The sequence below is a fragment of the Stenotrophomonas sp. TWI809 genome, assembly GCF_039673205.1.
Classification (GTDB): Bacteria; Pseudomonadota; Gammaproteobacteria; order Xanthomonadales; family Xanthomonadaceae; genus Stenotrophomonas.
The window spans coordinates 57,672-113,691 of record NZ_JBDJLE010000006.1; the positions used below are offsets into that span (position 1 = coordinate 57,672).

Here is a 56,020-nt window from a genome sequence, read left to right on the forward strand (position 1 = left end):
AAGCGCGCCGTTGTGCCGTATCAGTACTGCCTGGCCGGCGATGCCATAGCGCTCCGCGTTGGCATGGAGCTGCCGGGAGATCCGGGCGTCTAACTCCGCGGCGCGCACAGTGCCGGACGGCGTCGATACCGCGAGCAGCAGGACCGCGACAAAGGCGAAACGACGCATTGCGGGCATCCTCGTGGGTGAGCCCGCACAGTAGGAAGCGCTGGCACCCCGGTCAATGCGGCGGAAGTCACCCCCGGTCGTGAAAGGCCCCGACCGTCGGCCGGGGCCTACCCGCATCAGCCCAGAATCCCAGGCAGATCCAGGCCCTTGTCCTTCGCACACTCCACCGCGATGTCATACCCCGCATCGGCATGCCGCATCACGCCCGTGGCCGGGTCGTTCCACAGCACGCGCGCGATGCGCTTGGCCGCCGCTTCGGTGCCATCGCAGACGATGACCATGCCCGAATGCTGCGAGAAGCCCATACCGACGCCGCCGCCATGGTGCAGCGAGACCCAGGTGGCACCGCTGGCGGTGTTGAGCAGGGCGTTGAGCAGCGGCCAGTCGGAGACGGCATCGGAACCGTCCTGCATGGCCTCGGTTTCGCGGTTGGGCGAGGCGACGCTGCCCGAGTCCAGGTGATCACGGCCGATCACCACCGGCGCCTTCAGCTCGCCATTGGCGACCATCTCGTTGAAGGCAAGGCCCAGTCGATCACGATCGCCCAGGCCGACCCAGCAGATGCGCGCGGGCAGGCCCTGGAACTTGATCTTCTCGGCGGCCATGTCCAGCCAGCGGTGCAGGTGCGGGTTGTCCGGGATCAGTTCCTTGACCTTGGCATCGGTCTTGGCGATGTCCTCCGGATCGCCGCTCAGCGCGGCCCAGCGGAACGGGCCGATGCCGCGGCAGAACAGCGGGCGGATGTAGGCGGGGACGAAGCCGGGGAAGTCGAAGGCATCTTCCACACCTTCTTCCAGCGCCATCTGGCGCAGGTTGTTGCCGTAGTCCACGGTCGGTACGCCGAGCGAGTGGAAACCAAGCATGGCGCGGATGTGGTTGGCCATCGATTCGCGCGCGGCCGCTTCCACTTCCTTCGGTGCGGAGACGCGCTTGTCGTCCCATTCTTCCACCGTCCAGCCCTGCGGCAGGTAGCCGTTGACCGGGTCGTGCGCGGAGGTCTGGTCGGTCAGCAGGTCCGGCTTGACGCCGCGGATCAGCAGCTCGTCCAGCACGTCGGCGACATTGCCGAGCAGGCCGACCGAGAGCGGCTTCTTCGCGGTGCAGGATGCCTCGATCAGGCGCAGCGCTTCGTCGAGGTCATCGGTCCAGGTGTCGAGGTAGCCGGTGCGCAGGCGCATCTCGATGCTGCTCTTGCGGCATTCCACCGCGAGGCAGGAAGCCCCGGCCATCACCGCGGCCAGTGGCTGCGCGCCGCCCATGCCGCCCAGGCCACCGGTGAACAGCCATTTGCCGGCCAGGCTGCCGTTGTAGTGCTGGCGGCCCATTTCCACGAAGGTCTCGTAAGTGCCCTGCACGATGCCCTGGGCGCCGATGTAGATCCAGCTGCCCGCGGTCATCTGGCCGTACATCGCGAGGCCCTTCTTGTCGAGCTCGTTGAAGTGGTCCCAGTTGGCCCACCGCGGCACCAGGTTGGAGTTGGCGATCAGCACGCGCGGGGCATCCACGTGGGTGCGGAACACGCCGACCGGCTTGCCGGACTGCACCAGCAGGGTCTGGTCATCTTCGAGCCGCTGCAGGGTCTCGATGATTTTGTCGTAGCTCTCCCAGTCGCGCGCCGCGCGGCCGATGCCACCGTAGACCACCAGCTCCTGCGGGCGCTCGGCCACGTCCGGGTGCAGGTTGTTCATCAGCATGCGCAGCGGGGCTTCGGTCAGCCAGCTCTTGCAGGTCAGCGTGGTGCCGGTCGGGGCGAGGATGGTGCGGGTGGAATCGAGACGGGTCATGCAGCACTCCGGGACGTAGCGAAGTCGAGACAGGCATCGAGCACCTGCTGCAGCGTGGCGCGCAGCGGGGCGGCGTGATCGGGATCCAATGGCGTGGGCCAGCTGTGCTCATCCACGGCCTCGGGCTCGTGCAGGTAGCCGCGGCAGGCCAGCTCCATCTGCAGCGTATGCACGCCGCCGGGGATGTCGCTGTAATGGCGGGTGATGTAGCCGCCCTTGAAGCGGCCGTTGCGCACATGGCTCATGCCGCTCATCGCGCACAGGTTGTCGACCACGTCGGTCAGCGCGTTGTCGCAGGTGGTATCGCCGTTGGTGCCGAGGTTGAACTGCGGCAGCTGGCCATCGAACAGGTGCGGGATGTGCGAGCGGATCGAGTGCGCGTCATACACCACCACGGTGCCGTGCAGGGCACGCAGGCGCGCGATCTCCGCGGCGAGGGCGTCGTGGTAGGGCGCGAACCAGGTATCGCGGCGGCGCGCGATTTCCGCTTCGTCCGGGCCGTGGCCATCGCGGTACAGCGGCTGGTTGTCGAAGGTGGTCAGCGGGCACAGGCCGGTGGTGTTCTGGCCCGGGTACAGCGAGGTGCCGCTGGGGTCGCGGTTGACGTCGATGACCGAGCGCGACACCGCGGTGCGCACCGTGGTGGCGCCCATCTGCTGCGCGAAGCCGTACAGCTCATGCACCCACCAGTCGGCGTCGCGACGGGCCAGCCACGGCGACACGAACTGTGCGGCCAGTGCATCGGGCAGCTCGGTGCCGGTGTGCGGGAAGCTGACGATCAACGGCACATCGCCGCGGTGGATCTGCAGCCAATCCGGTGGGGTCGTCATGCCAGCGGCTCCAGCGGCGGCAGGATGTCGGCCAGCCCTTCAGCCAGCACGCCACTGCGCACCAGGTCGGTCGCGGCCACCATGTCCGGGTGGAAGTAACGGTCGTCTTCCAGCGTCGGCACCTGTGCGCGCAGGCGCTGGCGCACCGCTTCCAGCGCATCGCTGGAGCGCAGCGGGGCATGGAAATCGCAGCCCTGTGCAGCGGCGAGCAGCTCGATGCCGATCACATTGGCCGCGTTCTCGGCCATCGCCATCAGGCGGCGTGCACCGTGCGCGGCCATCGAGACGTGATCTTCCTGGTTGGCCGAGGTCGGGATCGAGTCGACGCTGGCCGGGTAGGCGCGCTGCTTGTTTTCCGAGACCAGCGCCGCGGCGGTGACCTGCGGAATCATGAAACCGGAATTCAAGCCGGGCTTCGGGGTGAGGAAGGCCGGCAGCCCGGACAGGGCCGGGTCGACCAGCATCGCGGTGCGGCGCTCGCTGATCGAGCCGATTTCGCACACGGCCATCGCCAGCATGTCCGCCGCGAAAGCGACCGGCTCGGCGTGGAAATTGCCGCCGCTCAGTGCCTCATTGGTATCGGTGAATACCAGCGGATTGTCGGACACGCCGTTGGCTTCGATCGCCAGCGTGGTGGCGGCCTGGCGCATCACGTCGAACGCGGCGCCCATGACCTGCGGCTGACAGCGCAGGCAGTACGGATCCTGCACGCGCACGTCGTTGTCGCGGTGCGATTCGCGGATCGCCGAGCCCTGCATCAGGGTGCGCAGCGCGGCGGCGGTGGCGATCTGCCCGCGCTGGCCACGGATGCTGTGGATGCGCGGATCGAACGGGGTGTCCGAGCCCTTGGCCGCTTCCACCGACAGCGCGCCGGTGACCAGCGCCGCGCGGAACACGGTATCGATCGCGAACAGACCGGCCAGTGCATAGGCGGTGGAGTACTGGGTGCCGTTGAGCAGCGCCAGGCCTTCCTTCGCGCCCAGTACCAGCGGGGCCAGGCCGACCTTGGCCAGCGCCTCGGCCGCCGGCAGGCGCTCGCCCGACACGAAGGCTTCGCCCACGCCGATCATCACGCTGGCCAGGTGCGAGAGCGGGGCCAGATCGCCGGAGGCACCGACCGAGCCCTGGCACGGAATCACCGGAATGAAGTCGTGCTGCAGGAAGGCTTCCAGCAGGGCCAGCGTCTGCGGGCGGATCCCCGAGGCGCCCTGGGCGAGGCTGGCCAGCTTCAACGCCATCATCAGGCGCACCACCGGTGCGGGCATCGGCTCGCCGACGCCGGCGGCATGCGAAAGCACGATATTGCGCTGCAGGGTTTCCAGGTCGTCGCGCTCGATGCGCACGCTGGCCAACTTGCCGAAGCCGGTATTGATGCCGTACACCGGTGCGCCCTTGGCGACGATGTCGGCCACGGTCTGCGCGCTGCGCAGCACGGCCGCGGCCGAGGCCGGGTCCAGCCGCACCCGCGCGCCGTCATGGATCGCGCGCCATTGCGCCAGCGTGACGGCGCCGGGGTGCAGGGTCAGGGTAGTGCTCATGAAATCTCCAGACATCACTAGATTCAGACGGGTTGGCCGCGCATCACGCGGCAGTGCAGGGGGTTGAAACCCATGCGGTAGACGAGGTCGGCAGGCGCCTCGATGTCCCACAGGGCGAGGTTGCAGTCCAGGCCGACGGCGAGCCGGCCGATCCGGTCCTGCCGGCCAAGGGCGCGCGCCGCTTCACGGGTGAAGCCGGCGATGCACTCCGCCACGGTCATGCGGAACAGGGTGGCGGCCATGTTCATCGCCAGCAGCGGGCTGGTCAGCGGCGAGGTGCCGGGGTTGGAATCGGTGGCCAGCGCCAGTGGTACGCCGGCCGCCCGCAGGTCGGCGATCGGGGGCAGGGTGGTATCGCGGGTGAAATAGAACGCGCCCGGCAGCAGCACCGCCACGGTGCCGGCGCTGCGCATCGCGGCGATGCCGTCGGCGTCGAGGTGTTCGATATGGTCGGCCGACAGTGCGCCGTGACGTGCCGCCAGGGCGGCACCGTGCTGGTTGCTGAGCTGCTCGGCATGGATCTTGATCGCCAGCCCGTGTTGCTGCGCGGCGAGGAAGACCTGCTCGGCCTGTGCGGCGCTGAAAGCGATGTTCTCGCAGAACACGTCTACCGCCTCGGCCAGCCCGGCCGCCGAAACGGCCGGAATCATGACGTTGCAGACCTCGTCGATGTACTCCTGCGCTTCGCGGCCCGGCGGGATCGCATGCGCGCCGAGGAAGGTCGGCACGATCTCGACCGCGCGCTGGCGGCCCAGTTCGCGCGCGACGGTCAGCTGCTTGGTCTCATCGGCCAGGGTCAACCCGTAACCGGATTTGATCTCGAGCGTGGTGATGCCTTCGGCCAGCATGGCGTCCAGCCGTGGCAGGCTCGCGGCGAGCAGGTCGGCCTCGCTGGCGGCGCGGGTGGCCCGCACGGTGGAGACGATGCCGCCGCCGGCGCGGGCGATGTCGGCATAGCTCACGCCCTGCAGGCGCTGCTCGAACTCGCCGGCGCGGTTGCCGGCATAAACCAGGTGGGTGTGGCAGTCGATCAGGCCGGGGCTGATCCAGCGCCCGGCGCAGTCGATACGCTGGACCGGCTGCAGGTGACCGGCAGATCCGGCCGCACCGACATGCACGATGCGCCCATCGGTCGCGGCGATGACGCCCTCCTCGATCACGCCCAGGCCCGGGCCGTCGACGGTGATCAGGTTGGCGTGGTACCAGAGGGTGTCACAGTGCATGGCAGCAACCACATCGGTGTATATGTCTATACAATATAGACGCCTCTTCCGGGATGTCCAGTGATGCCAGCCACCCCCGCACCGATCCTTCGTTTCCACGCCGCTCATGCGCTGCTGCCACATGGCTGGGCGCGCGATGTGCGCATCCTCAGCCAAGGCGGCAGGTTCATCGAGGTGACCGAAGGTGTGTCGGCCGCGCCGGGCGATACCGCGTTGGCGATCGCGGTGCCGGGCCTGGGCAACCTGCACAGCCACGCTTTCCAGCGCGGCATGGCCGGACTGACCGAGATCGGCGGCAACAGCGGCGACAGCTTCTGGAGCTGGCGTGAGCTGATGTACCGCTTCCTCGCGCATCTGCAGCCCGAGGCCATGCAGGCGATCGCCGAGCAGGCCTATGTGGAAATGCTGGAATCCGGCTTCACCCGGGTCGGCGAGTTCCATTACCTGCACCATGGCCCGGACGGCGCGGCCTATGCCAACCGTGCCGAGATGGCCGAGCGTATCGCGGCCGCTGCCCGGTCCAGCGGCATCGGCCTGACCCTGCTGCCGGTGTTCTACGCGCATGCCGATTTCGGCGGCGCCGCGCCAAATCCGGCCCAGCGCCGGCTGATCCACGATGTCGACGGGTTTGCTGCGCTGCTGCAGGGCTGCACGCGCGCGCTGCAGGACCAGGACGATGCGGTGCTCGGTTTCGCCCCGCACAGCCTGCGCGCGGTGACCGGCGAGGAATTGTCGGCGTTGCTGCCGCTCAATAGCGGGCCCGTCCACATCCACATCGCCGAACAGACCCGCGAGGTCGATGCCTGCGTCGCCTGGAGCGGCATGCGGCCGGTGCAGTGGCTGTACGAACACGCGCCGGTGGATGCGCGCTGGTGCCTGGTGCATGCCACCCACATCACCGAAGCGGAGATGCAGCAGATCGTCGCCAGCCGTGCGGTGGCCGGGCTGTGCCCGATCACCGAGGCGAACCTGGGTGACGGCCTGTTCCCGATGCAGGCCTTCGCACGTGCCGGTGGCCGGTTCGGCGTGGGCTCGGATTCCAACGTGCTGATCGACGCGGCCGAAGAACTGCGCCTGCTCGAGTACGGCCAGCGCCTGCAACTGCGCGGGCGCAATGTGCTGGCCCCGGGCGATGGTCAGTCCACCGGCCGCTGGCTGTACGAACAGTCGTTGAACGGTGCTGCGCAGGCGCTGGGCGTGACCACCGGGCTGCAGGCCGGTGCGCCGGCCGACCTGGTCGAACTCGATCCGGATCACCCGGCGCTGATCGCCCGCGACGGCGACGCCTTGCTTGACAGCTGGGTGTTCGCCGCACGTAATGGCGCCGTGCGATCGGTGTGGCGCCAAGGGCGCCAGTGGGTCCGTGATGGTCGCCACCCGCAACGCGAGGCGGTGGCCGCACGGTTCGCCGCGGCACTTCGACCGTTGTTGAGGGTCTGATCAGACCCTCCCATGCAGGAATCCAGAGTGACGGGCAAGAAAGCAGCAACCCTCAATCAGCGCATCCGTGCTGATCTGGAAAGCCGCATCCTCAGTGGACAGTGGGAGCCTGGCTTCCGCATCCCCTACGAACACGAGCTGATGGAGCAGTACGGCTGCTCGCGGATGACCGTGAACAAGGTGCTGACCGCGTTGGCCGAGAGCGGCATGATCGAGCGCCGCCGCCGTGCGGGCTCGTTCGTCGCGCGCCAGCCGCCGCACCTGGAACAGGTGGCGCTGGAGATTCCCGACATCGCGATGGCGGTGGAAGCGCGCGGGCACGTCTATGGCTACCAGCTGCTGGAGCGTGCCTACCGGCGACCGCGCGAGCAGGTTGCGGAGGAAACCACCCTGGCCGGCGGCGAGAAGCTGCTGGCGATCCGCTGCCTGCACCTGGCCGATGGCCGGCCGCTGGCGCTGGAGCACCGCCTGATCAGCCCGGTCGGCGTGCCGGAGGTGTTGGCGGTGGATTTCGAGACCACGGCGCCGGGCAGCTGGCTGCTGCAGAACGTCTCGTGGACACGCGCCCAGCACCGGATCAGTGCCTGGGGCGCGGATGAGGCGGCCGCCACGCTGCTGCAGGTCAAACCCGGCACGGCGTGCCTGGTCATCGACCGCCTTACCTGGCGCGGCGAGCAGCCGATCACCTGCGTGCGGCAGATGTTCCTGGGCGATGCCTACGATCTGGTTGCCCGTTTCTCGCCGGGCGCGCGCTGAGCCTTACAGTGTGGTGCACTGCCGCCAGCGGACCGGCTCATCCACGCCGGGGCGCGGGTTGAGCTGGATGCGCACGGTGCGCAGCGCCGGGTAGCGGGTCACTTCCTCGCAGATCAGCGGCCAGATCGTATCGATTTCGCCGGTGCGGTTGATCGCCAGCGTCTGCCGGGTCAGCCAGATGCCACTGGCCACGCCGGGGCGGCTGGCCACGTTGCGTGACAGTTCCTGCTGATAGCGGTCCAGCGTGGCGTCGTCCGGGTTCGCTTCCATTGCAGGCGGGGCGGCGTCGGCAGCGCGGCCAGCGGTCTCGGGGGCCGCGGGGGCCGGTGTCGCAGGCGTGGGCTGGGTGCCGGCCGGCGCGGGTGTTTTCGCTGCAGCCGGCGCGGCCGCCGCGGTTTCGTCGTCGGCCCACTCCGTTTCCAGCCCGGCGGTCAGCGAGCCCAGCCCGACCATCAGGCCCAGCGTCGCCGCGCCCAGTGCCGCGATCGAGATGCGGCGGAGGGCTTCGCCACGGGCACCGGCCTCGACACGGGCCTCCATGTCGCCCGGCAGGTAGGGCTTCAGCAACGGCCACAGCAGCGGGCCGTCGAGGACCTCGACGCTCTGTTTTTCAGCGGCGATGCGTCCATCGCGCTCGACCTTGCCCTCGGTGATCAGGATGCCGCCACGCGCACCGGCCAGGCGCGCGGCGGCGCCCAGTTCGTTCACCGCCGCCGTGCCGATCCGGTAGGCGCGCCCGTGCTTGCAGGAGAGCAGCCAGCGCTGCGGCCCGTCGTGCATCAGGAAATCGCTGCGGGGTTCGCGGCTGTCCACGGCCTCGTCCGGCACGTCCTGCAGCCCGCGCTGCTCGTGCATCGCGCGCCGCACGATCAGGGAAAACTCGCGCCAGTGCATGCCGGCCAAGGCATTCAGGCCGAGCTGGGTCTCCTTGCGCTTCCGTTTGATCAGCCAGAAGTAGGCCGTGGCCAGGAACCAGGCGATGAGGGCCAACAGCAGGGCCAGAATCCAGGAGAGCATGCAGGGGGATATGAACAGGGAAGTGCGATAGACAGTTTATATGCGCCTTTGCACGTCAGCGGCGCGTCGTTTTCGAGCCGGTTCGCATCCGGCGGTCACGTCGGTGACGGCCGTCTCACTTTGCGGGGCCTTGCGGTAGCAGCGCCCACAAAAAACCCGCCAATCCAGAGCCGTGAGGGGAGGGAACAAACGGCGGTGGAAGCGATTGGCGGGTCGATTTCGATTGTCAACAAAGTCGTGCTGCTTTGCAACAAACGTGGTCGGATCAGTTCAGTCAGGCATCGGAGGTCGGCGACTGGTGCGTACCCGGCGATGGATCGGCCGACGGCGAGGCGTTGCGGGCCTCGGCACGGTTGACCCGGGTGTTGAGCGCATCGATCCGGGCATTGAGCGCGGCGACATCCTCGGCGGTCGGGATGTGCAGACGCTTCAGCACGCCCTGGACCCGGTCATCGAAGGCCTTCTCGACCTTGTCCCAGGTGCCGCTGGCCTTTTCACGGGCCTCGCCGAGGTGTTCCTCGACATTGTCGCGCCAGCGCGGTGTATCGCCGGTCTGCTCGCGGTTGCGGGCCTCGATGTTCTCGCCTTCCTTGACCAGGTTGTCGAAGACACGGCTGCCTTCGGCCTGCGCACGCCCGAAGGCGCCCAGACCCGCCAGCCATATCTGCTGGGCCGAATCGGTCAGCTTGCGCGAGAAGCGCTCGGCCTGATCCTGCAGCGAGGGCTTCTCGCCGGGGATGCGATCGTCGAAGTCGTTGGGTGAATGCATGGGGCGATCCCTTGGGTGGACACCCTTGGATCGTATGCATCGCCGGCTTCAAGCGGTGTGATGGCCGGCGCCTGTGCAGCGCCGGGCCGGGCGTCGGTTCAGCCGAGCTTTTCCTGCAACACGCGCTGGATCTCGCTTTCCACCATGCCCTTCATGGCCGAGAGCAGGAAGCCGAGCTTGGCGGTGACCTGCACCTGGCCGGGCTGCAGCGCGATCGCGCCGTCCACGCCGGAGCCGCTGAAATTCAACACGTCGCCCACCCAGTTGGACTGCAGACCGAAACGCTCGGACAGTTTGGCGGCGACTTCTTCGATGGCTTTGCGCGCATTTTCGGCGGGCAGGGAGTGGGCGTGACGGATATCGATGGTGGACATACAGCCTCCTGGCGGACAACGGCGCGGATTTGGGCGTGCATTGTGCGCATCCTCAGGCACAACTCCAAGGTCTGCGTCACACTTCTTCTTCCCTGACATTCAACCTGCTAGGCTGCGCCGCGTGCAGAACCTGCTAGTTCACTTTACTCAACGCCAACATCCCGACCAGCCCCTGCGGCCCGGGGTGCAGCGCATCGTGCGTCATGCATCGGGCACCGTCCGGCTTTGCGATGACGCCCCCGGCACCTTGCTGCTGGCCCAGTTCTGCCTGGATGACCGCGGCCTGTGGCTGCAGGTCGCCAACGGCATCCGCGGCATCCACGTCAACGGCCGCCCGGTGCGCCGGATGGCGCTGCTGCGTGCCGGCGACGCCGTCTACGCCGACGGCGTGGAGATGGTGGTGCAGGGCGATTGCGAAGCTGTCGCGCACGCGCCGCCACGCAGCGATGATGGCAGCGACGACCAGCGCCTGTTGCGCGGGGTCGGCGGCCAGCACCACGGGCGCAGCTTCACCCTGGATCGTCCGCGCGTGATCGGGCGGGGGCCGGAGGCGGACATCGTCATCGACGACCCTGCCTTCGCCGAACAGCACGCCCGCCTGGAGCAGCATGGGGAGCGCCTGCTGCTGCGCGACCTGGGCGCCGGCGAGTCCACGCGGGTCAATGGCGTCACCGTTCGCCATTGCTGGCTGCAGCCGGGCGATCAGCTGGTCTTCGATGCCCAGCACCGCTTCGTGCTCGAAGTCCCACACGACGGCCGCAAGCGCATCGTGATCGACGAAGAGGACGACGGCTTCGAGGCACGCCAGCGCCCGGAACCGGTGGCTGCGCCCAAACGGGTGAGCCGCTGGCCGTGGCTGTTGGCCAGTGCGTTGCTGCTGGCCGCAGCGCTCAGCGGCCTGCTCTGGTTCGGGGCGCGGTAAACGTCATCGCATCCGCGCTGACGCCCCGTGATTTGCTACGCAAACCACGGGCCCCCGCGTGACATTGCTTCCAGACCCCGCCGCGTCGCGGCGCCCCCTGACTCAGGGGGCTCGCCTCCAGACATATGGCGGTGGCTCTGGCAGACAGCCGGACCCTGGATAGATTCGTTTGCAACCAAATTCGCCTTGTCCTGCAAGGCCTAAAGGCTGGTGCGCTGCGGCATACTAGGGGTCTTGCCCCATAGGTGTGACATGACGCGCGCGTTCAATTTCAGTGCCGGCCCTGCAACGTTGCCGGAATCGGTCCTGCGCCAGGCGCAGGAAGAGATGTTGGAGTGGAACGGCGCGGGCGCCTCCATTGTCGAAATGAGCCACCGCGGCCCGGAGTTCATGGCCGTCGCCGCCCAGGCCGAGGCCGATCTGCGTCGCCTGATCGGCATCCCGGACGACTACGCGGTGCTGTTCCTGGCCGGTGGCGCGACCACCCAGCAGGCCCTGCTCGCACTCAACTTCGCCCAGCCCGGCCAGACCGTGGATTACGTGCTCACCGGGCACTGGGGCAAGACCGCGATCAAGCAGGTCAGCCCTTACGTCACGGTCAACGTCGCCGCGAGCAGCGAAGCCAATGGCTTCCACGACATCCCGGCGCGCGCCGGTTGGCAGCTCTCCGATGACGCGGCCTACGTGCACATCACCGCCAACGAAACCATCCACGGCGTCGAGTTCCGTGACACGCCGGACGTGGGTGACGTGCCGCTGTTCGCCGATTTCAGCTCCTCGATCGCCAGCGAGCCGCTGGATGTCAGCCAGTACGGCCTGATCTATGCCGGCGCGCAGAAGAACCTCGGCCCGGTCGGCGTCTCGGTGGTGATCGTGCGCCGCGACCTGCTCGAGCGCAGCGGCCAGCCGCGTGCGGACATCTTCGATTACCGCTCGCACGTCGCGCGCGATTCCATGCTCAACACCCCGCCGACCTGGAACTGGTACCTGGCCGGGCTGGTGTTCCAGTGGATGCTGGCCGAAGGCGGCGTGGAAGAATTCGCCCGCCGCAACGCGGTCAAGTCGGGCCTGATCTACGGGGCGATCGACCAGTCCGGCGGCTTCTACCGCAATGAAGTCGTCCCGGCCGCACGCTCGCGCATGAACATCCCGTTCTTCCTGCCGGATGACACGCTCAACGCGCGTTTCGTCAGTGAATCCAAAGCGTCCGGCCTGCTGGCGCTGAAGGGCCACAAGGCGGTCGGCGGCATCCGCGCCTCGCTGTACAACGCCATGCCGGTGGAGGGCGCGCAGGCGCTGGCCGCCTTCATGCGCGATTTCCAGCAGCGCAACGGCTGACGCATTCGTTTTTCCCGGGGCGCTCGCCGCCCCACCGCAATTGGAACCCAGATGGCCACCAAACCCGCCAAGCCCAAGGCTGCCAAGCCAGCGCCGACCCCGCCCAAGGCGGCTGCCCCCGCGAAGAAGGCCAAGGCCGCCAAGCGCGATGCCGCGCCGGCCGTTGCCGCGCCCGTGCTGTCGGACGTGCGCGCCAAGATCGACCATATCGACCGCAGCATCCAGGCGCTGATCGCCGAGCGCGCCAACTTCGCCCACCAGGTCGGCAAGGCCAAGGGCAAGCTCGCTGCCGCCGTGGATTACTACCGCCCCGAGCGCGAAGCGCAGGTGCTGCGCATGGTGGTGGACCGCAATGAGGGCCCGCTCAGCGATGAAGTGCTGGTCCACGTCTACCGCGAAATCATGTCGGCCTGCCTGGCCCAGCAGGAGCCGCTGAAGATCGGCTACCTCGGTCCGGAAGGCACCTTCAGCCAGCAAGCCGTGCTCAAGCACTTCGGGCGCTCGGCGCTGGGTCTGCCGCTGGCCAGCATCGAGGAAGTCTTCCAGGAAGTGGAAGCGGGCAACGCCGATTTCGGCGTGGTGCCGGTGGAGAACTCGGGGCAGGGCACCATCCAGATCACCCTGGACATGTTCCTGACCTCCAACCTGAAGATCTGTGGCGAAGTGGAGCTGCGCGTGCAGCAGTACCTGATGTCGCGCAGTGGTCGGCTGGAGGATGTCGAGCGCGTGTATGGCCACCCGCAGTCGTTCATGCAGACCTCCTCGTGGCTGCGCGCCAACCTGCCCAAGGCCGAGAAGATTCCGGTCTCCAGCAACGCCGAAGGCGCGCGCCGCGCCCGCAATGCCGATGACGCCGCGGCGATCGGCGGCGAGAGTGCCGGGCATGTGTACGGCCTGAAGAAGGTGGTGACCAAGCCGATCCAGAACGATGCGGACAACACCACGCGCTTCCTGGTCATCGGCCGCAACATCTTCCCCACCTCCGGCCACGACCGCACCTCGGTGCTGGTGTTCATCCACGACAAGCCCGGTGCACTGTTCGACGTGCTCAGCCCGTTCGCGCGGCATGGCATCAGCATGAACCGGATCGAGTCGCGCCCCTCGCACAATGCCAAGTGGGAGTACGGCTTCTTCATCGATCTGGCCGGCCATGTCGAGGACGAGGCGATGCAGGCGGCCCTGGCCGAACTGAAAGCCCACTCGGCGCAGATCAAGATCCTCGGCTCCTATCCGGTCGCCGTGCCCTGATCCGAACGGCGCAGCCGCCTCGCGCGCTGCGCCCGGCCCGGCGCCCGTGTGGGCGCTGTGGCCCCTCCCGTACACCGTTGCATCGCCGCTGCGGCGGCCCGCCCCCTAGGATTTCCGATGACCGCATCTCCGTACTGGATCGCCCACAAGGGCCAGCCCCTGCAGGGCAGCCTGACCATTCCCGGTGACAAGTCCGTCTCGCACCGCTCGGTGATGTTTGCCGCGCTGGCCGATGGCGTGTCGCGCATCGATGGCTTCCTGGAGGGCGAAGACACCCGCGCCACCGCCGCGATCTTTTCGCAGATGGGCGTGCGCATCGACACCCCGTCGCCCTCGCAGCGCATCGTGCACGGCGTCGGCGTGGATGGCCTGAAGGCACCGGGCGCCCCGCTGGATTGCGGCAATGCCGGCACCGGCATGCGTCTGCTGGCCGGGCTGCTGGCTGCACAGCCGTTTGACTCGGTGATGGTCGGCGACGAATCGCTGTCGCGCCGCCCGATGCGCCGCGTGACCGGTCCGCTGGCCGAGATGGGTGCGAAGATCGATACCGAGGCCGATGGCACCCCGCCACTGCGGGTGCATGGTGGCCAAACGCTGCACGGCATTGCATTCGCCTCGCCGGTGGCCAGCGCGCAGGTCAAATCCGCCGTGCTGCTGGCCGGTCTGTATGCCGATGGCGAAACGTCTGTCACCGAGCCGCACCCGACCCGCGATTACAGCGAACGCATGCTGCGTGCATTCGGTGTGGATATCGAGTTTTCGCCGGGCAAGGCACGCCTGCGTGGCGGCCAGCGGCTGCGCCCGACCGATATCGTGGTGCCGGCCGATTTCTCCTCGGCGGCGTTCTTCCTGGTGGCGGCGAGCGTGATCCCAGGCTCCGAGCTGCGCCTGCGTGCGGTGGGCCTCAACCCGCGCCGTACCGGGCTGCTCGCGGCGCTGCGCCTGATGGGCGCGGACATCACCGAAGAAAACCATGCCGAGCAGGGTGGGGAAGCGGTGGCTGATCTGGTGGTGCGGCATGCGCCGCTGCACGGCGCCGAGATTCCCGAAGCGCTGGTGCCGGACATGATCGACGAGTTCCCGGCCTTGTTCGTCGCGGCGGCGGCGGCACAGGGCAACACCGTGGTGCGCGGTGCGGCCGAATTGCGGGTCAAGGAATCGGATCGTCTGGCCGCAATGGCGACGGGCCTGCGCACGCTGGGCGTGCAGGTCGATGAAACCGATGATGGCGCCACGATCCACGGTGGCGCCGTGCTTGGCAGCGGCACCATCGAGAGCCACGGCGACCACCGCATCGCGATGGCCTTCGCGATTGCCGGCCAGCTCAGCAGCGGCGAAGTGCGGGTCAATGACATCGCCAACGTGGCGACGTCCTTCCCGGATTTCGATGGCCTGGCGACCGGTGCAGGTTTCGGGCTTCGCGCCGGCTGAGGTAGCGACGGGTTCTGCCGGGCTGCTGCTTCCAGATGTCAGGTATGCGTGGTTGCCGGGCAGCGCCCGGCACTACCTTGACCTCGCGCGGACGCGGTGCTTCGCACAACAAAAAAGGGAGGCCATTGGCCTCCTTTTCGTTTCCGCCGCAGTGCATCCGCTTAGCGCTCCGTACGGAAGTCCACCGGAACGCGCACCACGCTCGCCACTGCGCGGCCGTTATTCATCGCCGGCTCGAACTTCCAGTCGCGCACGGTGGTCAGCACCGCACGATCCAGATCGCGATCACGCGTACCGCTGCGCTGCACGATGTTGGCGTCGGTCACCTGGCCACGGGTATCCACGTTGAGGCTGGCCACCACGCTGCCCTGCACGCCGCTGCGCAGCGCCGTACGCGGGTAGACCGGCTTGGCATTGCTCGCCAGCGGGCGGGCCTCACGGTTGCGTACGGCCGGCGTCGCCTTGCGCTGCTCGGCGGCCGGTGCGGCCTGGCGCGCAGCGGGTGCCGGCGTGGTCGCCACCGGTGCGGTCTCGGTAGCGGGCAACATGCGCTGGCCCACCGGCGCCTCGTTGGTATCGCCCGGGGTGGCATAACGCAGCCACACCAGCGCAGCGGCGAACATCGCGACGATCAACGCCACCCACAACCAGGGTGACGTACGGCGATGGGCGGGCTCATCGATCACGTCGCGCTGATGATGCGGCGAGCGGGGCATGTCCGGGGCATGGGTAACACTCATGGCTGACTCCTGGTGTCGATGTGACACCCGCAGTCTTGCCCGGACACGGTTGCGGATGTGTCAGCGCACCGTCAACGCGACGACTGCATTCCCATCGAGGTTCAGTTTGCTGAGCCGTTGCACAATCGCCGCACGTGGCGGCGATGAATCACCGCGGCGTGAAGTCGAACGGCACTTCCAGGCTGCCAGGCACTGGCACACCGTTGTTCTGCGCCGGCTGGAAACGCCAGCGACGCACCGCATCGGACGCTGCGCGGTCAAGATCGCGTGAACCGCTGCGCTGGATCAACGTCACGGCCGATGGATAGCCGGTGGCATCCACATCCACGCGCACCACCACCGTTCCACTGTCACCGCGACGCAAGGCGGCCGGCGGGTAACTCGGCGGCGGCGACTGGTCAGCAATCGGCTGCGGGCGGTCGCTCGGCGCCATGGCCGTGGGCGCGGCGGGTGCGGCGGGCGCAGCCGGGGCGGCCGGCGGTGGCGGCGGGGCCGTCTCCACCAGCTGCGGCTTTTCCTCGTTGACCGGCGGGGCCTTGGCGTCGGGCATGTCGCTGGAGCCGGCGGCAGCGGCCAACGGCTCGGGCAGCGGCACCACCTCGGCCACCTGGGCGGGGGTCTGCGCGGCCGGGTCGGCTTTGTAGAAGTCGTTGTTGCGGCTGCTCAGCCATACCACCAGGAACAACAGCAGGCCCACGCCGAAGGCGATCGCGGCGATCACGAGGCTGCGGCGGGGCAGGTGGAAGGTGATGTTCTTGCCAGAAGTCGAGCGGGGAGCAGACATGGGGCATACCGTATGGATCACCGCGATTCTGCCACGCCCGGGATGAACCGGCGGCAGAAAAACGCATAACAGGCGATAATCCCCCTCCGAATCCGTAGACCCCTCTGCCGCCATGCTCGATCCAGCCCTGCTCCGCCAACAGCCCGCCGACCTTGCCGAACGCCTGCGCACCTCGCGCGGTTTCGAGCTGGATGTCTCCGGGCTGGAGTCGCTGGAAGCCGATCGCAAGCGCATCCAGGTGCGCACGCAGGAGCTGCAGAGCCTGCGCAACAGCCGTTCCAAGGCCATCGGCCAGGCCAAGGCCAAGGGCGAAGACGTCTCGGCGATCATGGCCGAGGTGGCCGCGTTCGCCGATGAGCTGAAGGCCTCGGAAGTGGCCCTGGATGCGCTGCGCGAGAAAATCGAAGCGATCGCGCTGGGCATTCCGAACCTGCCCGCCGAGGATGTGCCGGCCGGCAAGGATGAATCCGAGAATGTCGAACAGAAGCGCTGGGGCACCCCGCGCGCGTTCGATTTCCCGGTGCTGGATCACGTCGAGCTCGGCGCCCGCAACCGCTGGCTGGATGGCGAGACCGCGGCCAAGCTGTCCGGATCGCGCTTCACCGTGCTGCGTGGCCCGATCGCGCGCCTGCACCGCGCGCTGGCGCAGTTCATGCTCGATCTGCACACCGGCGAGCACGGCTATGAAGAAACCAACGTGCCCGCCCTGGTCAATGCCGAGTCGCTGCGCGGTACCAGCCAGCTGCCGAAGTTCGAGGACGATCTGTTCAAGACGGCCGTGGGCGAATCCACGCGCTACCTGATCCCGACCTCGGAAGTGCCGCTGACCAACATCGTGCGCGATGAGATCATCGACGCTGAGCAGCTGCCGCTGCGCATGACCGCCCATTCGCTGTGCTTCCGTGCCGAAGCCGGCAGCGGTGGCCGCGACGTGCGCGGCATGATCCGCCAGCACCAGTTCGAGAAGGTGGAGCTGGTCGCCGCGTGCACCCCGGCGCAGAGCGATGAAGAGCACCAGCGCATGACGCGCTGTGCGGAAGTCGTGCTGGAAAAGCTCGGCCTGCCGTACCGCAAGGTGCTGCTGTGCACCGGCGACATGGGCTTCTCGGCCATCAAGACCTATGACCTGGAAGTGTGGCTGCCCTCGCAGGACACCTACCGCGAGATTTCCTCGTGCTCCAACTGCGGTGATTTCCAGGCCCGTCGCATGCAGGCCCGCTGGCGCAACCCGGAGACCAGCAAGCCCGAGCTGCTGCACACGCTCAACGGTTCGGGCGTGGCGGTTGGCCGCGCGATGATCGCGGTGATGGAGAACTATCAGAACGCCGACGGCAGCATTACCGTGCCGGACGTGCTCAAGCCCTACATGGGCGGCGTGGACGTCATCGGCTGATCCAGCGCCGTGACGCATGAAGAAACCCGCCGAACGGCGGGTTTTTTGTTGGCGCCCGGTAGAGCCACCCCATGGGTGGCTGCCGTTCCGGTCATGCATCACCTGCAGCCACCCATGGGGTGGCTCTACCCGTCCGTCATCGGCGCCAACACGCCCAGCGGCACCCAGCCGGACGTGGTGCCGCCAACCAGCTCGCACCACACCCAGCTGTTGAGCACGCGCTCACCGCGCACGTGCTGGCCCACGTCCACATCCAGTTCGCGCGCACAGTAAGCCTCGGCCGCCATCGCATCGCCCTGCGCGTTCCTGCCGATCACCTGCGCCGGTACCCAGCCTGCAGCCTGGCCCGGTGTCTCGCACAGATACCAGTTGTCCCAGCCTTCGGGCCCCTGGTAGCGCTCGCCGACCTGCAGCGGATCGCCGGGCTGCAGGGTGATCGGGTGGGGGAACTCACTGCGGTGGGTCTGGACGACGCGGTAATCCATGCGGAATCAGCTGTGTGCAAAGGGCCCCCAGCTTAGCGGCCATTCCCGCGACGCTGCAGCGTTGATTGCGTCATCGGTGCGGCTTCCAGAAAGGAAGAGAGGCAGATCAGAAAGCGCCTTGATGAAATGTAGGAGAAGTTGACGGCCAAGTGGGCGGCACGCGGCGTGGAGGGCCGCAGAGACGGCAGGCACGGGGCTTCGCGGATTGAGCATCCGGTGGCGGCCCGCACGGCCCGCACGTAGCGGTGTGATCGACGCCCATTTCCTGCGGCACACAGCGAACAGGCTGGGCACCGACCTCTACTTCCACAGGACGCCCGGTGAATACAGCGGCTGCACCCCTCCCATCCTCCAATCCCGCCGGCATCGCCGCGTGGCTGATGCTGGGCATCGCCTGGCTGTGCTTCCTGATCCCGTTCCCGGGGCTCGGGCTCTTCCTCGGCTGGCCGCTCAATCTGGTGGCCTTCATCCTGGCTGTCGTGGCGATGTCCAAGGGTGGCGCCGGCAAAGGCATCGCCCAGCTCCTGCTGTCCCTTGTCGCCTCCCCGGTGGTCTACCTGGTGGGCGTCGTGGTATTCGCCGGCGCCGTCAGCGCGATCAGTCAGCCGGCCCCCGATGCCCAAACCCACGCGGACAAGGGTAGCCAGCAGGACACCGCGGTCGCGCCCGTCGCGCCTGTCGAAATCACGGCGCGCCAGCTCTCTCGGGACTACGAGGCCAATGAGGTCGCCGCCGACGTCCTGTACAAAGGCAAGCGACTGCTGATCTCAGGTGAAGTTGCCAGCATCCAGACAGATCTGATGGATAAGCCGCAGGTGCAGCTGAAGGCCGGAAGCGTCAACCAGGTGATGATCTCCGGCCTCTCCAGGGAAGAGGCCGGCGCGCTCGGCAAAGGCGACACTGTGCTCGCGGCCTGCACGGGCAACGGCATGATCCTGGGATCACCGGTGACACGCGACTGCGAACTCCAGTAGGGCGGGGCCGCGTTCAAAAAAAAGATGGCCCCGGAAGGGGCCATCTCTGCCACACCCACACCGTCACGACGAGGGGGAGGGAACGGTGTGGGTCCCGCGTGGATCAGGCTGCGGCGAGTGCTTCCGGCTGCGGCAGCGCGGCCAGGGCCTGGGCAATCGCGTCGGTGCGGTGCTGCGGCGAGTAGGCGATGCCCTCGGCCCGCACGAATTCGACGTTGTCGATGCCGAAGAAGGCGAAGACCTGGCGCAGGTACGGATCCTGGAAATCGGTCGGGGCGCCGGTGTGCAGGCCGCCGCGGCTGCTTGCCACGATCACGCGCTTGCCGCCGGCCAGGCCCACCGGGCCGTTCTCGGTGTACTTGAAGGTGCGCCCGGCCACGGCCAGGCGGTCAATCCACGCCTTGAGGGTGGAGGCGACGCTGAAGTTGTACATTGGGGAGCCGATGACAACCACGTCGGCCGCCAGGAACTGCTCCAGCACCTGCTCGGCGTCGGCTACCTCGGCCGGGTCGGACTGGGCCAGGGACGAGCTGCGCAGGTGCGCAACGGGCTGGGCGTCGAGGTCGCGGTAGCTCACCTCCAGGCCCGGGACCTGGTCGCGCCACTGCTGGACCACGGCGGCGGAGAGTTGGCGGGAGACCGAGTTTTCGCCAAGCACGCTGGCGTCGATGTGAAGAAGCTTCATGGCAATCACCTGATTCTGGGGGAGGGGCGGTAGATGCCGCCGACGGAGATCAGGTTAGGTTGTTGCCTGTTTGGAATAAAGGTGGTTGAATACCACGTATTGTTCTATATCTGGAACTTCGGTATGCAAGACCTCAACGACCTCTACTACTTCGCCATGGTGGTGGATCATGGTGGCTTCGCCGCAGCAGAACGCGCGCTCGGCATCCCCAAATCCCGCCTGAGCCGCCGTATCAGCCAGCTGGAAACCGATCTGGGCGTCCGCCTGCTGCAGCGCTCCACGCGCCGCTTCGCGGTGACCGACGTCGGTACCAGCGTGCATCGCCACGCGCAGACCATGCTCGCCGAGGCCCAGGCCGCGCGTGAGGTGGTCGACCGCCTCAGCGCCGAGCCACGTGGCCTCGTCCGCGCCAGCGTGCCGGTCTCGCTCGCGCAGATGCAGCTGCCCAAGCTGCTGCCGATCTTCCTGGCGCAATATCCCAAGGTGCGGCTGCAGCTGAACATCAGCAACCGCCGCGTGGACATCATCAACGAAGGCTACGACGTCGCCCTGCGCGTGCGCTCTCGCCTGGATGACGATGGCAGCCTGGTGATGCGCAGCTTCGGCCAGGTGCAGGAACTGCTGGTGGCCAGCCCCAAGTACCTCGATCGCGCCGGCCGCCCGAAAGACCCGGACGAGCTGACCAACCACGTCACCCTGAGCATCAGCGAAGACGAAGCCCGCCAGCGCTGGGAACTGCACGGTCCGGAAGGCGCGGTACGCCGCGTGGACCTGCAGCCGCGCGTGGCCGGTTTCGATTTCCCACTGCTGCAGAGCATGGTCAAGGACGGGTTCGGCATCACCATGCTGCCGGAAACCGTCTGTGCCGACGCCGTGCGCAATGGCGAGCTGGAAGTGGTGCTGCCGGACTGGTCGCTGCCGCAGGGCATCTGCCACGCCGTCTTCGCCTCCCGCCGCGGTCTGCTGCCGGCGGTGCGCGTGTTCATCGACTTCCTGGCCGAGCACCTGCCGCCGCAGCTGGAGGCTTCGCGTCTGGACTGCGGTGGCGCGTGCGAGCGGGCCAAGGAGAAGATCAAGGCGAGTGCCTTGGGTGCCTTGGCGGTGGATGCGGGCTGAGCCCGACCGCTGGCGGGTGGGCAAATCCCACCTGAAATGCGAGAATGCGACCCCCGGCCCATGCCGGGGAGCCATGCCGGACGGGGCGCTGCCCCGACCGGTTGCCTGGGTTGCAATGACCTGGGCACGCGGGGCGCGGAAGCGCTGCCGATACGGAGAGATGGCCGAGCGGTTTAAGGCACCGGTCTTGAAAACCGGCGAAGGGTCATTCCTTCCGTGGGTTCGAATCCCACTCTCTCCGCCAATGTTCGAACACAGGGCTTGCGCTGCCCCCTACGGAGAGGCCAAGGCGCGACCCCGCCGAGTCGCGCCAGGCGAGTGCCCCATGACACGCTTATACGCCCGACTGAAAGCAGCCTGCGACGCGTAGCCAAGACGCTCTGCCACTACCTCGATGGATAGATTCTGTTGGCTCAACCATTGACTCGCCAATTGCATGCGAAGCTCAGTCACGTATCGCAGAGGCGCGGTCCCAATGACGCTCTGGAACCGGTCTGCAAAGACCGAACGCGAGATGTTCGATTCTGCAGCCAGCGCTTCGACAGTCCAGTCACGCCCAGGGTCTCTGTGCAGGGCAAGCAACGATAGCGATAGACGAGGGTCGCGCATGGCCATGACCAGACCGGATGCGCCGTCGCAGCCGCGCTCGACCCAGTCACGAACGATCATGGCGGCGACTGCATCCGCCAGCCGGGCGAGTATGCCCGCATAACCAATACGTCCGGAGCACACCTCGCGCTTCATCGCGTCGACCATGGGCAACAGCCCGGTGAACGGAGTGGCGTTGCCATCGGCCAACATCACCGTCGGCATCACCTTGCTCAACGCTTGCATGCCACCCAGATCGAACACCATGCATCCGTGGAAAAGCACAGCGCTTGGCACGGCATGTGTACTCGGGCACGTGTCTATCCCGCTCACCGCCTCGCCCAGTGGGGCGGCGTCTATCGTTTCCAGACACTGGACGGGATGGTGCTCGCCCGACAGCAGCGCGTGGCCGTCTCCACGTGGAAGAAGCACGACATCCCCGGCGGAGAGAAGGTATTGGCTGCCGTCCGCGCCACGAAGAATCGCAGTGCCCACGGCCAGGTAATGGAAGTAGGCATGGCCTGGCTTCGGCGGAAATCCAAGCCCAAAGGTCGGCCCGGTCTGGATGCGTCGGTATTGAACGCCATGCAGCCGCATGCCGGTCAGCAGCTCGCTGATCAGGTCGGAGGACTGGGACGGGTGTGGAGCGTGGCTCACTGAGGCGGCCCGGGGTTGCGATCAAAAATACAGGTTGAACAATCATAGATCATCCTGACCTGGCTCCCTAGACTCTCGGCTGCACGAATGCACTGGGATCTGTGATGAGCAATAACGTAGTTGAGGCCGCAGCCGCGCTTGATTCTGTGGACAGGGGTAGGGGGGAGCCGTCTTCATCGGCATGGGTGGCCGTGTTTTCGCTGGCCATGGGTGTCTTTGGGCTGCTCACGGCGGAATACCTGCCTGCCAGCCTGTTGACGCCGATGGCGGCGGACCTTGGAGTATCGGAGGCGCTGGCCGGTCAAGCAGTCACGGTCACGGCTGTTGTGGCCCTGTTCGCCGGCCTGCTTGTGCCCCGGCTGACCCGTTCGATGGACAGGCGCCTAGTGCTGTTGGGTTTCACGGCTCTGATGATCCTCTCCAACGCCTTGGTAGCGTTGTCGTCCAGCATGGCGGTCCTGCTGGTGATGCGCGTCCTTCTGGGCATCGCGCTGGGCGGTTTCTGGAGCATGGCAGCGGCCGTGGCCATGCGGTTGGTGCCGCCCCAGCGCGTGCCTCGCGCGCTGTCCATCATCTTCAGCGGGATTGCGGTCGGCACGGTGGTGTCGGTTCCGTTGGGGAGCTACCTCGGCGGGCTGCTGGGCTGGCGCAGCGCCTTTTGGGCGGCGACGGCGGTCGGTGGACTCACGTTTGCGTTCCAGTGGTTCACGCTGCCCCGGATGGCCCCGCGCCAGGCGGCTGTCCCCGAGTCGGTGGTGGCGCTCCTGCGCCGTCCGGGCGTTGCGGTCGGCATGCTGGGCTGCGTCCTGGCGCACACCGGTCAGTACTCGCTCTTTACTTACATCCGCCCAACGTTGGAGAGCCTGGGGCAGATGAGCGCCGATGGCCTGGCGCTGATCCTGCTCGGGTTCGGTGTGGCGAATTTCGTTGGCACTCTCTTGGCCGGTTGGCTCATGGAGCGCAGTCTGAAAGTCACGCTGGTGCTCATGCCTGCCTTGGTTGGCGTAGCCGTGCTGGGCATGCTCCTGTTGCCGGTGGGCGTCGGTGGGCTGTCGATCCTGGTAGCACTGTGGGGTCTGGCCTTCGGCGGCGTGCCGGTTGCCTGGTCGAGCTGGGTCGCCCGTGCGGTACCCGATCAGGCTGAGAGTGCCGGCGGGATGGTGGTCGCTGCAGTGCAGTCCTCCATCGCCGCGGGCGCCGCCTTGGGCGGCCTGGTGTTCGGACTGGGAGGCATCGTCGCAGTCCTTACTGTTGCCGCGACGGTGATGCTCCTCGCCAGCCTGCTCATTGCGTTCCGGGTCAGGGTGAGCTCGTCGGCGTTGTCGGCAGGTCCGGCGTTTCATATCTAGGCGACCACACCAGGAATGCACGTCGGGAGTGAAGGACTGTCGATGTAGTCGGCGTCCTGTCTCCGCTTCCGCTAAAGTGCTCGGCCTTGTTTTAACTGGCGCTCGCTCCCGAGCGTGCACTTGAAGGACGTTGTTGTTGATGGTGGTGAAAGGTCTGGTGGTGGTGTTTTTGGTTTCTGCGTCGTTTTCTGGTGTGGCAGCACAGCTGGTCGGCCGCGCGACGGTCACGGACGGGGACACCCTTATCGTGGCGAAGCAGCGCATTCGCCTGTGGGGCATCGATGCGCCGGAAAGCGCCCAGCAATGCACCACCAACGACGGACGTGCTTGGCCCTGTGGCCGACGGTCCGCTGCTGCGCTGGACGGCTATGTGCTGGACAAGACGGTTCGTTGCCAGCCCAAGGACACGGACCGCTACGGTCGGGTGGTGGCGGAGTGCTTTGTACAGGGGCAGTCGGTCAATCAGCGGATGGTGCGCGCCGGTTGGGCGGTCGCGTATCGCCAATACGCGACGGCATTCATCGCAGACGAAGCCGACGCGCGCCAGCACCAGCGGAACCTCTGGCAGGGGACGTTCCAGATGCCAGCTGACTATCGTCGCAGCAAACGTGAGCAGACGGCACGACAAGCCCCGGTGGCCGCGCAGCCGGCGCCGGGCGGATGCCGCATCAAGGGCAACATCTCCCGCGAAGGCAGGAAGATCTACCACGTGCCCGGCCAGCGGGACTACGCGCGCACGAGCATCGACCTGAGCCACGGCGAGCGCATGTTCTGCAGCGCGTCGGATGCACTGCGAGCGGGGTGGCAGCCGGCGAAGCGCTGAGCGTCTCAAACCCTCCCATACAGGCGGCGACGCAGCGCGCCCGCCGCTGCCGCGATCACCATCGCCGGCAAGGCCAGGACGAGGGCATATACCAGCCCGGCCAGCAGCAACGGTCCAACGCCGGACATCACGGCCACCACCGGCACCTGCAGCGCCATGAGCAACAGTCCCCATAGCCACGCCTTCCGGGGGAAACAGGCGCCTAGCACTGCAGCGATGCCCAGTGCGATGGGATAGATGACGGTCCAGAACGCAGGCGCGTCCCAAGGCTCACCGCCGGGCGTCCGCCAGGCTACCAGCACCCAGAACACCACGCCGACCTTCAGCGTGACAGCACTGGCTGCAAGAAGATTTCCCGTCATCCGCATCGTTGCTCTCCTGCACGAACATCCAGCATGCCATTGTTCGACGGGCGAGCGCGTCTACTTCATTGCCTCCAGCGGCACCAGCGATGCCCACACCAGCAGGAGGGCCAGCCACAGCCAGCGCCAGCGACCCATGCCGTGCCACGCCGCGCGCCAAGGGCCGGGCAGCTTTCCATGACTCATGTCTGCCGCCTTGTGGCTGCCGATCGCAGCGAATCCACTGTGCGAAGTCCGTAGAGATACACGCCGGTGAAGCACAGGCCGGTCAACAGCGTGCCGGCCAGCAACCACAGCAGTCGGATGGACCAACCGCCGAAGCTGCCGAAGTGCAGGGGGTCAGCCATTTCGGCGATGCGCTGGTGGACCCCCAGCGCACGGCCGTCATACATGCCGATCACGTGCCCGGTGTGCAGGTCCACGGCGATATTGTTCGCCCGCTCCCGCACCAGCCAGGCGTCGGCCTCCCCCAGGAACAGGATGCTGCCGCCATCGCGTGCGGGAATGGCGCCGAGGATGTCGAGGCGGGGCCATTGCTGGCGGACGGTCTGCACTGCGGCGTCGACGGCGGCCGGGTCGACGGCGGCAGCGCGGTCATCGCCCTTGGCCAGTTGCATGGTCGGCGCGGCCGGTGCATCGCCGCCGAGGGATTCGATCAGATACCACGCCCCGGTCAGCCCGATCAGCAGCAGAAACCAGAGCGACCACACCCCGCCCAAGCGATGGACATCGCCCCACAGGCGGCGCGGTCGTGAGGGGTCGGGCCGTTTGAAGAAACCGCGCCACCACTTCTTGTAGATATACAGACTGCTCAACAGCGACAGCAGCAACGGGATGGACAGCGCCGCCACCAGCGGCACGCCCCAGGCCACCGGCAGCATCAGGTGGCGGTGGGTGTTGCGCAGCAGCCGTTGGGTATTGAACCAACCGGTGTCGCCGGTCACCTGCGCCGTGTAGGGGTTGATCCAGACAAAGCGCCGCTTGCCATCGGGCAGGCGCATCTGCGCGCGCGCCGCGAACAGGCGCGTGTGGCCGGCGGAGATGCCTTCCAGCTCCCAGTCCGGATGTGCCGCCTGCGCGGCATGGATGACCGGCCCCCAGCCGGCGTGCTCACCACCATCGGCCACGCGCATGGGGGCGTGCAGCAGCCAGTCGATCTCCTGCGAGAACACCGCCAGCGTGCCGGTGAGGCAGACAAAGCCCATGAACAGGCAGAGCTTCAGGCCGAGCCAACTGTGCAGGTCGAACCACAGCCGGCGCCCACTCCCGCTGCGTGCAGGGCGGTTGGGATGCGCTGGCGTAGGCTGTCGCATGGGCAGGCTCAGAAGGCGTACGCCGCTTGCACGTATACGCGGCGCGGCTCACCCGGGAAGTGGCCGGTGCGCTCGGTGAAGCCACTGGCGGCATAGACCTTGTCGAACAGGTTTTTGACGTTGGCCTGGAACTGCCACTGCTGCCACTGCGTCTTCCAGCTCATGTCGAACACGGTGTACGGCTTGACCCGTTGGCCATCCAGGCTGACGCGCTCATCCACGTAATCCGCGCCGAAGCCGATGGCGGAGTTGATCGCCGGCAGATCGTAGCGCGTCCACAGGCCGAGCTTGTTCTGCGGCGCATTGGCGAAGCGATCACCCGAAGCATTGGTTATGCCGTTGCTGCCGGCATCCTTCACCCGCGCATCGTTGTAGGCGTAGGTCAGGTTGAGCACCCAGCGGTCGGTGACATCGGCCAGCAGATCCAGCTCCATGCCCGTACTGCGCACCAGGCCCAGGGCGGCCAGCTGGTTGACGCCGTCCACGATCTCGCCGGTGGCCTGCACGATATTGCTGCGGTCGATCCGGTACGCGGCCAGGTTCAGGGTGACGCGCTCGGCCAGCAGGGATTTCAACCCGACTTCCCATTGTTTGCTGCGCTCTGCATCGAACGGGCCGCCCGCTTCGGCGCTCTGGTTGGCCGCGCTCTGGGGCATGAAACCGCTGGCGATATTGGCGTAGACATTGACGCCTTCCCGCACGGTGTACGTGCTGCCCAGCCGCCAGCTGATGTCGTTGCCATCCACGGCGGTGCCGGCAATGCGGTCATCGTCCTTGAAGCCATCCCAACGCAGTCCGGCCAGCACATGCCAGCGCTCGGTCAGCGTCAGTTCGTCCTGCAGGTAGCCGCCATAGCGCTTGCTGCGCGTGCTCGTGCTGCGCCAGGGCAGGGCGGCCAGGTTGTAGTCGCGCCACGAACTTGCGCCATACACCGGGTTGAACAGGTCGATGCCCGGCACTGGGCCGGCACCCCGCGCCAGATCCGCGCTGTTGGCCGTCTGCGCGGTGAAGTCGGCATCCTGCTGGTAGACATCGGCACCGAACAGCACCTTGTGCTCGATGCTGCCGGTGCTGACGCGCCACACCGCATTGGCGTTGGCGGTGAATGCATCGTTGTCGCGGATCTGGTTGCGCAGCTGGCGGGTCATCCATTCGGGCACGCCGTCGCGGTTGCGGTCGATCAGCCCCATCGGCTCGTGATAGATCTGGTGCTCGTTGTTCTCGAACCAGCGTGCACCGACATCCACGTCCAGGGTGGTGCTGGGCGAGAAGCGGTACTGCGCCAGCGCAACCTTGGCCCGCATGTCGAGAAAGTCGGTGGCTTCGTTGTGGTTCCAACGACGGTCGGTGAGAAAACTGCCGTTGTCGTCCACCGGCACGCCACGCAGGCGGTTGCCGCCCAGGTTCTGGGTGATGTCGGTGAACTGCAGGGTCAACTCGCCGGTGTCGCCCACGTCGAAGGCCAGCGACGCATCACCGATCACGCTTTCGCTGTCCGCGTTCCAGCGCACACCCTGTTCAGTGTCGCCATACAGCCCGGCGCGGTAACGCACGCTGCCCGCGGTGTTCAGCGGCCCGGTGGCCTCGATCGATGCCGCCCGGAAATCGTTGTTGCCGGCCTGCAGTTCGATACGGCGCTCGGGTGTGGCTTTGGGCTTGCGCGTCACGTAGTTGATGACGCCGCCAGCGTCACCGCCGCCGTACAGGGCGCCGGCCGGTCCCTTCAGGACTTCCACACGCTCGATGTTGAACAGCTGCGGCACCGAAAAGCCGGCATAGGGGTCGCCGCGCAGGCCGTCATACAGCACGTTTTCCTGGCGGAAGCCGCGCAGGGTCACGCCGGCATAGCTGAAGAAACTGATGCCGCTGATGCTGCGGTACAGGTCGGTGATCTGGCGGGCCGCCTGGTCTTCAATCAGCTCACGCGGCACCACCTGGATGGACTGCGGCACCAGCGCCAACGGCGTGTCCGTCCGCGTGCCCACCGTGGCGTCGTCCACCCGGTAAAGCGTCTGGGCGCGACCGAGCACCTGCACGGCGTCCAGCTGGCGCACATCGGGCGAGGAGGGGGAGGAGGGCGGGGCCGCATGGGCCGACGCGCAGGCCAAGGTCAGGGCCAGGCCCAGGGCAGAGAGACGAAGCGATGGGCGGGTCATCGGGCGCGGGGAGGGGGTAGGTGCGAATGAGAAATATTAACATGTAGGAATGTGTAGGGACGGTTGCTCGTCACCGCCGCTGATCCTGCGGCAGCCTACCTGACCTGCTTGCCGTACATCTCCGACAGCATCGCCTTGTACGCGTCCAACGGCTGCAACCCAACCGCCCTCCGCCGTGCATCCAAGGTTGTCAGATCCTCAGTAGGCCGAAGCTCCATGACCCCATGCCCGGCGTCCGCGAACTGGGTCCCGTAGCGCTGCGGCTTCCCCTGCGCCAGCAACACCCGATCGGTCAGCAGTGCCATGTCCGCAGGGTCGGCATCACCCGCCTCGCTGGCCTTCTGCATCAACGCCAACGCGTGCGCCTGGAACGCAGGGTCATGGTCGGCATGCTGCACGATCAGCCACGCCGCCTTGGCGCCATCGCGGCCGACGCGCGCCATGCCGGGCCAGCCCTTCTCGGCGATCACGGCTTTCAGCCAAGTTGCATTGGCTTCGCTCACCGGAGTTGTTTGCCGCCATGCATCGCCGCCGCCTGCCGCGATGGCGGCATGTTGCGCCGCCTGATCCTTCGCCTCGCGTGCGAGCAACGCCTGCCGCAGTGGCGCATCGCGCAGCGCATCGTGTTTTTTCTCTTCGGCCATCACCCGCTTCAGCACCGCCGGCCACGCGGGATCGGCACGCAGCGCATCCAGGCCGGGGCGTTCTTTCATGCGCAGATCGTCCAGCGGCAGGCGACCGCTGGCGAGCAGCGCATCGATGTACGCGAAAGCCGCTGCATGATCGCCCGCGGCCGCCGTGCACTCGACCAGCAACAGTTCGCCGCCCTCGGGGAACGGGATACCTTGCCGGTGCAGGTCACTCAAGGTGCTGCTGCACGCGGCATAGTCGTTGTTTCCATACTGGTCCAGCGCCGTGAAGAAGCTGGGCGGCTCAGCTGCGACGGTGGTCGCTGCAAGGATGGCGAAGGTGAGCGTCGCCGCGCGGGTCGCAGGGTAAGAGCGTATCGACCTTGAACGCATCGCAGTTCTTCCATGAAGGGCGTACAGGAAACGTAGCCGCTACCTGACAGAGAATTCAAGCCCTCGTCCCGCCGCTTGGGTCATGCGTCCGGTTGCATGAGGTCTGGTTCACGCGAGCCAAAGCGGTTCGATCCCGGCGTAGGGGGAAGCAGCATCAACGGGAAGAACACGAACACGCCCAACGGCACGAGGACGAGGAGCGCCAGCCAACCGGACTCGTCGATATCGTGAAGCCGCCGGATCGTGACGGCGATCAGGGGAATCACGAGCACAGGGGCCAGCAGCGCCGCCAGCACCATGCCCGTGATGACCCATCCGGCACTGTAGGTCCACATCATCATGGCGTAGCAACCGCCAAGCACGCCGAAGGCAAGCAGCGCGAACGCCCAGAATTCCCTGCGGCTGGCGCGGCCGGAGAACGTGCTGTAGCGCCTCATCGGGAGAAGTGCCAGTGCAATGCCGCGGGTTACGCCCGGCCAGCGGAGAGGTGTCGTGGAAAAGATCGATGTCATGCGGGCTTCATCCAAATGGCCTGTTGGCGACACGGCATTGCGCAGATACGTGCTGTCGCTTGCCTTCGGGACGGGTTGTGCGACGCCCGAGGCGGTGCTTGTTCGGTTGTATAGCATGGCGAATTCCAGTGCCTGCTGAACTGCCCTGCGGCGATAGAGGCACCTCGGTGTCCGGCTCGATAGCGCGCTGTGATGCAGGGGCTCACACGCTGTACGCGCGACGTTGATCCCGCCTCACGCACTCTGGCGCATTCGTCACTCTGCGAGCTCGCAGGACAGCGCCATGGCCGATCTGCGTCTTGATCGTTTTGATGTGGTCATCATCGGCGGCAGCTACGCCGGCATGTCCGCAGCGCTGCAGCTGGTCCGCGCCAGGCGCAAGGTGTTGATCATCGACGGGGGAAAGCCGCGCAACCGGAATGCGCGCGTCGCCCATGGGTTCCTCGGCAGGGAAGGCCTGCCGCCGGCAGACATCGCCTCCCAGGCCCGCGACGAGCTGCTGCGCTATCCCACCCTGAGGTGGCTCACCGGTACTGCGGTGTCGGCGCAGGCGATCGATGACGGCGGAAGGTTCCAGGTCACGGTCGAAGACCGCCAGACATTCGTGGCGGATCGAGTGATCCTGGCCCACGGGGTGACCGACGACCTGCCCGACATCGACGGCATCGGCGAACGCTGGGGCCGGAGCGTTTTTCATTGCCCGTACTGCCACGGCTACGAGGTGTTCGAAGGGCGCATCGGGGTGATTGGCTGTGCGAAGGATGGCGGCGCGGCCCAGGCCCTGTTGCTCTGCGACTGGGGTCGGATCACGCTGTTTTGCAGCCAGGCATCCGCCAGGATCGATGCGGAGCAGCATGCACGGCTGGAGGCGTGCGGCGTCGTGATCGAGTCGGCCCAGGTGCAGCGCGTGGAGGACACCGCCACCGTGGTGCTCGCCGATGGGCGGCGCGTGGAGGTGGATGCGCTGTTCATCTCGCCGCACTCGCGGCTGTCTACGGATCTCGCCGAGCAGTTGGGCTGCGAATTGAAGGATGGCGGCTGCATCACCACCGATTCGGCCAAACAGACCACGGTGCCGGGCGTGTTTGCCTGCGGCGATGCGGCCCGGATGGCGGGCAGCATCGCGTTGGCAGTGGGCGAGGGCGCGCTGGCAGGTGTGGCGGTGCACCACTCGCTGATGGGGCTGCTGGAGTGACGCAGTCTTAATGTAACTAAGTGTGTTACATTAAGGTTCGCTGCAACCAAGGTGGTCCGGATGTCCTTCTCTGATCCTGATGCCGTCGCCCAGTACGCCGACAACCTGGTCCGTCAGGTGCCCGGCGTCCACGCGCTGCACCAGATGATCCACGTCCTGCTGGCCGAACACGTGCCACCGCAGGGGCGCGTATTGGTCCTGGGGGCGGGCGGTGGCATGGAGCTGAAGGCATTCGCGGAAGCGAGTCCCAGCTGGCGCTTCACCGGCGTGGATCCGTCCGCCGAGATGCTTGGATTGGCGAAGCGCGTCTTGGGAGTCGAACTGTCTGCCCGCGTGGAGATGATCGAAGGCTATATCGACAGCACGCCGGATACCGCGTTCGATGGTGCCACCTGCTTGCTGACGCTGCATTTCCTGTCAGCGGAAGACCGTCTCGAGACGCTGTGCGCACTGAGGCGCCGCCTCAAGCCAGGTGCACCGTTGATCATCGCGCACCACAGCGTGCCGAGCGATCCGTTGGAGAAACACAGGTGGTTCCAGCGCTGGGCTGCTTTCGTAGCGGCGCGCGGTCCGGTGGGAGAGACGGCAGCTGCACGTGCCGATAGCATCGCCAGCCGGCTGCCCACGTTGTCGCCGGAGCAAGAGGTCGCGATGCTGGAGGAGGCGGGATTCGAGCGGCCGGATCTGTTCTATGCCGCGCTGTCATTCAGAGGTTGGGTGGCGTACGCCGGCGATGCACACGGCTAACCTCCCACTGCTCTCTGCCCGAGGTGGGTCAGAGAGCGGTGGGGTCAAGACTCAGCGGCGAGCGTCGTCGCGCGCCTTGCCCACGTCGCTTTGGACTTCGCCAACACCCTTCTGGATCTTGCCTTCCACTTCTTTCGTCTTGTCGCCGGTGACCTTGCCCACGACTTCCTTTACGGTGCCCTTGACCTGGTTCTTGGCGCCTTCAGTGCGATTCTTGTCCATGGTTGACTCCACGATTGGTTAGAGAGAGGGCCCGTGTTGCTGGGCATCTCCACCCTGACGGCAGAGCGGTGGCGCGAAGGTGAAATTCGCCGCGGGCGCGGAATCCATTCAAGCGCCGGAAAGGTTGATGCTCACGTGCGCTGCACGTCACTCCTCCGCATCGCGTTCATCCCATCCATCGCCATCCCATGGCTGCGGTTCGGTGCTGGCTACGGTGGTATCCGGATCGACAGGCTCCAACAGGGTGTAATCGTCACGCGAAGGATCACGAAACGCGCGGCTGACCGGATAGGCTTCCAACGCCGGGGTGGAGGCGTGGGTACGCAATGCCGCAGGCGTCTGGAAGGCGCCACTCAACCAGTCCAGGGCGGTGGCCGGCGCGATGAAGATCGGCCCGTCCGGTGTGAGTGGGGAAGGGATCGCGCTGTTGGGGCCGGTCAATACGGTGAAGCTGTCCAGCTGCTGGCCGTCGTCGCTTTCCCAGTGCTCCCACAAGCCCGCTGCGAGCAGCGCGAGGCCATCCTTGCGCTGCACGAACAGAGGCCAGGGGGGGCGGCGCTCGCGATCCCATTTGTAGTAGCCGGTCATGGGCAGCACGCACGGGCGCTGCGCCCAGGCCTGCGCGTAGATGCGGCTGCGTGGCGCGCGGTCAAGCCGTGCGGTCACCGTGGTATACGGCGTGGCCGGCTCCTTGGACCAACGCGGCACCAAGCCCCACACCATGTCGGCCACGGCGATGGAGCCGTCATGGTCGCGCGCGAGCACCGTGGCCACGCCACCCTTGGCGATGTTGTAGTGGTCCGGCGCGGCCGCCAGCGTCCGCGCCAGCGCAGCAGGAAGGCCAGCGGGAAGTGACTCGCTATCAGCGATGGCTTGTGCGAAACGGCGCATGGCAGGTGAGCATCCAACGGCATCCGTGACGGTGTCGTGCGCACCGCCTGCGATGCTGCACGCGTTGCACGGGGGTCACGTGTCGGGATGGGGTTCCCCCAACGCTGCCCGCCGCGCCTGGAACACTTCCGGCGTCTGCGGCTTCACGAACAGCGCGACCAGCTCGGGGTACTCGGCTTTCACCGTCTTTTCAATCCGCGTGATACAGGCCTCGATCTGCGGGGTGGTGCGATCGTCCTCGAACTCCGCACTCAGCATCGCGACCACCTGTTCCGGGCCCATCTGCATCGTGGTCACGCCATTGGCGCGGCGCAGGTCCGCATCGTGGGTGGCGACGGCAAGAATGCGTTTGGCGACGCTCGGGTGCGCGGGCTCACCGACCAGCAGGCCCTTGGTCTCGCGGGCAAGCAGGAAGGCGGTGACCGCCAGCACGCCGGCGATGCACAGCGACGCCACGCCATCCAGGATCGGCATGTCCAGCAACTGCGCGGCAAGCAGGCCGACCAGCGCAAAAGCCAGGCCGAGCAGGGCGGCGCTGTCTTCCAGCAGCACGGTGAAGGTGGAGGGATCCTTGCTGCGGCGGAACGCCTCGAAGTAACCCATCGCCCCCTTGGTGGCGCGGAACTCGCGCAGCGCGATCCACCATGAGGTGCCTTCGAAGACAAAGGAGATGCCCAGCACCACGTAACTGATCAGGTGGTTGGTGGCCGGCTCGGGGTGGCGGATGTGCTGGATGCCTTCATAGGCCGATACACCGGCACCGGCTGCGAACACCAGCAGCGCCACGATGAAACTCCAGAAGTACAGCTCGCGCCCGTAGCCGAAGGGATGGAGCGTATCCGGCTTCTGCTCGGCACGGCGCAGGCCGTACAACAGCAGCAGCTCGTTGATGGTGTCCACCAGCGAGTGGACGCCCTCGCTGAGCATCGCCGAGCTGCCGGAGATGCCGGCGGCGACAAACTTGGCGATGGCGATGGCCAGGTTGCCGGCAAGGGCGGCATAGATGACGAGACGGGAGCCGGTTGGCTTGGCCATGGCAGTCGTGGGGTGGGGAGGGTGCGCGCATCATCGCCAACGGTGCGTCCCGGGCGCGTGCACATCCCGCCAAACGCTGGCACCGGCTCCCGGCCTTGACATGGATTTGCCCCGCTTGGCTTACATTGCTTTCCGCCTTCCGGCTGGCCCCCGCTGCCTGCCGTTCCCCCAGCTCCTGCAATGCCTTCAGTTCAAGGTTCGGTGCCCCGATGATGTCCATCCTTCCCTGGTCTGCCGCGCAGCTGCGCGGCACGCGCGCCCCGGTGGTGCTGGAGCGGTGCGCATGAGCGCAGTGGCGGGGCGCTTTCCCGGCAGCACCGGGCCGATGGCCGAGCAGGTCCGTGCACTGGCGTGGCAGGCGACACCGGTGGGGCCGATCGAGACCTGGCCGGGCGCGTTGCGCAATGCCGTCAATCTGATCCTGGCCTCGCCCGAAAGCATGTACGTGGTCTGGGGCGATGACCTGACATTCTTCTTCAACGATGCCTACAGCCCGATTCTGGGGCCCCGCCTGGAGGGCGCGCTGGGCGCACCGTTGAGGGAGCTGTGGGCCGATGCCTGGGACGCTGTACGCGCGCCGATCGAGAACGCCTTCGCCGGTGAATCCTCCCGTTACGAGAACCTGCCGGTGTCAATGAGCCGCCAGGGCGTGCCTGAAGAGACCTGGTGGACGTTCTCGTTTTCGCCGATCTTCCTCGATGATGGCAGGGTCGGCGGCGCGTTCTGCGTGACCAACGAGGTGACCAGCATCATCGTGGCCCAGCAGCGCCTGGCCCAGGAGAACGAGCGGCTCATCGCGCTGTTCGACAAGTCGCCGATGTTCATGGCCTTCCTCAGTGGGCCCGAGCATCGGGTCGAGTTGGCCAATCCGGGTTACCAACGGCTGGTTGGCAATCGCCATGTGCTCGGCAAGTCGATCCGGGACGCGCTGCCGGAAATCGTCGAGCAGGGCTTCCTGCCGCTGCTGGACGAGGTGTACCGCACCGGCAAGCCGTATATCGGCAGCGAGGTGGTGTACGAGGCGCCGTTCCCGAGCGATCCGTCCTCGGCCCGGCGCATGCTGGATATCGTCTTCCAGCCGGTGGCGGGTGAGGATGGCAATACGGCAGGCGTCTTCGTGCAGGGCCTGGACGTCACCTCCCACATCGAGCTGCAGCGCACGATGCGGCAGGTGGAGGCGCGCAATCGCCAGATCATCGACAGTGCCAGCGATTACGCAATCGTCGCCTCGGACCTGCAGGGCAGGGTGACCCTGTGGAATGCCGGGGCCGAGCACATCTTCGGCTGGACCGAGGCGGAGATGCTGGGTCAGAACGTGGAGGTGATCTACACCGCTGACGATATCCAGGCCCAGCGCTTGCGGCACAACCAGGGCGTCTCGATCGCATCGGGTGGGGTCAGTGGTGAGCGCTGGCTGGCGCGCAGGTCCGGCGAGCGCTTCTGGGCCAGCGGGGCGATGACCGTGCTGCGCGATGAAGATGGCGCCGTGCTGGGCTTCGTCAAGGTACTGGGCGACCGCACCCAGGAGCGCCGCGCCAGCGATGCACTGGCCCACAGCGAGCGCCGCCTCGGCGCGCTGGTGAGCGCCTCCTCGCAGTCACTGTATGCGGTCACCGCGGACTGGCGCGAAATGCGTCAGATTCTGGCGACCGGGCCGGTGGCACAGGACGAGAGCCTGCCTGCGGTCACCGACTGGCGAGAACGCTACGTACACCCCGATGATCTCGCCCTGCTCGAGCAGGCCATTGCGCGTGCGATGGCGCAGCGGCTGCCGCTGGAACTGGAGCACCGCACCCTGCTCGCCGATGGCAGTGTGCGTTGGGTGCAGATGCGTGCGGTGCCCTTGCTGGACAGCGCCGGTGAGATCACCGAGTGGTTCGGTACCGCCTCGGATGTGACCGAGCGGCGCCAGGCCGAAGAGCAGCTGCGCGAATTGACCTTGACCCTGGAAGAGCGCGTGCAGACCCGCAGCGCCGCGTTGCAGGTGGCCGAGGAGCGGCTGCGGCAAAGTCAGAAGATGGAGGCCGTGGGTCAGTTGACCGGTGGCCTGGCGCATGACTTCAACAACCTGCTGACCGCCATCTCGGTGGGGCTGGAGCTGCTGGAGCTGCGCATCGATCAGCGGCGCTATGACGACATCGGCCGCTACCTGGAGATGGCGCAGTCCAGCGCGTCGCGTGCCACGGCGCTCACCCAGCGCCTGCTGGCGTTCTCCCGCCGGCAGACGCTCGCACCCACGCCGGTAGTGGCCGATGCGATGGTGCGCGGCATGCTGGATATCATCTCGCGCACGCTGGGGCCTTCGATCGCGATCTCCACGCAGTTGGCGTCCGATCCCTGGGCGGTACTGGTGGATGTGCCGCAGATGGAAAATGCGCTGCTGAATCTGTGCATCAATGCCCGCGACGCAATGCCCGAGGGGGGGCCGCTATGGATCAGCGCGGCCAACGTGAGCCTGCGTGGCGAGAGTGCGGCGGCGCTGGATACGCCGCCCGGCGATTACGTCCGGCTGGCCGTCAAGGACGCAGGAACCGGCATGGACGCGGCGGTGATCGAAAAGGTGTTCGAGCCGTTCTTCACCACCAAGCCGATCGGGCAGGGCACAGGTCTCGGGCTGTCGATGATCTATGGGTTCACCCGCCAATCCGGCGGACAGGTGCGGATTGATTCCCAGGTTGGCCACGGCACCACGGTGGAACTCTATCTGCCGCGCTTCATCGGCGAGACCCCCGCGGACGCCGCCGAAGAAACCTTACAGGACCTGCCGGCGTGTTCAGCGCCCAGCGTCGGCACGATTCTGGTGGTGGAAGATGAGGAAGCGATCCGCGCGCTGTTGACCGAGGTGCTTGGCGGCGCGGGTTACAGGGTGTTGCAGGCACCGGAAGGCGGCCAGGCCATCGACCTGCTGCGCTCTGACGAAACGATCGACCTGTTGATCACCGATGTGGGGCTGACCGGTGGGCTCAATGGTCGTCAGGTCGCTGATGCCGGCCGCCAGGTGCGCCCTGCGTTGCCGGTGTTGTTCATCACCGGCTACGCGGCGTCGGCAGCGGTGGGCGCGGGCCAGCTGGAGGACGGCATGGAAGTGCTGACCAAGCCCTTTACGGCTGCGGAACTGGAGCGACGCGCCCGCGCGCTGCTGGCGATCAGGAACCCGTCGTGACCAGGTCAGCAGCTGTCAGAGCAGCGACCTGACCGAGGTCACCAGCTGCTTGAGCGTGAAGGGCTTGCGCAGCAGCTTGATGTCCTCGCCGCGGAAGTCGGGCCGGGCTCCGGCGGGGCCCGCGTAGCCGGTGACCAGCAGGATCGGCATGGCCGGATGCAGGGTCGTGGCGATCGTGGCCAGATCGCGGCCGTCCATGCCGGGCAGGCCGACATCGGAGACCAGCAGGTCGAACGGGCCGTCGTGCCTGAGGCAACCCAGCGCGGCCTCGGCATCGCCGACGTCGAGGACATCGAAGCCATCGTCGCTGAGGATGTCCTTGGTCATCTCCCGGATGGGCGCATCGTCTTCGACGAGAAGCACGCGGCATCGTGGGTGGGTTCGTGCAGCAGTCATTGCGGGCGGAGATCCTCGTGGCGTGCAGCCACCTGTGCGGATCTCCACCTTAGCGCCCGTGCGTGTTAGCCGGCCGTGCATCGCGTGCCAGCCCCATGTCATGACCGGGGGCGGGTGCCCGTCACGGCACCGCTGGCGATGGCCTCAATTCAAGGCGGTGCCGCTCTGGGTGGGGCTTTCATCCAACAGGGCGGTGCGGATGGACCGCGCCAGATCGCTGCGGGTGAAGGGCTTGGCCAACAGGGCGATGGTGCGGCCAACGGTGCCGCTTGCGTCGATATCGCGCGGATAGCCCGAGGTGAACAGCACCCGCAGGCCGGGCTTGTGGGCCAGTGCCTGCTTGGCCAGGGCCCAGCCGGACATGCCCGGCATCACGATGTCGGAGAACAGCAGATCCACGCTGACGTCGGTGCGATCCAGCAACCGCAGCGCCGAGGGGCCGTCATGCGCTTCGAGCACGCGATAGCCCAGCTGGCGCAGGGTATCCACGGTGTAGGCGCGCACATCGTCATTGTCCTCGGCGACCAGTACGGTCGTTTCCGCCTCGACCTCGAAGGCGTCCAGCGTCTGTGCATCGGCCGGGCGCACGCTCGGCAGGGCGGCGGCCGAGCGCGGGAACAACAGCGTGATCGTGGTGCCGCTGCCCTCGGTGGAATCGAGCAGAACGTGCCCGCCGGACTGCTTGGCGAAGCCATACACCATCGACAGGCCCAACCCGGTGCCACGGCCAACCTCCTTGGTGGTGAAGAACGGCTCGAACACCCGCGCCATGACCTCCGGCGGCATGCCCTGGCCGCTGTCACGGACGCGCACCATGGCGTACTGGCCGGGCGGGACATCCGGGTGCTGCGCCGCGTAATCCTTGTCCAGGTGGATGTTGTCCATCTCGATGGTCAGGCGGCCGCCGTCGGGCATGGCATCGCGTGCATTCACCGCCAGGTTGAGGATCGAGGCTTCCAGCTGGCTCGGATCGATCTCCACGCACCAGATATCCGGGCTGTGCACCATGTCGATCTGCACCAGCTCGCCCAGCGAACGTTTGAGCATGTCCTGCATGCCGCGCATCTCTTCGTTCAGATCCACCGGCATGTTCTTCAGCGGCTGCCGGCGCGAGAAGGCGAGCAGGCGCTGGGTGACGTTGGCCGCACGCATGACGCCTTTCATCGCGTTGTCGAGCGCGCGTGAGGAATTGCCTGCCGTGTCGCCGAGCCGGTCGGTCAGCATCTTGGCGTACTCGATATTGCCGGCGATGACGGTCAGGATGTTGTTGAAATCATGCGCGATGCCACCGGTCAGCTGGCCCACCGCCTCGATTTTCTGGCTGTGCCGCAGCGCTTCTTCGGCCTGCCGCCGCGCGGTGGTTTCCACGGCCTCGGAGACGACGGCGGTGATCCGTGCCTGATGATCGAACAGGGGGCGGAAGGAGAAATCGAACGTGCGCTTGCCGGTCGGCAGGCGCAGTTCCAGTTCGTGGCGCGACGCCGTGCCCGCCGCAGCCTCCAGGATGGCGGTGCAGACCACGCCGGGAACGCCGGGCGTGTCGGCGAACCACGCCGATTCGCAGTACAGGTTGCCGCGCACGTCCTGCTTGTCCGCCAGGATGGCGGCCAGCGAGGCCGAATTGGTGTCGATGATGTGGCCATCCAGGGTCAGCAGGTTCTGGTGCTGGAAACTGGATTCGAACAGCGCCTGCAGCCGGCTTTCGCTCCGGTGCAGTGCCGAGGTCCGCTCATCCACCTGGCGCTCCAGGGACTCGTTGCTGGCCTTCAGCAACGACTGCGCTTGCTTGAGGTCGCTGATATCGCGCGCCATCGCGTAGTAGCCCAGCACCGACCCATCCGGTGACAGTTCGGGTACGCAGTCCACCTGGGCATGGCGGGCGGCACCGTTGCTGCGCAGGGAGAGCATGTCGAAGCTGACTTTCTCCCCCAGCAGCACCCGGTCGAGATGCTGCTGGATGCTGTTGAAGGTGTCCTCGCCGACGACCTCGCGGGTGTGTCGGCCGATCAGGCTGTCGGGCGTGCGGCCGTGCCACTCGACATAGGCATTGTTGGCGAAGCGGTAGCGATGGTCGTGACCGAAGTAGGCGATCAGCGCGGGCAGCGAATCGGTGATCAGCTTCAGCCGCTGGTGGCTGTCGTGCAGTTCGGCCTCGATACGCAGCAGCCGGCGGCGCTCATGGGCTTCATGGATGGCCCGGACAACGGCATCGGGCAGGCGCTGCAGGCGCGACTTGACCACATAGTCGCGCGCCCCGCGCTTGAGCGCCTGCACGGCGAGCTCTTCGGTGAGCGTGCCGGAAACGAAGAGGAAGGGAATCTGGGGGGCGATCTCGCTGGCCAGGGCAAGGGCAGCGTCGCCATCGAAGCCTGGCAGCACGTGGTCGGCCAGGATCACATCGAACGAGGCGGTGGTCAGGGCATCGAGCATGCCCTGGTGCGACCAGGTGCGTTGGGCCGTGAACGGGATCCCGGCGCGGCGCAGCTGTGCGGTGATCAGCTCTGCATCCAGTGCACTGTCTTCGACCATCAGGATCCTGATGGTCTTGGTTGTGGCGGCCTCAGCCATCGTTTCTACTCTTCCCGCCGAACAATGTGCCGTGGGGTGGCGGCTGGTTGGTGATGCCCCAGAACATGCCCAGGCCCTGGATCGCCTCGAGGAATTCCTTGAAGTCCACCGGCTTGACCACGAAGGCGTTGACGCCCAGCTCGTAGCTGCGGATCAGGTCCTGCTCCTCGCGCGAGGAGGTCAGCATCACCACCGGGGTGCTGCTCAGGGCGCGGTCGCTGCGGATTTCCTTGAGCACTTCCAGGCCATTGAGCTTGGGCAGTTTCAAATCCAGCAGCACCACCACCGGGCCACCGTGCATGGCGCCTTCATAGGGACCCTGGCAGCGGAGATACTCCAGCGCTTCCACGCCGTCGCGCACATGGGTCACGTCGTTGAGCAGCTGGCAGCGCGCAAGCGCCGCCATGGTCAGCTCAGCGTCTTTCGGGTTGTCTTCTACGAGCAGGATCGGTCGCAGATCTCTCATAGGTGGTCTCCAGTAACAAAGGGGATGGTGAAATAGAAGGTGGCGCCGGCGCCTACCTGGCCTTCGGCCCAGGTGCGGCCGCCATGGCGGGTGATGATGCGGTGCACGTTGGCCAGGCCGATGCCGGTGCCTTCGTACTCATCGACGTGATGCAGCCGCTGGAACACGCCGAACAGCTTGTCCACATAGCGCATGTCGAAACCGCAGCCATTGTCTTTCACGAAGAAGATGTCTTCCGTGTCATTGCGTTCGTGTCCGATCTCGATGCGTGGCTCGGGCGTGTCGCGGGTGAACTTGATCGCATTGGACAGCAGGTTCTGCCAGACCAGCCGCAGCATGCCGGGGTCGGCCAGCACCTTGGGCAGGGCGGCGATCCTCCAGTCGATGGCGCGCCCGGTGTACTCCATATCGAGCTTGCGGCGCACGTCGTCGGCCAGGGCGGTCATGTCCATCGCGATCTGGCCCATGGTCGAGCGGCCCATCTGCGAGAAGCTGAGCAGGTCATCCACCAGCGTCCCTGCCGATTTTGCCGACTCCACGATGGTCTCGAGGAATCTCTTTTCTGAATCGTTCAATCGCTCGCCGGCCGAGGACCACAGCAGTTCCGAGTAACCGACGATGTGGCGGAACGGCGCCCGCAGGTCATGGCTGACCGAATAGGAGAACGCTTCGAGCTCCTTGTTGCTGCGGAGCAGTTGTTCATTCAACGCCGCCATCTCCTCGGCCTTGCGCAGCACGATGTCCACGATCGCGGTGCGCAGCTCCAGCGCGGCATCACGGTCCACCTCGTTCCAGGGCAGCGACTGCTCGCGCACCGTCTGCTTCCAGCCTTCGAAGGAGGTGCGTGGCGACAGTGGCTGATCGGTCTCTACCTTGCGTGGGTCACCGCCCCAGCGAACGGTGCGGACGACCTCCGGCCGGAACCAGATCACGAAGCTGTCGTGGATCTGCGAGATCGAGATGGCCAGCACGCCACTGGCGACGCCGGCGAAGGCTTCGGCGTGCTGCCATTGCTGCGCGAGCGTGTCGGTGCAGAAAATGTCGCCATCGATCGGCTGGGCGGTCAACCACTGGACCAGCTGCATCACCTGGGGCTGGCTCGGGCAGTCGCCGTGCAGGATGCATTCGCCACGGTGCACGATCGCCGCACCGGCCGATTGGGTCAGTGCGAGCAGGCTGCGTTGATCGCGGCCGAGCGCGGCCATGAAGTCGGTATCGCCGGCCATCCGGCCGAGCAGCCGCACCTGGATGGCGCGGCGTGCAATGCGTTCTTCGACCAGCACCGCGCGCTGTTTCAGCGAAATCTGCAGCGACAGGATCTGGCCGATGAACTCGCAGGCCGTGCGCACGTGGTACGGCACGCGGCGCGCGAGCTGGTTGTGGCAGGAGATCAGGCCCCACAGTTCGCCCTCGCACAGCACCGAGACCGACATCGATGCACCGGTGCCCATGTTGCGCATGTACTGCAGGTGCACCGGGGAGACGCTGCGCAGCATGGCCGGGCCGAGGTCGGTGGGCGGCGCCTCGGCGATCGCGGGCACGCGCACCAGCGGCACCGGGGTGTAGTGGCTGTCAGCGATCAGCCGGATCCGGTTCTGCCGGTACAGCTCACGCGCCTGCGCGGGAATGTCCGATTCCGGGAAGCGCAGATCGAGGTAGGAGGGCAACACGCTGTTGCGGTCCTCGGCCACGACCGCACCGTTCCAGTCCGGGTCGAACTGGTAGATCATCGTGCGGTCGAAGCCGGTCAGCTCGCGGATATGCACCGCGGCGATCTCACACAGGGCCTGCGTGGTGGGCGCCCGCTCGATCGCAGCCATGAAGCGGCGGATCAAGGGATAGAGGTCTTCCAGCGAGCCTGGCTCGCCCGGCACCGGGGCCTCCAGCTCGATGATGACGTCATCCCCGATGCGGTGCGCCACCGTAGGGTGGTGGCCGGCCGTGCCGACCGGATGCGCGCCGAGGAATTGCGAGGCACCTTGCTCCAGCGCTACCAGCAGCGGCCTGCAGTGGGCCAGCGTACCGCCGAGCACTGCCTCCAGGGGCTGGCCCAGCGGATCGCCCAGCACCTCGATGAGCTCCGGTCGCGCGACGGCGCGGGCCTTGACGGTCAAGGTGAAGTGATCGAGGACCAGGATCAATCCGTAGGGCTGGATCGCGCCAGGGGTGCGGATCGGCTCACGCGCGCAGCTGGACAGATCCAAGGCGCTTGCGCCGGAATTCCTCGAGGACATTCATTGACTCCTGCTCGTTGCCAGTGGTGACCACCGCGCGAATGGCACGGCGTCGCCTGGTCGTCAGGAGCTCACACCGTCCACTGCGACGCGGTGTGCCACAGTTCCCTCATTTTTGCATAGGCGATCATCCTGGTCCGTGAGGATGAGACGGGGTTCCTTGCGTTGCTGGAATGCTAGTCCCAACGGTAACGCACCGTCGCCGACCACAGCCCGCCCGAGCCATCGACCGGGCCGCCATTGGCGTACCGGTAGTATTCGTTCGCGGCGAGCAGCGGCTCAGGCAGTTTCGTGACCTTGCGGTCGAAGACGTTGTTGGCGTTCAAGGCCACGTCCCAGCCACCGGGCAGGGTGGCGCCCAGCTGCAGATCGGTGATCCACAGGCCGCCGATGTCATACGCGATCTCGGCCTGGCCGGCATACGGCCCGCTGGTGGCCACCGTGGTGGGGGAGCCATAGCGCTGGATATCGCCATAACGGCTCTGGCGCAGGCCGACCCGGTAACGGCCGAGCGACCAGTCCAGGCCAAGCACCTGGCGGGACTTCGGCGCCTTGTACAGCAGTTCGTTCTGCGAGCCGGTGCTGAAGACCGGCACATTGAAGGCCGCCAACACCGCGGGCGTGGGGGCCAGGCCGGTGATCTTCGCGCGGGTATGGCTGCTGGCCAGGGTCCAGCGCAGGGCACCGGCGCGGCCAAGATCCCAGCGCCCTTCCAGCGTCGCCTCCACGCCTTCGGTGCGGGTGTCAGCGGCATTGATGAAGTAGCGCACACCGTCCTGGGCACCGAGCCCGACCGAGGTCACCAGCGCACCGGAGCCGGGATACAGGCCCTCGCGGAAGGTGGTGGACAGGGCAATGCGATCGTCCACATCGATGCGGTAGGCATCCACGGTCAGTGATGCGCCCTGCCACGGCTCGGCCACGATCCCCAGGCTGAGGCTGCGCGAGGTTTCCGGGCGCAGTGGCTGCGCGCCCAGGGCGATGGCCTGCGGCGAGCCGGCCTGCAGGATGTGGTCGGTGTAGAAATTGCCATTGGAGGTGTTGCGGTAGGCCTGCGCGGCCAAGGAGGGAGCCTGGAAGCCGTTGCTGATCGTGCCGCGCAGGGCAAGCCGGGGGTGCAGGGCAAAGCGGGTCGAAAGGCGGCCGGTGCTCTCGCTGCCGAAATCGGAGTAGCGCTCGTGCCGGCCGGCAAGGTCCACGCGCCAGCGTGTGCCCAGATCGGCAGCGACGCCCACGTACACCGCGCCGCTGTCGCGGCTGACATCCACCGCATCTTCCGGCCGATAGCCGGGCAGGGCCTGCGAGCCGCCCAGGCCGATGCCCAGTACGGTGCCGGCATACGGACCATCCAGCACCCGCTGCCCGCCATGGGTATAGGACTGTACGTCGCCGGCGCCGATCCGGTAGCGCTCGTCGCGGTACTCCGCACCCGCGCTGAGCTCCAGTGGCGCGGCCAGCCACGCGGTCTGCAGCTGGCGGCGCACATCCAGATTGTGGGTCCAGGCGCTGTAGCGCAGGTCGCCGATATAGAAGTCGGTCTGGCTGTCCAGCCCATAAGTGGGGTTGATGCTGTTGTGCAGGTTGATGTCCATCGCATCGCGCCCGTAGCCGCTGCTGAGGTCCCAATCCCACTCGCCGAACTGGCCGCGCACGCCCAGCGTCAGCGCGCCATCGTTCTCGTCGATGTGCTCGGTGGGGGCGAAGCCATCCGGATCGATGGCCCGGACCACTTCGTTGCGCAGTGGCTGGCGGAAGTTCTGCGGTGCCCATGCATCGCGCTGGGCGAGCGTCAGCAGCCCGTAGGCCTCTACCGTCGCCGCCAGAGGCAGGCTGGCATTGGCGGTGGCGGTCTTGGTGCGGAACGCGCGGATGCCACGATTGCGCCAGGCATTGTTGTCGCGGGTCGCTTCGCGCGGATCGGGCGTGGCACCGGCGGGCAGCGTCGGGTTGCTGGCCTGGTTGCCCCCCGGGCGGATCGCATTGCCGGCGGCGTCCCTGGGGAAGTAGTACAGGAAGGTGTCGCGGGCGGGGCTGGTGTAGTTGGTGGCGTGCTGGTCGTCCAGCTGGGCGGCCAGGTGCAGATAGCCGCCGTCGCCGATGCCGAAACCGGCATCGGCCTGCACCACGCGGGAGCGACCCTCGCCGGCGAAGTAGGTGCCATCGCGGTAGGAGACGTTGCCGCCACGCGCCGCCTTGTTGGTGACGATATTGATCACCCCGGCGATGGCGTCCGAGCCATAGATCGCCGAGGCGCCATCGCGCAGCACTTCGATGCGTTCGATCGCCCCGGTGGGGATCAGGGCGAGATCGGCCGGTGCGGCGCCGCCGAAACCACCGGCGCCCAGCAGTGCGGTGGCGTGGCGGCGTTTGCCATCCACCAGCACCAGCACGTGGCTGGCGTTGAGGCCGCGCAGCTGTCCGGCGCGCACCATGCTGTTCAGATCGCCGGTTTCCAGCGGCAGGTTGAAGCTGGGCACGGTGGTGTTGAGCACATCCAGCAGGTTCGTCGCGTTGGCCGCGCGGATGTCGTCGGCCGACAGCACGTCGATCGGTGACGCGCTTTCGCGCACGGTGCGGCCTTGCGCGCGGGTGCCGGTCACGGTGACGGTATCGAGCGTGGCGGTGCTGGTAGCGGTGATGGCACTGGCATTCGTCTCCGGCGCTGCGTGGGCGGCAAGCGGCAGGGAGAGCGCGGAAACGATGGCGAGGGCCAACGGCAGGCGATGGTGCGTGGACAGCATGGAAGATCCCCAGGGAGAAGAAAGGCCGATGCGCAGGGGCATGCGGCGGGCAGGCTACGGCGGTAGTGCCGGATCAGCAGGTGCGGTGACGCAGCGCACCCGGACAACAGCGTTCGGCCGCGGCGGCGATGCGCCGGGCGTGGATCACGGCGCGCCCCTCGCGGCAGCGGCCCAGCGCTCGAGATCGGCCGGATGCAGCGGTCCGTTGTGGACCTGCAGCACCGTGCCCTGCGCATCGATCAACACCGAGAAGGGCAGCGTGCCGATGCGGTTGCCGAACGAGGCGGCGGTACCGGGGGGGCCGTCGCTCTCCACCAGTTGCGGATAGGTGAGCTGAAGCTGGTCGCGCAGGGCGTTGGCAGCCTCGATGTCGTCCAGTGCGATGCCGACCACCTGCACGCCGTTCGGCAGCGGTGCCTGCGCCTGCGAGAAATGCTGCAGGTCCGGCAGCTCCTTCAGGCAGGGCCCGCACCAGCTGGCCCAGTAATTGAGCAGCACCGGGCGGCCGCGCCATTGCGCCAGCGCCGCCGGGGCGCCGTCCAGATCGGTCCAGTGCAGGGCAGGTGCCGCCTGGCCGGCAGGGGCGGCGGGTGTTGGCGGGGCGGCGTGCGATGCCAGGGGCAGCGCGAGCATCAGTGCGGTGGCCAGCAGCGCCGGCAGATGCGAAGCAGGAGAAGTCATGGAGGGGAGGCCGTCGAAGACGTCGCACGCGACGCGAAGCGGTCATCGGTCAGGGTGTGCAGGAACTGTTCGATATCGTCGATCTCCGCTTCGGTCAGGTGCAGCGGATCGCGCAGCTGTGCATCACGGCCGATCGAATCGGGGATCACCTTGCCGGGGTCGTCGTAGTACACGATCACCTCGCGCAGGGTCTTGAACATGCCGTTGTGCATGTACGGCGCGGTCAGTGCGACGTTGCGCAGGCCGGGTACCTTGAACTCGCCCTTCTGCGTGGGATCGCCGGTGATGCCGCCGCGGCCTTCGTCATTGAACTCGCGGCCGTTGTAGATGCCGATGTTCTTGAAACGGTCCGAGGTGAAATCCTCGCCGGCGTGGCAGCTCACGCACTGGGCCTTGGTGATGAACAGCAGGCGGCCGCGCTTGGCCGCGTCGCTGATCGCGTCTTCCTGGCCGAGCGCATAGCGGTCGTAGGGACTGTCCACGGTATTGAGGGTCTTCTGGTAGGCGCCGAGCGCCCGGCCCAGCGTCCGCGGGCTGGGTGCGGCATTGTAGGTCGCCTGGAAGCGCGCGACCCACGCCGGGTCTGCAAGCAGCCGGGCCACTGCCTGATCCACCGGCAGATCCATTTCCAGCGGATTGGCGATCGGCGCCAGGGCCTGCTCTTCCAGGGTTTCGCTGCGGCCATCCCAGAAGAAGCGGGTCCGCCCGGCACTGTTCATCACGCTGGGGGTATTGCGGGTGCCCACACGGCCCTCCACGCCCAGGCTGAGCGCACGGTCATCGGCGAATGCGCGGGCGGGCTGGTGGCAGCTGGCGCACGACACCGTGCGGTCGCGCGACAGGATGGGATCGAAGAACAACTGGCGGCCCAGCTGGGCGCGTGGGTTGTCGGAGAGATCGCCGTCGTAGGTCGGGGCATCGGCGGAGAACACCGGCGCCAGTACCGCAACGCCGATCAGCGCGGCCAGCAGGGCAAGGGAGCGGACAGGGCGGGGCATGGTGGCGCCGCGCTCAACGCGCGGCGATCTCCTGCTGGACCAGCTCGCACAGCCCACTCTCTTCGAAGCACACCTGGGCACGCAGGGTGCCGTTTACCGGTCCGGTGCCGGCGGCGACCGGCAGGCGCAGCTGACCGCGTTCGCTGAAGTAGGTATAGCGATACTCGCCGGCGAAACTGCGGCCGTGCCCTTCGCGCGGCGCGACCGAGTGCAGCGGTCCCTGCGCCTGTTCGCCACCGGCCAGGGTCACCCGCGCCGCCCGCGGGCCGATCTGCGGTTGCTCGAAATCGGAGGCATACAGAATCCAACCCGGTTCGATGCGGGCGTCGATCACCAGCTCACGGGTGCCGTCGGGGCGCGCTTCCACGCGCGGATCGAGTGCGACTTTCGGGGTGTCGGCGGCGGCCGCGCCGAACGGGATGAGCAGCAACGCGGCAACCCACGGGGAAAGGCTGCAACTCACTCCTTCGCCCCCTGGCCCTCGGTGGTGATGCGCAGCTGCACCTCGTCGGCGATATTGGGCAGGAACCCGGTCAGGCCGAACTCGCTGCGGCGGATGACGGCGGTGGCGTTGAAGCCGATCGTGGGCACCTTGCGGCTGGGATGCTCACCCACCTTGTTGAGGGTGGCGTCGAGTACGACCGGACGGGTCACCCCATGCAGCGTCAGATCACCGGTGATTTTCAGGCGGCCGGTGCCTTGCGGCACGACCGAGGTACTGCGGAAGCTGGCCTGCGGGTGCTTGGCGACATCGAACAGCTTGTCGCCCTTGACGATCTCGTCCAGTTTCGGGACGTGGGTGGCCAGCTCGGCCAGCGGCAGCTCCACCTGCACCTGCGACGCAGCGGGCTTGGCCGCATCGTAGATGAGCGTGCCGCTGCTGATCGCCGCGCGGCCGGTCGGGAAGGAGAAGCCGTTGTGGTTCCAGGTGAACAGCACATCGGTGTGGGTGGGGTCGAGCTGATAGGTCACCGGTGCGGCGGTCGCCACGGCGGGCACGGCGGCCGCGGTGAACAGGGCCAACAGGAGGGCAGTACGCATGTGAGGTTCTCTGGGCAGTGGCGCGCAGCCGCCCGCGGCATCACGAAGAGACCGTGCCGGGCAGGCAGCGCAGGAGCGGGTGAGCAACGGCCAGACGCGCTGGCCGCTGCAGCGGGTTACGGGGCGATCGCCAGTGATGTGGTCGTCGCCGGGGCGGCGGGAGCAGCGGCGCTGGCCGCGTACGGATCCGGTTCGGCGATCAGCCCATCAAGCAGGCTGTTGAAGCGGGTCACGTAGTCCTGGTGATACTCACCGGTGACCGTGCCGGTGTAGCCGGTATAGATCTCGCGGACCTTGCCGTCGCGGCCGATGATGATCGTGGTCGGGAAGGCGGCCATGTAATTGAGCCCCTTGAGTTTCTCGGTGGCGACTTTCTTGTCGGCGATACCGCCGAACACGATGTCGTAACGGATGTCGAAATAATCCTTGAAGGTGGTCAGGGTCTTCTGGAAATAATCGAAGTTGTCTTCCTGCTCGAAGGCGACGGCCACCGCTTCCACCCCACGGTGCTGGTTCTGCTTGAACCACGGCGCCAGGAAGTAGGTCTGGTCGGTGCAGTTGGGGCACCAGGTGCCGATCACTTCAACGATCACCACCTTGCCGCGGTACTTGTCGTCCTGAAGCGTGACCGGCTTGCCCTGCAGATCGGGGAAGCTGAAATCAATGCGATCCTGGCCATCCTTGAGGAAGGTGAGCTTGTACGGATCGGGCAGCTCCACCTTGTCGCTCTTCTCGGCCTCGAACTTGACCACGTTGTAAATGCCGCTGCCGAACGCGCCCTGGATGTTGCCGTCCTCATCGATCGTGCCGCGGATCAGCAACGGGCTCGGCCCGCTGAAGCCGGACAGATAGAAGCGGTTGCCCTGTACGGTGCCTTCCAGCTCGCGGGTGTCGCCAACGACGGTCATGAACACGCCGGAGAGGCGGTTTCCTTCCTGCTTGAGCAGGGCCACCTGGTTGCGCTTGTCCTGGCGGGCCGCCTTGTCGATGGTCTGCACGGCCCACTTGCCGCTGAGGTCCGCCGCGGGCGCCTCGTCCTGGCCTGGCTTGACGAAGCGCCATGCCGCGCCCTGTTCGGCGGTGAAGGCAAGGTTGCGCGCCCCGTTGCGGCTGGGCACCAGGTCCTTGTACTGGCCAACGAGGTGTCTGCCATCCTCGGAGACCTTGCCTTCCAGGACGGCATCGTAGGTGTTCATCCGCACCGAAAATGTCCCGTCATCGCGCGGGGTGACCTTGAATTTGTCCGTGCGCGTGCCGTTGAGCAGGGTGAAGGTCGCGTCCTGCGCGCGCTTGCCCTTTACTTCGAAGTTGAAGGGGATGGGGTCGCCATCGATGGTGAATTCGCCACGCCACACGCCTTCGGCAGGAAACGGTGCTTTGGCGGCGGCCGCGGCAGGCAGGGCGAAGGCCAGGCTTGTAGCGAACAACAGGGTCGCGACGACGCGACCGGATAATGCCAGTGTCATGAGAGTGCTTCCAGATAATCCCCTTGGTCGCGCCAAGTCGCCGGCGATGCAGCCCCCGTTCCACTGCATCCGCTGAAAGGCCATCCCTGGCCGGTCACGTGCCATCCCTGGCGTGACTGGATTATTGCCACGTGAATGTCGTAAAAGTTCATCGCCGCTTGGTACGCATGTTCATCAGCATATTCAGCGGCGCGACGATGGCAGGCTGATAACCGTTTTGATATCAGCACGCGCCGGTGCTGCCGGGTTGCGTATTTGCCGCCGCCCGCCACATCGAAGACCATGGCGGCCTGAAGCGCCCACTGGCCGGGCGCAATGCCGCAGGCAGGCCGAGTAGCACCGCCGCCGCGTGCCGATAGAGGAGCAAGTCATCGTGAAGCCCAGGGAAGGTATCCAGGTGTCGGTCTACACCCGTTGGCACCAGTTGGCGGTGCCGCTGGCATTCGTACTTGCTGCCGGCAGTTTCATGTTCATCGTGCTCAATCGTGGGCCGGTAGGCGTCGCGATCGTGGTCGCCATGGCGTGCCTGGTGATTCCGCCGTTGCTGGCCTTCCAGGGATTCCCTACCCGCAACGAGGTCATGATCATGCCCGACGGACTGATGTTCTCGCGCCGCGACGCGGTGCCATTCGATGCGCTCTCCAGCTGGGGCACCGATGATTATCTGAAGCTGGTGCGTCCCGGCCGGGCGACGCTGATGGTCAGCGCTGCCGATCTGCAGAGCCGGGAGCGCTTGCTGCGCGAGTTCCAGCAGGCGTTGGATGCCTGGCAGCGGAAACAGCCGGCACTGAGTAAGCCGATCCGCCGCACGCACTTCTACGGCTCCGCGCGTGCCGCTGCCATCGGTGCGGTGATCATGGCGCTTGGAGCGGTGTGCATTGTCATGGCGCTGCGCTTGCGTGAGCCATCCATCGAGCTGGCGATCGTTGGCGCGCTCGGTGGGCTGTTCGGGATGTTCATGCTGCTCGGCCGACGGGTCTGAGCCGGGCAACGCGTCCACACGGTCTTGTTTTCAGCGTCTCGCGTATTTCACGAGCTCAAGCGCAGCCTGCCGATGCGAGCTGCATCCGCAGCGCATGAAAAGGAGTGCCATACGCTATGAATACCCGAGGCGATTACGCCCACCCCGAACCCGTCGCTGCGGCGACCGTCGCCGTGGTCACCCCACCGCCCGTGGTGGACCTGCCGCGCGATAGCGCGGTGTCATGGGGCGCGATTCTGGCCGGTGCCATTGCCGCCGCTGCGCTGTCACTGATTCTGGTGATTCTCGGCGTGGGCCTGGGCCTGTCGTCGGTGTCGCCGTGGTCGTTTGAAGGCGTGACGGCAGAAACGTTTGGCTGGTCCAGCATCGCGTGGCTGACCTTTACCGCCATCGCCGCGTCCGGTCTGGGTGGCTATCTGGCTGGCCGCCTGCGCACGAAGTGGAGCAACATCCACGGGGATGAGACCTACTTCCGCGACACCGCGCATGGGTTCGTCTCCTGGGCGGTGGCCACGTTGCTCACTGCCGCATTGCTGACCTCGGCCATCGGCGGCATCCTGGGCGCCGGTGCCAAGGTTGCCGGCGCCACTGCCGGTGCCGCCGCCTCGACGGCAGGCGGTATCGCTGCCGCCGGTGCAGGCTCGGCTGCGATGGGCAGCGACCAGGGTGACGTGCAGTACTGGGTGGATTCACTCTTCCGTGCCAACCCGACCGCTGCGCAGCCCGCGCCGCCGGCCGGCCCGGCCGACGCGTCGGCACCGGCACCGGTCGCCAACGGTGCACCGCCGCCGCCGCGCCCGATGCCGGGTGCCGACCGTCGTCCGGACAGCCGTGAAGTGCGTACCGAGGTCAACCGCATCATCCTCAACAGCCTGAAGTCCGACACCATGGACCCGGCCGACACCCAGTATCTGGGGCAGCTGGTGGCGGCGCAGACCGGCATGAGCCAGGCCGAAGCACAGGCCCGCGTCACCGATGTGCAGACCCGCCTGCGTGCGGCGCTGGACAACGCCAAGGTGCAGGCCAAGCAGGCGGCTGACGATGCCCGCAAGGCAACCGCCTACGCCGCGTTGTGGCTGTTCATCACGCTGCTCATCGGTGCGTTCATCGCCAGCCTGAGTGCCACCTGGGGCGGCCGTCGCCGCGACCTGTGATCCTGACCACCTCAAGGGAGGAAACACCATGAAGTACATTCTGCTGTGGATGCTCGGGATTCCGATTCCGCTGCTGCTGTTGTTCGCGCTGCTGCGCTGACCGCTCACCCATCAGGCCGCCTTCGGGCGGCCTGATGCGTTGTAGGGACCCGATGTTGTAGAGGCGCTGGGCGCTCGCTGCGGCGTGGCTGTCTGAACGAGTCAGGGAGGTGGAGAAAACCTTCACGTTGCGGGCATCGGCCTTCGTGCCCAATCTTCCTGAATTCATTTAAGCTTTCACCATTGCGGCCCCCATTCATATCGGAGATGGGTCGCGCGTCACCCCCGTATCCCCCCTTTTTCCAGGACCCTCTCCATGGCGGCTTTGCAGCAGCGCACGATCGATCTCATCCGCAGCCACCAGGAGCCTGTGCTCGCCGCATGGGCCGGCAATCTGGCCGGTACCAGCCAGGCGCAGGACGGCCGCCTTTCCTCCCGCGAGCTGGATGTCCAGGTCCGCGAGTTCTGGCGCCTGTTCCTGGATGCGCTGTCGGCCACCGACGTGAGTGCCGTCGCGCGGGCAGAGTGGCAGGATATCCGGCGTTTCCTGGAGGAACTGTCGCGCGAGCGCGTCCTGAAGGGATTCAATTCCGCGGAGACCGCCAGCTTCATCTTCTCGCTGAAGCGACCGCTGTTCGACGTGATCCAGCAGGGGTATGCCAATGACCCGGCGCACCTGGGCGACCAGCTGTGGGCGATCTCCGAGCTGATCGATCAGCTCGGGCTGCACACGGTCAGCGTGTTCCAGAAAACTCGCGAAGACGTGATCCAGCGCCAGCAGGAAGAAATGCTTGAGCTGTCCACGCCCGTGGTGAAGCTGTGGGACGGTGTGCTGGCGCTGCCGATGATCGGCACGTTGGATTCGCAGCGCACCCAGGTGGTGATGGAGTCGCTGCTGCAGCGCATCGTGGATACCGGTTCTGAAATCGCCATCATCGATATCACCGGCGTGCCGACCGTGGATACGCTGGTGGCCCAGCATCTGCTGAAGACTGTCACCGCCATCCGCCTGATGGGCGCCGATGCGATCATCAGCGGCGTGCGGCCGCAGATCGCCCAGACCATCGTGCACCTCGGGCTGGACCTGCAGGGCATCGTGACCAAGGCCAATCTGGCCGACGCACTGGCGCTGGCGCTCAAGCGCACCGGCCAGACCGTCACCCGGACCGCCCGCTGAGATGGAGCGCATCCCGATCCTGCAGATGGGCGATCTGCTGCTGGTGACGATCCAGGTGGACATGCATGACCAGCTGGCGCTGACGCTGCAGGACGACCTCACCGAGAAGATCCGCAGCACCTCCGCGCGCGGTGTGCTGATCGACATTTCCGCACTGGATATCGTCGATTCGTTCATCGGCCGCATGATCGCCACCATTTCGTCGCTGGCCCGGATCATGGATGCCACCACCGTGGTGGTGGGCATGCAGCCGGCCGTGGCAATCACGCTGGTGGAGCTGGGGCTTACGCTCAGTGGCGTGCGCACCGCGCTCAATGTGGAGCGTGGCATGAAGCTGCTGCAGCGTACCGACGAAGACGAAGCTGCCTCATGAGTGCGTCCAGTGGTTCGCTGCCGATCCGCATCGAGCAGGACGTCGTGCTGGCCCGCCAGGCCGCACGCCAGATCTGCGTGGCATGCAAGCTGCGTCTGATCGACCAGACCAAGCTGGTCACGGCCGCCAGCGAGTTGGCCCGCAACGCCGTGATCTACGGCGGCGGCGGGACCATGGACTGGGAGGTCGTGGAGAAAGGCCTGCGCAAAGGCGTCCGGCTGGTCTTCGCCGATAACGGGCCCGGCATCCCCGATGTCGCGCAGGCCCTGACCGATGGCTGGTCATCCGGCTCGGGCATGGGCTTGGGGCTGTCCGGTTCGCGTCGCCTGGTGGATGAATTCGAACTGGAGAGTGCGCCGGGGCAGGGCACCCGCATCACGATCACCAAATGGAGCTGAACTTCGCCGGCCAGGTAACGCGGGTCGTGCTGGTCGAAGAAACCTCCCAGGTCGGACAGGCCCGGCGCGAAGCGCTGGCGCTGGCCGATCATGTCGGCCTGGATGAAATGGACGCCGGCCGCGCGGCGTTGGTGGCCACGGAGATGGCGACCAACGTGCTCAAGCATGGGCGCGGCGGACGCATGTACCTGTCCGTGGTCTGTGGCCGCGGCGGTAACGGCGTGGAGCTGTGCACCGTGGACACCGGTCCGGGCTTTTCCCTGGCGGAGTGTCTTCCAGACGGCTACTCGACCGGGGGCACCCAGGGGTTGGGGCTGGGTGCGATCCAGCGTCAGGCCACCGTGCTGGATGCCTGGTCCGATGCCAAGGGAGCGGTGGTGGTGGCGCGGATCTACGCCAGTCGTGCGCCACGCGATATCGATGTGGCCTACGGTGCGCTGCGCATTCCGATGCGGCACGAGCTGGCCTGCGGCGATGCCTGGCATATCCGCGCCGACGGACAGACCGTGGCGGTGACCGTGATCGATGGACTCGGCCATGGACTTCCCGCCGCCGATGCCTCGCGGGCCGGCGTGGAGGCGGTCGCGCACACGGCCGCGGGCGGCGCACCGGCATTGATCGGCGTCCTGCACGCGGGCATGTCCGGCACCCGGGGCGGTGCAGCGGCCGTTGCCTGCGTGGACGTGGCCACCCTGCAGGTGGAGTTTGCCGGTATCGGCAATATCGCCGCGAGCCTGTGCGAGCCCACCGGTTCGCGTGGGTTGGCGTCACACCCGGGTATCGTGGGCGTGCAGTACCGCAAGGCACAACCATTCCATTTTCACGCGGCCGCAGGCACGCTGCTGGTCATGCATAGTGATGGCCTGCAGGCACGCTGGAGCCTGCGTGACTACCCCGGTCTGCTGCACCGCCACCCGGCATTGATCGTGGCGGTGCTGCAGCGTGATTTCGATCGTGGCCGGGATGACGCCGGCATTGTTGCCCTGCGTCTTGGAGATCTGCATTGAGCGCTTCACCCGATGATCAGGAGCTGCAACGGCTGCGGCTGGAAGCCGATGCGCTGCGCGCTGAGTTGGATGAAACCAATCAGGGGGTGCTCGCCTTGTATGCCGAGCTGGACGAGCAGGCCGAGCAGCTGCGCGAGGTGTCCGAGCTGAAGAGTCGGTTCCTGTCCTACATGAGCCATGAGTTCCGCACGCCACTGGGCTCGATCCTGAGCATGACGCGGCTGTTGGAGGACGGCATGGATGGCCCGCTGACCGAGGAGCAGCGCCGGCAGGTGCGTTTCATCAGCGCCTCGACCAGTGAACTGCGCGAGATGGTGGACGACCTGTTGGATCTGGCCAAGATCGAGGCGGGGCGCATCACCATTTCACCGGCCTGGTTCGACCTGATGGACCTGTTCTCTGCGCTGCGTGGCATGTTCCGCCCGCTGGTGGAGGGCAACCAGGTGGACCTGGTATTCGAAGACCCGCCGGTCATGCCGCTGCTCTATACCGACGACAAGAAGCTGGCGCAGATACTGCGCAATTTCATTTCCAACGCATTGAAGTTCACGCCCAATGGCCAGGTGGTGGTATCGACCCAGCGGGAGGGGGAGAACGCGGTGCGCTTCAGTGTCCGCGACACCGGTATCGGCATTCCGGCGGAGCTGCAGTCCACCCTGTTCGAGGATTTCGTGCAGGTGGATACCCCGCTGCAGAAGCGCCTGCGCGGAACCGGTCTTGGTTTGTCCCTGTGCAAGCGATTTGCCGAGCTGCTGGGTGGGCATGTCGGGGTCGAGAGTGACGTCGGCAAAGGCTCGGACTTCTATGTCGTACTGCCGCTGACACTGGCCACGGAGGCCACGCATGCCCAGCCCTGATCGCATCCTGGTGGTGGATGACAATGTGGCGACCCGTTACGCGGTGCGCCGCGTACTTGAGCACCACGGGTTCCATGTCGAGGAAGCGGGCACCGGCGGTGAGGGGCTCGCGCGCCTGGCCGAGCATGATTTCGGCGCGCTGGTGCTGGATGTGAATCTGCCGGACATGAGCGGCTTCGATGTGGTGCGCCAGTTGCGTGAGGACGCGCGGCTGCAGTTGCTTCCCGTGGTGCACGTCTCGGCCGCATCCATCGCGACCGGTGACATGATCACTGGCCTCAACGCCGGCGCCGATGCCTATCTGATCCATCCGGTCGATCCGGATGTGTTGTTGGCGACGCTGCGCAGCCTGCTGCGCGCCCGTCGTGCCGAGGAAGCCCTGCGCGATACCG

53 protein-coding genes, 1 tRNA gene and 1 pseudogene (2 of these 55 only partly in view) are annotated in these 56,020 nt (G+C 66.8%); 23 read left to right on the forward strand and 32 right to left on the reverse strand.

Annotated elements, in window-relative coordinates:
- The 5 genes from ABE472_RS06680 to hutI form a co-directional block, all read right to left on the reverse strand.
- On the reverse strand, positions 1-168 hold the 5' portion of the coding sequence (locus ABE472_RS06680; protein WP_346465925.1) for a serine hydrolase domain-containing protein. Its footprint begins 1,263 nt before the window's first position; 168 of the gene's 1,431 nt are visible here — the first part of the coding sequence; it begins with the start codon at positions 166-168; its stop codon lies beyond the left edge, outside the window.
- A gap of 116 nt (positions 169-284) precedes the next feature.
- Entirely contained in the window at positions 285-1,952 is a 1,668-nt protein-coding gene (hutU, locus tag ABE472_RS06685) for a urocanate hydratase (RefSeq protein WP_346465926.1), read from the reverse strand.
- The gene (hutG, locus tag ABE472_RS06690) at positions 1,949-2,782 is read right to left on the reverse strand and encodes an N-formylglutamate deformylase (protein ID WP_313218760.1); all 834 of its coding nucleotides are present in this window, start codon (positions 2,780-2,782) and stop codon (positions 1,949-1,951) included. Before hutG ends, hutU begins: the two co-directional genes overlap by 4 nt.
- Positions 2,779-4,320, reverse strand: coding sequence for a histidine ammonia-lyase (gene hutH / locus ABE472_RS06695; protein WP_346465927.1), 1,542 nt, complete (start codon positions 4,318-4,320; stop codon positions 2,779-2,781). The genes hutG and hutH overlap by 4 nt, the downstream gene beginning before the upstream one ends.
- A gap of 23 nt (positions 4,321-4,343) precedes the next feature.
- Entirely contained in the window at positions 4,344-5,543 is a 1,200-nt protein-coding gene (gene hutI / locus ABE472_RS06700) for an imidazolonepropionase (protein WP_346465928.1), read from the reverse strand.
- 63 nt (positions 5,544-5,606) lie between these two features.
- Here hutI and ABE472_RS06705 point away from each other — a divergent pair, with 63 nt between their 5' ends.
- Both ABE472_RS06705 and hutC read left to right on the forward strand, forming a co-directional pair.
- Positions 5,607-6,983 carry a formimidoylglutamate deiminase gene (locus ABE472_RS06705; protein WP_346465929.1) on the forward strand — a complete coding sequence of 459 codons (1,377 nt, stop codon included), beginning with the start codon at positions 5,607-5,609 and terminating at the stop codon, positions 6,981-6,983.
- 27 nt (positions 6,984-7,010) lie between these two features.
- The gene (hutC, locus tag ABE472_RS06710) at positions 7,011-7,739 is read left to right on the forward strand and encodes a histidine utilization repressor (RefSeq protein WP_313210751.1); all 729 of its coding nucleotides are present in this window, start codon (positions 7,011-7,013) and stop codon (positions 7,737-7,739) included.
- A gap of 3 nt (positions 7,740-7,742) precedes the next feature.
- Here hutC and ABE472_RS06715 read toward each other — a convergent pair whose 3' ends face one another.
- The 3 genes from ABE472_RS06715 to ABE472_RS06725 all read right to left on the reverse strand — a co-directional run bounded on the left by ABE472_RS06715 (position 7,743) and on the right by ABE472_RS06725 (position 9,899).
- Complete coding sequence (locus tag ABE472_RS06715) at positions 7,743-8,756, reverse strand: restriction endonuclease (protein WP_346462651.1); 1,014 nt, start codon at positions 8,754-8,756, stop codon at positions 7,743-7,745.
- Between the two features lie 274 nt (positions 8,757-9,030).
- On the reverse strand, positions 9,031-9,525 hold the full coding sequence (locus ABE472_RS06720; RefSeq protein ID WP_313210755.1) for a phasin family protein: 495 nt from the start codon (positions 9,523-9,525) through the stop codon (positions 9,031-9,033).
- Positions 9,526-9,623: 98 nt separating this feature from the next.
- A complete protein-coding gene (locus tag ABE472_RS06725; protein WP_313210757.1) occupies positions 9,624-9,899 on the reverse strand; it encodes a polyhydroxyalkanoic acid system family protein in 276 nt (91 codons plus the stop codon).
- Positions 9,900-10,020: 121 nt separating this feature from the next.
- On the opposite strand from ABE472_RS06725, the gene ABE472_RS06730 reads away from it, so the two are divergent.
- The 4 genes from ABE472_RS06730 (at position 10,021) to aroA (ending at position 14,838) form a co-directional block, all read left to right on the forward strand.
- Positions 10,021-10,821: an FHA domain-containing protein gene (locus ABE472_RS06730; RefSeq protein ID WP_346462650.1), complete on the forward strand. Its 801-nt coding sequence runs from the start codon at positions 10,021-10,023 to the stop codon at positions 10,819-10,821.
- A 252-nt stretch (positions 10,822-11,073) separates the two neighbouring features.
- Positions 11,074-12,159 carry a 3-phosphoserine/phosphohydroxythreonine transaminase gene (gene serC, locus ABE472_RS06735; RefSeq protein WP_346465930.1) on the forward strand — a complete coding sequence of 362 codons (1,086 nt, stop codon included), beginning with the start codon at positions 11,074-11,076 and terminating at the stop codon, positions 12,157-12,159.
- A gap of 51 nt (positions 12,160-12,210) precedes the next feature.
- Positions 12,211-13,407 (forward strand): prephenate dehydratase, encoded by a 1,197-nt coding sequence (gene pheA, locus ABE472_RS06740; protein ID WP_346462648.1) that lies wholly within the window; start codon positions 12,211-12,213, stop codon positions 13,405-13,407.
- 117 nt (positions 13,408-13,524) lie between these two features.
- Positions 13,525-14,838, forward strand: a complete 1,314-nt coding sequence (gene aroA, locus ABE472_RS06745; RefSeq protein ID WP_313212490.1) for a 3-phosphoshikimate 1-carboxyvinyltransferase — start codon at positions 13,525-13,527, stop codon at positions 14,836-14,838.
- Between the two features lie 161 nt (positions 14,839-14,999).
- Here aroA and ABE472_RS06750 read toward each other — a convergent pair whose 3' ends face one another.
- Positions 15,000-15,554: an energy transducer TonB gene (locus tag ABE472_RS06750; protein ID WP_346462703.1), complete on the reverse strand. Its 555-nt coding sequence runs from the start codon at positions 15,552-15,554 to the stop codon at positions 15,000-15,002.
- A 172-nt stretch (positions 15,555-15,726) separates the two neighbouring features.
- Positions 15,727-16,362: an energy transducer TonB gene (locus tag ABE472_RS06755; RefSeq protein WP_313212492.1), complete on the reverse strand. Its 636-nt coding sequence runs from the start codon at positions 16,360-16,362 to the stop codon at positions 15,727-15,729.
- A 112-nt stretch (positions 16,363-16,474) separates the two neighbouring features.
- Between ABE472_RS06755 and serS the strand changes: the two genes are divergently transcribed.
- Entirely contained in the window at positions 16,475-17,755 is a 1,281-nt protein-coding gene (serS, locus tag ABE472_RS06760; protein WP_346462647.1) for a serine--tRNA ligase, read from the forward strand.
- A gap of 125 nt (positions 17,756-17,880) precedes the next feature.
- Here serS and ABE472_RS06765 read toward each other — a convergent pair whose 3' ends face one another.
- On the reverse strand, positions 17,881-18,240 hold the full coding sequence (locus ABE472_RS06765) for an SH3 domain-containing protein (protein WP_346462646.1): 360 nt from the start codon (positions 18,238-18,240) through the stop codon (positions 17,881-17,883).
- Positions 18,241-18,560: 320 nt separating this feature from the next.
- Here ABE472_RS06765 and ABE472_RS06770 point away from each other — a divergent pair, with 320 nt between their 5' ends.
- Complete coding sequence (locus ABE472_RS06770) at positions 18,561-19,214, forward strand: hypothetical protein (RefSeq protein ID WP_346465931.1); 654 nt, start codon at positions 18,561-18,563, stop codon at positions 19,212-19,214.
- A gap of 103 nt (positions 19,215-19,317) precedes the next feature.
- On the opposite strand, the gene ABE472_RS06775 is transcribed toward ABE472_RS06770, so the two are convergent.
- A complete protein-coding gene (locus ABE472_RS06775; protein ID WP_346462644.1) occupies positions 19,318-19,899 on the reverse strand; it encodes an NAD(P)H-dependent oxidoreductase in 582 nt (193 codons plus the stop codon).
- Positions 19,900-20,022: 123 nt separating this feature from the next.
- Between ABE472_RS06775 and ABE472_RS06780 the strand changes: the two genes are divergently transcribed.
- Together ABE472_RS06780 and ABE472_RS06785 are read left to right on the forward strand one after the other, a co-directional pair.
- Positions 20,023-21,015 (forward strand): LysR substrate-binding domain-containing protein, encoded by a 993-nt coding sequence (locus tag ABE472_RS06780; protein ID WP_019184298.1) that lies wholly within the window; start codon positions 20,023-20,025, stop codon positions 21,013-21,015.
- 154 nt (positions 21,016-21,169) lie between these two features.
- Positions 21,170-21,259 (forward strand) — tRNA-Ser (locus ABE472_RS06785).
- 29 nt (positions 21,260-21,288) lie between these two features.
- On the opposite strand, the gene ABE472_RS06790 is transcribed toward ABE472_RS06785, so the two are convergent.
- Positions 21,289-22,200 carry an AraC family transcriptional regulator gene (locus ABE472_RS06790; protein WP_346465965.1) on the reverse strand — a complete coding sequence of 304 codons (912 nt, stop codon included), beginning with the start codon at positions 22,198-22,200 and terminating at the stop codon, positions 21,289-21,291.
- A 164-nt stretch (positions 22,201-22,364) separates the two neighbouring features.
- On the opposite strand from ABE472_RS06790, the gene ABE472_RS06795 reads away from it, so the two are divergent.
- Positions 22,365-23,609, forward strand: a complete 1,245-nt coding sequence (locus ABE472_RS06795) for an MFS transporter (protein WP_346465932.1) — start codon at positions 22,365-22,367, stop codon at positions 23,607-23,609.
- Positions 23,610-23,748: 139 nt separating this feature from the next.
- Entirely contained in the window at positions 23,749-24,432 is a 684-nt protein-coding gene (locus ABE472_RS06800) for a thermonuclease family protein (protein WP_346462702.1), read from the forward strand.
- Positions 24,433-24,437: 5 nt separating this feature from the next.
- On the opposite strand, the gene ABE472_RS06805 is transcribed toward ABE472_RS06800, so the two are convergent.
- From ABE472_RS06805 to ABE472_RS06830, 6 genes are all read right to left on the reverse strand, one after another.
- Entirely contained in the window at positions 24,438-24,800 is a 363-nt protein-coding gene (locus ABE472_RS06805; RefSeq protein ID WP_346462641.1) for a hypothetical protein, read from the reverse strand.
- Between the two features lie 54 nt (positions 24,801-24,854).
- On the reverse strand, positions 24,855-24,980 hold the full coding sequence (locus ABE472_RS06810) for a hypothetical protein (protein WP_313212503.1): 126 nt from the start codon (positions 24,978-24,980) through the stop codon (positions 24,855-24,857).
- Positions 24,977-26,107, reverse strand: a complete 1,131-nt coding sequence (locus ABE472_RS06815) for a PepSY-associated TM helix domain-containing protein (RefSeq protein ID WP_346462640.1) — start codon at positions 26,105-26,107, stop codon at positions 24,977-24,979. Before ABE472_RS06815 ends, ABE472_RS06810 begins: the two co-directional genes overlap by 4 nt.
- An 8-nt stretch (positions 26,108-26,115) precedes the next feature.
- Positions 26,116-28,263 (reverse strand): TonB-dependent siderophore receptor, encoded by a 2,148-nt coding sequence (locus tag ABE472_RS06820; RefSeq protein WP_346465933.1) that lies wholly within the window; start codon positions 28,261-28,263, stop codon positions 26,116-26,118.
- 95 nt (positions 28,264-28,358) lie between these two features.
- On the reverse strand, positions 28,359-29,285 hold the full coding sequence (locus ABE472_RS06825) for a DUF6624 domain-containing protein (protein ID WP_313212506.1): 927 nt from the start codon (positions 29,283-29,285) through the stop codon (positions 28,359-28,361).
- 80 nt (positions 29,286-29,365) lie between these two features.
- Complete coding sequence (locus ABE472_RS06830) at positions 29,366-29,914, reverse strand: DUF805 domain-containing protein (RefSeq protein ID WP_346465934.1); 549 nt, start codon at positions 29,912-29,914, stop codon at positions 29,366-29,368.
- 166 nt (positions 29,915-30,080) lie between these two features.
- Here ABE472_RS06830 and ABE472_RS06835 point away from each other — a divergent pair, with 166 nt between their 5' ends.
- Together ABE472_RS06835 and ABE472_RS06840 are read left to right on the forward strand one after the other, a co-directional pair.
- Positions 30,081-30,992, forward strand: coding sequence for an NAD(P)/FAD-dependent oxidoreductase (locus ABE472_RS06835; RefSeq protein WP_313218724.1), 912 nt, complete (start codon positions 30,081-30,083; stop codon positions 30,990-30,992).
- A 60-nt stretch (positions 30,993-31,052) separates the two neighbouring features.
- The gene (locus ABE472_RS06840) at positions 31,053-31,739 is read left to right on the forward strand and encodes a class I SAM-dependent methyltransferase (protein ID WP_346465935.1); all 687 of its coding nucleotides are present in this window, start codon (positions 31,053-31,055) and stop codon (positions 31,737-31,739) included.
- Positions 31,740-31,790: 51 nt separating this feature from the next.
- On the opposite strand, the gene ABE472_RS06845 is transcribed toward ABE472_RS06840, so the two are convergent.
- From ABE472_RS06845 to ABE472_RS06855, 3 genes are all read right to left on the reverse strand, one after another.
- Positions 31,791-31,961, reverse strand: coding sequence for a CsbD family protein (locus ABE472_RS06845; protein ID WP_019184192.1), 171 nt, complete (start codon positions 31,959-31,961; stop codon positions 31,791-31,793).
- A 147-nt stretch (positions 31,962-32,108) separates the two neighbouring features.
- On the reverse strand, positions 32,109-32,852 hold the full coding sequence (locus ABE472_RS06850) for an SOS response-associated peptidase family protein (protein WP_313212510.1): 744 nt from the start codon (positions 32,850-32,852) through the stop codon (positions 32,109-32,111).
- A gap of 75 nt (positions 32,853-32,927) precedes the next feature.
- Positions 32,928-33,887 (reverse strand): cation diffusion facilitator family transporter, encoded by a 960-nt coding sequence (locus ABE472_RS06855; protein WP_346465936.1) that lies wholly within the window; start codon positions 33,885-33,887, stop codon positions 32,928-32,930.
- 283 nt (positions 33,888-34,170) lie between these two features.
- On the opposite strand from ABE472_RS06855, the gene ABE472_RS06860 reads away from it, so the two are divergent.
- Complete coding sequence (locus ABE472_RS06860; protein WP_346465937.1) at positions 34,171-37,050, forward strand: PAS domain-containing protein; 2,880 nt, start codon at positions 34,171-34,173, stop codon at positions 37,048-37,050.
- Between the two features lie 15 nt (positions 37,051-37,065).
- Here ABE472_RS06860 and ABE472_RS06865 read toward each other — a convergent pair whose 3' ends face one another.
- The 10 genes from ABE472_RS06865 to ABE472_RS06910 all read right to left on the reverse strand — a co-directional run bounded on the left by ABE472_RS06865 (position 37,066) and on the right by ABE472_RS06910 (position 49,641).
- On the reverse strand, positions 37,066-37,446 hold the full coding sequence (locus tag ABE472_RS06865) for a response regulator (protein ID WP_313212663.1): 381 nt from the start codon (positions 37,444-37,446) through the stop codon (positions 37,066-37,068).
- A gap of 144 nt (positions 37,447-37,590) precedes the next feature.
- Entirely contained in the window at positions 37,591-40,014 is a 2,424-nt protein-coding gene (locus ABE472_RS06870) for a PAS domain-containing protein (RefSeq protein ID WP_346465938.1), read from the reverse strand.
- Positions 40,007-40,480, reverse strand: a complete 474-nt coding sequence (locus tag ABE472_RS06875) for a response regulator (protein ID WP_313212661.1) — start codon at positions 40,478-40,480, stop codon at positions 40,007-40,009. Before ABE472_RS06875 ends, ABE472_RS06870 begins: the two co-directional genes overlap by 8 nt.
- Complete coding sequence (locus ABE472_RS06880) at positions 40,477-42,714, reverse strand: ATP-binding protein (protein ID WP_346465939.1); 2,238 nt, start codon at positions 42,712-42,714, stop codon at positions 40,477-40,479. The genes ABE472_RS06875 and ABE472_RS06880 overlap by 4 nt, the downstream gene beginning before the upstream one ends.
- Positions 42,715-42,890: 176 nt before the next feature.
- A complete protein-coding gene (locus tag ABE472_RS06885; RefSeq protein ID WP_346465940.1) occupies positions 42,891-45,455 on the reverse strand; it encodes a TonB-dependent receptor in 2,565 nt (854 codons plus the stop codon).
- A 144-nt stretch (positions 45,456-45,599) separates the two neighbouring features.
- Positions 45,600-46,136 carry a TlpA disulfide reductase family protein gene (locus ABE472_RS06890; protein ID WP_346462631.1) on the reverse strand — a complete coding sequence of 179 codons (537 nt, stop codon included), beginning with the start codon at positions 46,134-46,136 and terminating at the stop codon, positions 45,600-45,602.
- On the reverse strand, positions 46,133-47,134 hold the full coding sequence (locus tag ABE472_RS06895; protein ID WP_346462630.1) for a cytochrome c peroxidase: 1,002 nt from the start codon (positions 47,132-47,134) through the stop codon (positions 46,133-46,135). The genes ABE472_RS06890 and ABE472_RS06895 overlap by 4 nt, the downstream gene beginning before the upstream one ends.
- A 13-nt stretch (positions 47,135-47,147) precedes the next feature.
- Positions 47,148-47,597: a protein-disulfide reductase DsbD domain-containing protein gene (locus ABE472_RS06900; protein ID WP_346465941.1), complete on the reverse strand. Its 450-nt coding sequence runs from the start codon at positions 47,595-47,597 to the stop codon at positions 47,148-47,150.
- Positions 47,594-48,175: a YceI family protein gene (locus ABE472_RS06905; RefSeq protein ID WP_346462628.1), complete on the reverse strand. Its 582-nt coding sequence runs from the start codon at positions 48,173-48,175 to the stop codon at positions 47,594-47,596. Before ABE472_RS06905 ends, ABE472_RS06900 begins: the two co-directional genes overlap by 4 nt.
- Before the next feature lie 116 nt (positions 48,176-48,291).
- Positions 48,292-49,641, reverse strand: coding sequence for a TlpA disulfide reductase family protein (locus tag ABE472_RS06910; protein ID WP_313212654.1), 1,350 nt, complete (start codon positions 49,639-49,641; stop codon positions 48,292-48,294).
- A 466-nt stretch (positions 49,642-50,107) separates the two neighbouring features.
- Between ABE472_RS06910 and ABE472_RS06915 the strand changes: the two genes are divergently transcribed.
- From ABE472_RS06915 to ABE472_RS06950, 8 genes and pseudogenes are all read left to right on the forward strand, one after another.
- The gene (locus tag ABE472_RS06915) at positions 50,108-50,623 is read left to right on the forward strand and encodes a hypothetical protein (protein WP_346465942.1); all 516 of its coding nucleotides are present in this window, start codon (positions 50,108-50,110) and stop codon (positions 50,621-50,623) included.
- A 116-nt stretch (positions 50,624-50,739) separates the two neighbouring features.
- Entirely contained in the window at positions 50,740-51,777 is a 1,038-nt protein-coding gene (locus tag ABE472_RS06920) for a hypothetical protein (RefSeq protein ID WP_313212651.1), read from the forward strand.
- Positions 51,778-52,132: 355 nt separating this feature from the next.
- A complete protein-coding gene (locus ABE472_RS06925; protein WP_313212650.1) occupies positions 52,133-52,993 on the forward strand; it encodes an STAS domain-containing protein in 861 nt (286 codons plus the stop codon).
- Position 52,994: 1 nt separating this feature from the next.
- Positions 52,995-53,366: an STAS domain-containing protein gene (locus ABE472_RS06930; RefSeq protein WP_019184175.1), complete on the forward strand. Its 372-nt coding sequence runs from the start codon at positions 52,995-52,997 to the stop codon at positions 53,364-53,366.
- Positions 53,363-53,764: an anti-sigma regulatory factor gene (locus tag ABE472_RS06935; RefSeq protein WP_121037420.1), complete on the forward strand. Its 402-nt coding sequence runs from the start codon at positions 53,363-53,365 to the stop codon at positions 53,762-53,764. Before ABE472_RS06930 ends, ABE472_RS06935 begins: the two co-directional genes overlap by 4 nt.
- The gene (locus ABE472_RS06940; protein ID WP_346465943.1) at positions 53,755-54,771 is read left to right on the forward strand and encodes an ATP-binding protein; all 1,017 of its coding nucleotides are present in this window, start codon (positions 53,755-53,757) and stop codon (positions 54,769-54,771) included. Before ABE472_RS06935 ends, ABE472_RS06940 begins: the two co-directional genes overlap by 10 nt.
- A complete protein-coding gene (locus ABE472_RS06945; protein WP_346465944.1) occupies positions 54,768-55,628 on the forward strand; it encodes an ATP-binding protein in 861 nt (286 codons plus the stop codon). The genes ABE472_RS06940 and ABE472_RS06945 overlap by 4 nt, the downstream gene beginning before the upstream one ends.
- Positions 55,615-56,020: pseudogene (locus ABE472_RS06950) on the forward strand (response regulator) (it continues 1,537 nt past the right edge of the window). Before ABE472_RS06945 ends, ABE472_RS06950 begins: the two are co-directional and overlap by 14 nt.

Excerpts from the sequence above, each read along its gene's own strand:
- hutI (WP_346465928.1), bottom strand. The coding sequence starts at position 5,543 with ATGCACTGTGACACCCTCTGGTACCACGCCAACCTGATCACCGTCGAC.
- ABE472_RS06835 (WP_313218724.1), top strand. The coding sequence starts at position 30,081 with ATGGCCGATCTGCGTCTTGATCGTTTTGATGTGGTCATCATCGGCGGC.
- ABE472_RS06925 (WP_313212650.1), top strand. The coding sequence starts at position 52,133 with ATGGCGGCTTTGCAGCAGCGCACGATCGATCTCATCCGCAGCCACCAG.
- hutH (WP_346465927.1), bottom strand. The coding sequence starts at position 4,320 with ATGAGCACTACCCTGACCCTGCACCCCGGCGCCGTCACGCTGGCGCAA.
- ABE472_RS06780 (WP_019184298.1), top strand. The coding sequence starts at position 20,023 with ATGCAAGACCTCAACGACCTCTACTACTTCGCCATGGTGGTGGATCAT.
- ABE472_RS06705 (WP_346465929.1), top strand. The coding sequence starts at position 5,607 with ATGCCAGCCACCCCCGCACCGATCCTTCGTTTCCACGCCGCTCATGCG.
- ABE472_RS06855 (WP_346465936.1), bottom strand. The coding sequence starts at position 33,887 with ATGGCCAAGCCAACCGGCTCCCGTCTCGTCATCTATGCCGCCCTTGCC.
- ABE472_RS06920 (WP_313212651.1), top strand. The coding sequence starts at position 50,740 with ATGAATACCCGAGGCGATTACGCCCACCCCGAACCCGTCGCTGCGGCG.
- serS (WP_346462647.1), top strand. The coding sequence starts at position 16,475 with ATGCTCGATCCAGCCCTGCTCCGCCAACAGCCCGCCGACCTTGCCGAA.
- ABE472_RS06805 (WP_346462641.1), bottom strand. The coding sequence starts at position 24,800 with ATGCGGATGACGGGAAATCTTCTTGCAGCCAGTGCTGTCACGCTGAAG.
- ABE472_RS06720 (WP_313210755.1), bottom strand. The coding sequence starts at position 9,525 with ATGCATTCACCCAACGACTTCGACGATCGCATCCCCGGCGAGAAGCCC.
- ABE472_RS06895 (WP_346462630.1), bottom strand. The coding sequence starts at position 47,134 with ATGCCCCGCCCTGTCCGCTCCCTTGCCCTGCTGGCCGCGCTGATCGGC.
- ABE472_RS06930 (WP_019184175.1), top strand. The coding sequence starts at position 52,995 with ATGGAGCGCATCCCGATCCTGCAGATGGGCGATCTGCTGCTGGTGACG.
- ABE472_RS06810 (WP_313212503.1), bottom strand. The coding sequence starts at position 24,980 with ATGAGTCATGGAAAGCTGCCCGGCCCTTGGCGCGCGGCGTGGCACGGC.
- ABE472_RS06935 (WP_121037420.1), top strand. The coding sequence starts at position 53,363 with ATGAGTGCGTCCAGTGGTTCGCTGCCGATCCGCATCGAGCAGGACGTC.
- ABE472_RS06880 (WP_346465939.1), bottom strand. The coding sequence starts at position 42,714 with ATGTCCTCGAGGAATTCCGGCGCAAGCGCCTTGGATCTGTCCAGCTGC.
- ABE472_RS06845 (WP_019184192.1), bottom strand. The coding sequence starts at position 31,961 with ATGGACAAGAATCGCACTGAAGGCGCCAAGAACCAGGTCAAGGGCACC.
- hutU (WP_346465926.1), bottom strand. The coding sequence starts at position 1,952 with ATGACCCGTCTCGATTCCACCCGCACCATCCTCGCCCCGACCGGCACC.
- ABE472_RS06800 (WP_346462702.1), top strand. The coding sequence starts at position 23,749 with ATGGTGGTGAAAGGTCTGGTGGTGGTGTTTTTGGTTTCTGCGTCGTTT.
- aroA (WP_313212490.1), top strand. The coding sequence starts at position 13,525 with ATGACCGCATCTCCGTACTGGATCGCCCACAAGGGCCAGCCCCTGCAG.
- pheA (WP_346462648.1), top strand. The coding sequence starts at position 12,211 with ATGGCCACCAAACCCGCCAAGCCCAAGGCTGCCAAGCCAGCGCCGACC.
- ABE472_RS06890 (WP_346462631.1), bottom strand. The coding sequence starts at position 46,136 with ATGACTTCTCCTGCTTCGCATCTGCCGGCGCTGCTGGCCACCGCACTG.
- ABE472_RS06860 (WP_346465937.1), top strand. The coding sequence starts at position 34,171 with ATGAGCGCAGTGGCGGGGCGCTTTCCCGGCAGCACCGGGCCGATGGCC.
- ABE472_RS06875 (WP_313212661.1), bottom strand. The coding sequence starts at position 40,480 with ATGAGAGATCTGCGACCGATCCTGCTCGTAGAAGACAACCCGAAAGAC.
- hutG (WP_313218760.1), bottom strand. The coding sequence starts at position 2,782 with ATGACGACCCCACCGGATTGGCTGCAGATCCACCGCGGCGATGTGCCG.
- ABE472_RS06905 (WP_346462628.1), bottom strand. The coding sequence starts at position 48,175 with ATGCGTACTGCCCTCCTGTTGGCCCTGTTCACCGCGGCCGCCGTGCCC.
- ABE472_RS06815 (WP_346462640.1), bottom strand. The coding sequence starts at position 26,107 with ATGCGACAGCCTACGCCAGCGCATCCCAACCGCCCTGCACGCAGCGGG.
- ABE472_RS06820 (WP_346465933.1), bottom strand. The coding sequence starts at position 28,263 with ATGACCCGCCCATCGCTTCGTCTCTCTGCCCTGGGCCTGGCCCTGACC.
- ABE472_RS06750 (WP_346462703.1), bottom strand. The coding sequence starts at position 15,554 with ATGCCCCGCTCGCCGCATCATCAGCGCGACGTGATCGATGAGCCCGCC.
- ABE472_RS06790 (WP_346465965.1), bottom strand. The coding sequence starts at position 22,200 with ATGCGGCTGCATGGCGTTCAATACCGACGCATCCAGACCGGGCCGACC.
- ABE472_RS06915 (WP_346465942.1), top strand. The coding sequence starts at position 50,108 with ATGTTCATCGTGCTCAATCGTGGGCCGGTAGGCGTCGCGATCGTGGTC.
- ABE472_RS06885 (WP_346465940.1), bottom strand. The coding sequence starts at position 45,455 with ATGCTGTCCACGCACCATCGCCTGCCGTTGGCCCTCGCCATCGTTTCC.
- ABE472_RS06765 (WP_346462646.1), bottom strand. The coding sequence starts at position 18,240 with ATGGATTACCGCGTCGTCCAGACCCACCGCAGTGAGTTCCCCCACCCG.
- ABE472_RS06865 (WP_313212663.1), bottom strand. The coding sequence starts at position 37,446 with ATGACTGCTGCACGAACCCACCCACGATGCCGCGTGCTTCTCGTCGAA.
- ABE472_RS06910 (WP_313212654.1), bottom strand. The coding sequence starts at position 49,641 with ATGACACTGGCATTATCCGGTCGCGTCGTCGCGACCCTGTTGTTCGCT.
- ABE472_RS06825 (WP_313212506.1), bottom strand. The coding sequence starts at position 29,285 with ATGCGTTCAAGGTCGATACGCTCTTACCCTGCGACCCGCGCGGCGACG.
- serC (WP_346465930.1), top strand. The coding sequence starts at position 11,074 with ATGACGCGCGCGTTCAATTTCAGTGCCGGCCCTGCAACGTTGCCGGAA.
- ABE472_RS06725 (WP_313210757.1), bottom strand. The coding sequence starts at position 9,899 with ATGTCCACCATCGATATCCGTCACGCCCACTCCCTGCCCGCCGAAAAT.
- ABE472_RS06840 (WP_346465935.1), top strand. The coding sequence starts at position 31,053 with ATGTCCTTCTCTGATCCTGATGCCGTCGCCCAGTACGCCGACAACCTG.
- ABE472_RS06775 (WP_346462644.1), bottom strand. The coding sequence starts at position 19,899 with ATGAAGCTTCTTCACATCGACGCCAGCGTGCTTGGCGAAAACTCGGTC.
- ABE472_RS06795 (WP_346465932.1), top strand. The coding sequence starts at position 22,365 with ATGAGCAATAACGTAGTTGAGGCCGCAGCCGCGCTTGATTCTGTGGAC.
- ABE472_RS06830 (WP_346465934.1), bottom strand. The coding sequence starts at position 29,914 with ATGCTATACAACCGAACAAGCACCGCCTCGGGCGTCGCACAACCCGTC.
- ABE472_RS06755 (WP_313212492.1), bottom strand. The coding sequence starts at position 16,362 with ATGTCTGCTCCCCGCTCGACTTCTGGCAAGAACATCACCTTCCACCTG.
- ABE472_RS06715 (WP_346462651.1), bottom strand. The coding sequence starts at position 8,756 with ATGCTCTCCTGGATTCTGGCCCTGCTGTTGGCCCTCATCGCCTGGTTC.
- ABE472_RS06940 (WP_346465943.1), top strand. The coding sequence starts at position 53,755 with ATGGAGCTGAACTTCGCCGGCCAGGTAACGCGGGTCGTGCTGGTCGAA.
- ABE472_RS06870 (WP_346465938.1), bottom strand. The coding sequence starts at position 40,014 with ATGGCTGAGGCCGCCACAACCAAGACCATCAGGATCCTGATGGTCGAA.
- ABE472_RS06850 (WP_313212510.1), bottom strand. The coding sequence starts at position 32,852 with ATGCGCCGTTTCGCACAAGCCATCGCTGATAGCGAGTCACTTCCCGCT.